This window comes from Janthinobacterium sp. HH106, from assembly GCF_001758725.1.
Taxonomy (GTDB): Bacteria; Pseudomonadota; Gammaproteobacteria; order Burkholderiales; family Burkholderiaceae_D; genus Janthinobacterium.
Window position 1 is genome coordinate 340,133 of sequence record NZ_LRIC01000048.1, and the last position, 55,719, is coordinate 395,851.

Annotated in this window: 53 protein-coding genes (2 of these 53 only partly in view); 24 read left to right on the top strand and 29 right to left on the bottom strand. The window is 62.7% G+C overall.

The window, feature by feature from the left end; translation table 11 throughout:
- Positions 1-194 carry the 5' portion of a DNA polymerase II gene (locus tag JAB8_RS19145; protein WP_070290995.1) on the bottom strand. The gene continues 2,170 nt to the left of window position 1, outside the view, so only the first 194 of its 2,364 coding nucleotides appear in the window; the start codon lies at positions 192-194; the stop codon falls past the left edge of the window.
- Between the two features lie 133 nt (positions 195-327).
- Here JAB8_RS19145 and JAB8_RS19150 point away from each other — a divergent pair, with 133 nt between their 5' ends.
- Complete coding sequence (locus JAB8_RS19150; protein WP_070290996.1) at positions 328-2,007, top strand: AMP-binding protein; 1,680 nt, start codon at positions 328-330, stop codon at positions 2,005-2,007.
- 80 nt (positions 2,008-2,087) lie between these two features.
- Here JAB8_RS19150 and JAB8_RS19155 read toward each other — a convergent pair whose 3' ends face one another.
- The 8 genes from JAB8_RS19155 to hutC all read right to left on the bottom strand — a co-directional run bounded on the left by JAB8_RS19155 (position 2,088) and on the right by hutC (position 12,685).
- Complete coding sequence (locus JAB8_RS19155; protein ID WP_070290997.1) at positions 2,088-3,068, bottom strand: choice-of-anchor A family protein; 981 nt, start codon at positions 3,066-3,068, stop codon at positions 2,088-2,090.
- Positions 3,069-3,266: 198 nt separating this feature from the next.
- Positions 3,267-4,991, bottom strand: a complete 1,725-nt coding sequence (locus JAB8_RS19160) for a glycosyltransferase (RefSeq protein WP_070290998.1) — start codon at positions 4,989-4,991, stop codon at positions 3,267-3,269.
- A 152-nt stretch (positions 4,992-5,143) separates the two neighbouring features.
- A complete protein-coding gene (locus JAB8_RS19165; RefSeq protein ID WP_034746247.1) occupies positions 5,144-5,413 on the bottom strand; it encodes a type B 50S ribosomal protein L31 in 270 nt (89 codons plus the stop codon).
- 306 nt (positions 5,414-5,719) lie between these two features.
- On the bottom strand, positions 5,720-6,982 hold the full coding sequence (rho, locus tag JAB8_RS19170; RefSeq protein WP_034746249.1) for a transcription termination factor Rho: 1,263 nt from the start codon (positions 6,980-6,982) through the stop codon (positions 5,720-5,722).
- A 155-nt stretch (positions 6,983-7,137) separates the two neighbouring features.
- Positions 7,138-7,464: a thioredoxin TrxA gene (gene trxA / locus JAB8_RS19175; protein ID WP_070224200.1), complete on the bottom strand. Its 327-nt coding sequence runs from the start codon at positions 7,462-7,464 to the stop codon at positions 7,138-7,140.
- 314 nt (positions 7,465-7,778) lie between these two features.
- Entirely contained in the window at positions 7,779-8,237 is a 459-nt protein-coding gene (locus tag JAB8_RS19180; protein WP_070224201.1) for a response regulator, read from the bottom strand.
- A 73-nt stretch (positions 8,238-8,310) separates the two neighbouring features.
- On the bottom strand, positions 8,311-11,634 hold the full coding sequence (locus JAB8_RS19185; RefSeq protein WP_070224301.1) for a PAS domain-containing hybrid sensor histidine kinase/response regulator: 3,324 nt from the start codon (positions 11,632-11,634) through the stop codon (positions 8,311-8,313).
- A 331-nt stretch (positions 11,635-11,965) separates the two neighbouring features.
- The gene (gene hutC, locus JAB8_RS19190; RefSeq protein WP_070224202.1) at positions 11,966-12,685 is read right to left on the bottom strand and encodes a histidine utilization repressor; all 720 of its coding nucleotides are present in this window, start codon (positions 12,683-12,685) and stop codon (positions 11,966-11,968) included.
- Positions 12,686-12,865: 180 nt separating this feature from the next.
- On the opposite strand from hutC, the gene ada reads away from it, so the two are divergent.
- The 3 genes from ada to JAB8_RS19205 all read left to right on the top strand — a co-directional run bounded on the left by ada (position 12,866) and on the right by JAB8_RS19205 (position 16,358).
- The gene (gene ada / locus JAB8_RS19195; RefSeq protein ID WP_070290999.1) at positions 12,866-13,921 is read left to right on the top strand and encodes a bifunctional DNA-binding transcriptional regulator/O6-methylguanine-DNA methyltransferase Ada; all 1,056 of its coding nucleotides are present in this window, start codon (positions 12,866-12,868) and stop codon (positions 13,919-13,921) included.
- Entirely contained in the window at positions 13,918-14,607 is a 690-nt protein-coding gene (locus tag JAB8_RS19200; protein ID WP_070291000.1) for a 2OG-Fe(II) oxygenase, read from the top strand. The genes ada and JAB8_RS19200 overlap by 4 nt, the downstream gene beginning before the upstream one ends.
- Positions 14,608-14,681: 74 nt before the next feature.
- Complete coding sequence (locus JAB8_RS19205; protein WP_070291001.1) at positions 14,682-16,358, top strand: mechanosensitive ion channel domain-containing protein; 1,677 nt, start codon at positions 14,682-14,684, stop codon at positions 16,356-16,358.
- A gap of 42 nt (positions 16,359-16,400) precedes the next feature.
- Here the strand turns inward: JAB8_RS19205 and JAB8_RS29180 are convergent, their stop codons facing one another.
- The 5 genes from JAB8_RS29180 to JAB8_RS29195 are packed head-to-tail and all read right to left on the bottom strand — an operon-like array spanning position 16,401 to position 19,446.
- Positions 16,401-16,904, bottom strand: a complete 504-nt coding sequence (locus JAB8_RS29180; RefSeq protein WP_139143093.1) for a hypothetical protein — start codon at positions 16,902-16,904, stop codon at positions 16,401-16,403.
- Positions 16,905-16,914: 10 nt separating this feature from the next.
- Entirely contained in the window at positions 16,915-17,439 is a 525-nt protein-coding gene (locus tag JAB8_RS19215; protein WP_070291003.1) for a hypothetical protein, read from the bottom strand.
- Positions 17,414-17,911, bottom strand: a complete 498-nt coding sequence (locus JAB8_RS29185; RefSeq protein WP_139143094.1) for a hypothetical protein — start codon at positions 17,909-17,911, stop codon at positions 17,414-17,416. Before JAB8_RS29185 ends, JAB8_RS19215 begins: the two co-directional genes overlap by 26 nt.
- Positions 17,912-17,924: 13 nt before the next feature.
- On the bottom strand, positions 17,925-18,461 hold the full coding sequence (locus JAB8_RS29190; RefSeq protein WP_139143095.1) for a hypothetical protein: 537 nt from the start codon (positions 18,459-18,461) through the stop codon (positions 17,925-17,927).
- A complete protein-coding gene (locus JAB8_RS29195; protein WP_121670523.1) occupies positions 18,379-19,446 on the bottom strand; it encodes a hypothetical protein in 1,068 nt (355 codons plus the stop codon). Before JAB8_RS29195 ends, JAB8_RS29190 begins: the two co-directional genes overlap by 83 nt.
- 125 nt (positions 19,447-19,571) lie before the next feature.
- On the opposite strand from JAB8_RS29195, the gene JAB8_RS19230 reads away from it, so the two are divergent.
- The 9 genes from JAB8_RS19230 to JAB8_RS19270 all read left to right on the top strand — a co-directional run bounded on the left by JAB8_RS19230 (position 19,572) and on the right by JAB8_RS19270 (position 30,881).
- On the top strand, positions 19,572-20,186 hold the full coding sequence (locus tag JAB8_RS19230) for a GNAT family N-acetyltransferase (protein WP_070291005.1): 615 nt from the start codon (positions 19,572-19,574) through the stop codon (positions 20,184-20,186).
- A 73-nt stretch (positions 20,187-20,259) separates the two neighbouring features.
- On the top strand, positions 20,260-21,933 hold the full coding sequence (locus tag JAB8_RS19235; protein ID WP_083287808.1) for an amidohydrolase: 1,674 nt from the start codon (positions 20,260-20,262) through the stop codon (positions 21,931-21,933).
- A gap of 127 nt (positions 21,934-22,060) precedes the next feature.
- On the top strand, positions 22,061-23,764 hold the full coding sequence (hutU, locus tag JAB8_RS19240; RefSeq protein WP_070291007.1) for a urocanate hydratase: 1,704 nt from the start codon (positions 22,061-22,063) through the stop codon (positions 23,762-23,764).
- A gap of 19 nt (positions 23,765-23,783) precedes the next feature.
- The gene (gene hutH / locus JAB8_RS19245; RefSeq protein WP_070291008.1) at positions 23,784-25,343 is read left to right on the top strand and encodes a histidine ammonia-lyase; all 1,560 of its coding nucleotides are present in this window, start codon (positions 23,784-23,786) and stop codon (positions 25,341-25,343) included.
- A gap of 20 nt (positions 25,344-25,363) precedes the next feature.
- Positions 25,364-26,167 carry an N-formylglutamate deformylase gene (gene hutG / locus JAB8_RS19250; RefSeq protein WP_070291009.1) on the top strand — a complete coding sequence of 268 codons (804 nt, stop codon included), beginning with the start codon at positions 25,364-25,366 and terminating at the stop codon, positions 26,165-26,167.
- Positions 26,152-27,540: a formimidoylglutamate deiminase gene (locus tag JAB8_RS19255; protein ID WP_070291010.1), complete on the top strand. Its 1,389-nt coding sequence runs from the start codon at positions 26,152-26,154 to the stop codon at positions 27,538-27,540. The genes hutG and JAB8_RS19255 overlap by 16 nt, the downstream gene beginning before the upstream one ends.
- The gene (locus JAB8_RS19260; protein ID WP_070291011.1) at positions 27,540-28,115 is read left to right on the top strand and encodes a HutD family protein; all 576 of its coding nucleotides are present in this window, start codon (positions 27,540-27,542) and stop codon (positions 28,113-28,115) included. The genes JAB8_RS19255 and JAB8_RS19260 overlap by 1 nt, the downstream gene beginning before the upstream one ends.
- Positions 28,116-28,127: 12 nt before the next feature.
- On the top strand, positions 28,128-29,354 hold the full coding sequence (gene hutI / locus JAB8_RS19265; RefSeq protein ID WP_070291012.1) for an imidazolonepropionase: 1,227 nt from the start codon (positions 28,128-28,130) through the stop codon (positions 29,352-29,354).
- An 81-nt stretch (positions 29,355-29,435) separates the two neighbouring features.
- On the top strand, positions 29,436-30,881 hold the full coding sequence (locus JAB8_RS19270; protein ID WP_070291071.1) for a glycine betaine ABC transporter substrate-binding protein: 1,446 nt from the start codon (positions 29,436-29,438) through the stop codon (positions 30,879-30,881).
- An 11-nt stretch (positions 30,882-30,892) separates the two neighbouring features.
- On the opposite strand, the gene JAB8_RS19275 is transcribed toward JAB8_RS19270, so the two are convergent.
- The gene (locus tag JAB8_RS19275; protein ID WP_034746290.1) at positions 30,893-31,072 is read right to left on the bottom strand and encodes a hypothetical protein; all 180 of its coding nucleotides are present in this window, start codon (positions 31,070-31,072) and stop codon (positions 30,893-30,895) included.
- Positions 31,073-31,086: 14 nt separating this feature from the next.
- Between JAB8_RS19275 and JAB8_RS29200 the strand changes: the two genes are divergently transcribed.
- Positions 31,087-31,425, top strand: a complete 339-nt coding sequence (locus JAB8_RS29200) for a hypothetical protein (RefSeq protein ID WP_139143096.1) — start codon at positions 31,087-31,089, stop codon at positions 31,423-31,425.
- 203 nt (positions 31,426-31,628) lie between these two features.
- Here JAB8_RS29200 and JAB8_RS19280 read toward each other — a convergent pair whose 3' ends face one another.
- From JAB8_RS19280 to JAB8_RS19295, 4 genes are all read right to left on the bottom strand, one after another.
- Positions 31,629-32,153, bottom strand: a complete 525-nt coding sequence (locus JAB8_RS19280; RefSeq protein ID WP_070224219.1) for a GNAT family N-acetyltransferase — start codon at positions 32,151-32,153, stop codon at positions 31,629-31,631.
- Positions 32,150-33,094, bottom strand: coding sequence for an EamA family transporter (locus tag JAB8_RS19285; protein WP_070291013.1), 945 nt, complete (start codon positions 33,092-33,094; stop codon positions 32,150-32,152). Before JAB8_RS19285 ends, JAB8_RS19280 begins: the two co-directional genes overlap by 4 nt.
- 366 nt (positions 33,095-33,460) lie before the next feature.
- Positions 33,461-33,910, bottom strand: coding sequence for a glycine zipper 2TM domain-containing protein (locus tag JAB8_RS19290; RefSeq protein ID WP_034780449.1), 450 nt, complete (start codon positions 33,908-33,910; stop codon positions 33,461-33,463).
- A gap of 153 nt (positions 33,911-34,063) precedes the next feature.
- Entirely contained in the window at positions 34,064-34,492 is a 429-nt protein-coding gene (locus JAB8_RS19295) for an Mpo1-like protein (protein ID WP_070291014.1), read from the bottom strand.
- On the opposite strand from JAB8_RS19295, the gene JAB8_RS19300 reads away from it, so the two are divergent.
- Together JAB8_RS19300 and JAB8_RS19305 are read left to right on the top strand one after the other, a co-directional pair.
- The gene (locus tag JAB8_RS19300) at positions 34,491-35,531 is read left to right on the top strand and encodes a hypothetical protein (protein WP_139143097.1); all 1,041 of its coding nucleotides are present in this window, start codon (positions 34,491-34,493) and stop codon (positions 35,529-35,531) included. The two genes, JAB8_RS19295 and JAB8_RS19300, sit on opposite strands and share 2 nt — an antisense overlap.
- 66 nt (positions 35,532-35,597) lie before the next feature.
- Positions 35,598-36,110, top strand: a complete 513-nt coding sequence (locus JAB8_RS19305; protein ID WP_070291016.1) for a DNA-deoxyinosine glycosylase — start codon at positions 35,598-35,600, stop codon at positions 36,108-36,110.
- 15 nt (positions 36,111-36,125) lie between these two features.
- Here JAB8_RS19305 and JAB8_RS19310 read toward each other — a convergent pair whose 3' ends face one another.
- A complete protein-coding gene (locus JAB8_RS19310) occupies positions 36,126-37,334 on the bottom strand; it encodes a hypothetical protein (RefSeq protein ID WP_070291072.1) in 1,209 nt (402 codons plus the stop codon).
- A 106-nt stretch (positions 37,335-37,440) separates the two neighbouring features.
- Entirely contained in the window at positions 37,441-38,307 is an 867-nt protein-coding gene (locus tag JAB8_RS19315) for an HDOD domain-containing protein (protein ID WP_070291073.1), read from the bottom strand.
- 275 nt (positions 38,308-38,582) lie between these two features.
- Here JAB8_RS19315 and JAB8_RS19320 point away from each other — a divergent pair, with 275 nt between their 5' ends.
- On the top strand, positions 38,583-39,173 hold the full coding sequence (locus JAB8_RS19320) for a DNA-3-methyladenine glycosylase (protein ID WP_070291017.1): 591 nt from the start codon (positions 38,583-38,585) through the stop codon (positions 39,171-39,173).
- Here the strand turns inward: JAB8_RS19320 and JAB8_RS19325 are convergent.
- A complete protein-coding gene (locus tag JAB8_RS19325) occupies positions 39,170-40,867 on the bottom strand; it encodes a methyl-accepting chemotaxis protein (protein WP_070291018.1) in 1,698 nt (565 codons plus the stop codon). The two genes, JAB8_RS19320 and JAB8_RS19325, sit on opposite strands and share 4 nt — an antisense overlap.
- A 64-nt stretch (positions 40,868-40,931) precedes the next feature.
- Entirely contained in the window at positions 40,932-41,390 is a 459-nt protein-coding gene (locus tag JAB8_RS19330; RefSeq protein ID WP_034780434.1) for a cache domain-containing protein, read from the bottom strand.
- A gap of 281 nt (positions 41,391-41,671) precedes the next feature.
- Between JAB8_RS19330 and JAB8_RS19335 the strand changes: the two genes are divergently transcribed.
- The 5 genes from JAB8_RS19335 (at position 41,672) to JAB8_RS19355 (ending at position 47,398) form a co-directional block, all read left to right on the top strand.
- A complete protein-coding gene (locus JAB8_RS19335) occupies positions 41,672-43,036 on the top strand; it encodes a lysine 2,3-aminomutase (protein WP_070291074.1) in 1,365 nt (454 codons plus the stop codon).
- Positions 43,037-43,038: 2 nt separating this feature from the next.
- Entirely contained in the window at positions 43,039-44,388 is a 1,350-nt protein-coding gene (locus JAB8_RS19340) for an MFS transporter (protein WP_175445218.1), read from the top strand.
- Entirely contained in the window at positions 44,333-45,181 is an 849-nt protein-coding gene (locus JAB8_RS19345) for a fumarylacetoacetate hydrolase family protein (RefSeq protein ID WP_070291020.1), read from the top strand. The genes JAB8_RS19340 and JAB8_RS19345 overlap by 56 nt, the downstream gene beginning before the upstream one ends.
- Positions 45,181-45,747, top strand: coding sequence for a carboxymuconolactone decarboxylase family protein (locus tag JAB8_RS19350; protein ID WP_070291021.1), 567 nt, complete (start codon positions 45,181-45,183; stop codon positions 45,745-45,747). Before JAB8_RS19345 ends, JAB8_RS19350 begins: the two co-directional genes overlap by 1 nt.
- 91 nt (positions 45,748-45,838) lie before the next feature.
- The gene (locus JAB8_RS19355) at positions 45,839-47,398 is read left to right on the top strand and encodes a S1C family serine protease (RefSeq protein WP_254679550.1); all 1,560 of its coding nucleotides are present in this window, start codon (positions 45,839-45,841) and stop codon (positions 47,396-47,398) included.
- A gap of 71 nt (positions 47,399-47,469) precedes the next feature.
- Here the strand turns inward: JAB8_RS19355 and JAB8_RS19360 are convergent, their stop codons facing one another.
- From JAB8_RS19360 to yjgA, 3 genes are all read right to left on the bottom strand, one after another.
- Positions 47,470-48,138: an alpha/beta hydrolase gene (locus JAB8_RS19360; protein WP_070291023.1), complete on the bottom strand. Its 669-nt coding sequence runs from the start codon at positions 48,136-48,138 to the stop codon at positions 47,470-47,472.
- Positions 48,135-48,764 carry a molybdopterin adenylyltransferase gene (gene mog, locus JAB8_RS19365; RefSeq protein WP_070224232.1) on the bottom strand — a complete coding sequence of 210 codons (630 nt, stop codon included), beginning with the start codon at positions 48,762-48,764 and terminating at the stop codon, positions 48,135-48,137. The genes JAB8_RS19360 and mog overlap by 4 nt, the downstream gene beginning before the upstream one ends.
- 90 nt (positions 48,765-48,854) lie before the next feature.
- On the bottom strand, positions 48,855-49,454 hold the full coding sequence (gene yjgA / locus JAB8_RS19370; RefSeq protein WP_070224233.1) for a ribosome biogenesis factor YjgA: 600 nt from the start codon (positions 49,452-49,454) through the stop codon (positions 48,855-48,857).
- Positions 49,455-49,546: 92 nt separating this feature from the next.
- Between yjgA and pmbA the strand changes: the two genes are divergently transcribed.
- Positions 49,547-50,899 (top strand): metalloprotease PmbA, encoded by a 1,353-nt coding sequence (gene pmbA, locus JAB8_RS19375; protein ID WP_070291024.1) that lies wholly within the window; start codon positions 49,547-49,549, stop codon positions 50,897-50,899.
- A 46-nt stretch (positions 50,900-50,945) separates the two neighbouring features.
- Here the strand turns inward: pmbA and JAB8_RS19380 are convergent, their stop codons facing one another.
- From JAB8_RS19380 to JAB8_RS19390, 3 genes are all read right to left on the bottom strand, one after another.
- Positions 50,946-52,055, bottom strand: coding sequence for a cytochrome c peroxidase (locus JAB8_RS19380; RefSeq protein ID WP_254679551.1), 1,110 nt, complete (start codon positions 52,053-52,055; stop codon positions 50,946-50,948).
- A gap of 258 nt (positions 52,056-52,313) precedes the next feature.
- Positions 52,314-54,023 (bottom strand): methyl-accepting chemotaxis protein, encoded by a 1,710-nt coding sequence (locus JAB8_RS19385; RefSeq protein WP_070291025.1) that lies wholly within the window; start codon positions 54,021-54,023, stop codon positions 52,314-52,316.
- 368 nt (positions 54,024-54,391) lie between these two features.
- A complete protein-coding gene (locus JAB8_RS19390; protein WP_034746346.1) occupies positions 54,392-55,516 on the bottom strand; it encodes a M14-type cytosolic carboxypeptidase in 1,125 nt (374 codons plus the stop codon).
- Positions 55,517-55,657: 141 nt separating this feature from the next.
- Here JAB8_RS19390 and JAB8_RS19395 point away from each other — a divergent pair, with 141 nt between their 5' ends.
- Positions 55,658-55,719: the beginning of a hypothetical protein gene (locus JAB8_RS19395; protein ID WP_070291026.1), read on the top strand. The gene runs 193 nt beyond the window's last position; the window shows 62 of its 255 coding nt (coding positions 1-62); the start codon lies at positions 55,658-55,660; its stop codon lies off the right edge, out of view.

Sequence of the window (55,719 nt, forward strand, 5' to 3'; positions counted from 1 at the left end):
CGCAGCAGCTGTTGCGCTTGCTCCTGCTGCTCCATGGGAAGGAAGGCCACGGCCGTCTGCACGGGCAGGCGCACGTGGCGGGGCCCGGCATCCGTTGCCAGCCAGAAATCGACCTCCGTGCCGGCGGGCGTGTCGCGCCAGTGGCGGGTCAAAATGAAGCCCTGTTCGGGCGGGTGCTGCGCGTTGCCTGTCATGGTGCCGTGAGTATCTGGTGTGCTGGCCTGCACATTACAGCAAGCTGACGCAGGGCGGGGGCGGTTGCGGCTATAATTTTCAGCATCGAAGACGATAACAAGAGCGCGCCGCGCCACACACCCTGGAGACAGCATGCAAGCAATGAGTTATGTACACGGCGCCCACGAGACGCCGTTGATCGGCGAAACGATAGGCGCCTACCTGGACGGCATCGCCGAGCGCTACGGCCAGCACGACGCCCTGATCGTGGCGCACCAGAACGTGCGCTGGACGTATCTGGAGTTCCAGCAGCGCGTGCACCGGCTGGCCGCCGGCCTGTTGAAACTGGGCTTGCAGCCGGGCGACCGGGTCGGCATCTGGTCGCAGAATTGCGCGGAATGGGTGCTGACCCAGTTTGCCACGGCGAAAGCCGGTTTGATCATGGTCAACATCAACCCCGCCTACCGCCGCTCGGAACTCGAATACGTGCTCGACAAGGTGCAATGCAGCGCGCTGATCCTGTCGCCCAGCTTCAAGTCCAGCGATTACCTGGCCATCGTGCAGGACGTCGTGCCGGAAATCGCCCGTGCGCGCGCCGGCGCCCTGCAGTCGCCGCGCCTGCCGCAATTGCGCCACGTCATCCGCCTGGGCGTGGCCGCCACGCCAGGCATGCACAATTTCGACGCGGTGATGGACGGCATCACGGACGCCGACCTGGCGCGCCTGGAAGAAGTGAGCGCTACCTTACAGTTTGACGACGCCGTCAACATTCAGTTCACGTCCGGCACCACGGGCGCGCCGAAGGGCGCCACCTTGACGCACCACAATATCCTGAACAACGGTTTCTTCATCGGCGAAGCCATGCGCCTGACGGAACGGGACCGCTTGTGCATCCCCGTGCCCCTGTACCACTGTTTCGGCATGGTGCTGGGCAACCTGGCCTGCGTCACGCACGGCGCGGCCATGGTGTTTCCCGGCGAAGGCTTCGATCCGAAAGCCGTGCTGGAAACGGTGCAGGCCGAGCGCTGCACGGGCTTGCATGGCGTGCCCACCATGTTCATCGCCATCCTTGATCATCCTGACTTTAAACAATACGATCTGTCGAATTTGCGCACCGGCATCATGGCCGGCTCGCCATGCCCGATGGAAGTCATGACGAGGGTCATCGAATTGATGCACATGGCGGAAATCACGATTGCGTATGGCATGACGGAAACGTCGCCCGTCAGCTTCCAGACGTCGATCGAAGACCCGCGCGAGATGCGCGTCTCGTCCATCGGCCGGGTCCACCCGCACCTGGAAGTGAAAATCATCGATGCGGAAGGCCGCATCGTGCCGCGCGGCGAAAAGGGCGAATTGCTCACGCGCGGCTATTCCGTGATGCAGGGCTACTGGGGAGATCCTGAAAAAACCAGCGAAGCCATTGACGCGGCGCGCTGGATGCACACGGGCGACCTGGCCGTCATCGACGCAAACGGCTTTTGCAGCATCGTCGGCCGTTCGAAGGACATGGTGATACGCGGCGGCGAAAACATCTATCCGCGCGAAGTCGAGGAATTCCTGTACCGCCACCCGAGCGTGCTCGACGTGCAATGCGTGGGCGTGCCGGACGCCAAGTATGGCGAAGAACTGTGCGCCTGCATCATCCTGCGTCCGGGCACGCAGGCCACCAGCGAGGACATCCGCGCCTTTTGCGACGGGCAGATCGCCTATTACAAGATTCCCCGCTACGTGCGCTTCGTCGAGGAATTTCCGATGACGGTGACGGGCAAGATCCAGAAGTATCTGCTGCGCCAGCAAGTGGCCAACGACCTGGGACTCGGCGCCCAGTAAGCGCCATCTTTTCTGCCGGGCATAAAAAAACACCGGGACGCTTGCGCGGCCCGGTGTTTTTTATTGATGCAGCGTAAAGCTTAGGCCATCGCGGCTTGCGGTGCGCGCGCTGGCGTGCGGCGGCGCATGAAGGCCAGCAAGCCCAGGCCGGCCAGCAGCATGGCGTAGGTGCCCGGCTCAGGTACGGCCGACACGTTGACCGTGTTGAAGCCGGAGCCGTTCATCGCGACATGGCCATAATTGATCGAGCTGACCGAATTGGCGATCAGGGTGCCGTTCATGTCGCCCGAACCCGAGAACGCGCTGTGCGGCGCCAGGATGCTGCCGTTGATGCCGACGTTCTGCAGGCTGGTGGTGGTGGCGTTGGCGAAGTTGAACAGCGTGCGGTTGGCGAAACTGGCGAAATTGTCGAAGCCGCCGCTCATGGTGATGTTGGTGGCCGTGCCGTTGATGATGATGCTGGCCGTGCTTTTCAGCGAGGACAGGTCCAGGGTCAGGTTATGCAGGTTCGACGCATCGATGTTGAAAATATTCACGTCGGCGTTGACATTGCCCACCAGGGTCATGTTGCCGTACTGCGAAATCACGGTACCGTTCGATTGCAGTTTGGCCACGTCGCCCGACAGGGTCGTCAGTTGCTGCTTGGCGCCCGCGAAGTCCAGGGTGGACGTATTGCCTTTGCTGATGTTGTTCGTTGGGAACCATTGCGGCGCCGTCAGGGTGGCGTTGGGGTTGCTGACGCCGTACACGGCCGAACCGCTGAGCGTGCCCCAGCCCGTGTTCAGGTTGCCGCCAGCAACGACCGAATTGACGGCGCTGCCTGGCTTTTTATTCGTGCCGACATTGTAGTTGTCCAGGTAGATATTGCCACCAGCGGCAATGCTGCCGCCGACGCTGGTAAAACCGCTGGCGCCGCTGCTGCCGATGTTGCCGAAGATAAAGGCCGAATAGCCATTGGCAACGCCGAGGTCGACCACGGTCGCTTGCGCCGAAGCGCTGAAGGAGAAGGCGAACAGGGCGGCGCTGATGAGCGGCAAGGTACGGGTAGCAAATAATTTCATGGACAATCTCATAGTCAATTAGGGGACGATTCGGGCGGGAAAGCAACACACCGCCATCGCGCAGCCGGCTATTATAATATAAAAAACAATGTTAGTTCAATTTAGGTAATTAACTATATTTTAAGGCAACACTTTTCCTAGGGGCAGCAATTGTTTTGCGGACATAAAAAAACCGGGGCTGGCCCGGTTTTTTGCTGTTTATCTGACGCGCTGGTATAGGCGGAAGCGTTCCACGTCATCCGTGGGGCGGCGTCCTTCCCACAGCTTGATCCAATCCGCACCGTGGTGTTCCGGCAGCTTTTCCTTGTTATCCGGAACTTTAATGCTGTCTTGCAACAAGAACACGTCGCAATGCTGTTGGCCCACATTGGCAAACGGCAGGTGGCCGTAGTAGGCGAACGAGGCGCGCTGGGCGGCGCCGACATTGCTGTTGATGCAAGTAGTGCCCGGCGGCAGGTGGACGGAAATTTGGTGCGCGACGCTGGCGTAGCTCTTGCTGTAGTTCAGCGGCGGCAGGAACAGGGTCATGATCAGCACCCAGATCAGGATCAGGCCGCCGGACGACAGCACCACGGCGCGCCACAGCACGGCTGGCTGGCGCGAGATGCGCCAGTGCACCAGCGCCACCCAGCCCGCGCTGGCGCAGGCGGCGACGAAGAAGGCCAGCAAGTCCAGCTCGGGCTTGAAGCCGGGCATGAGTTTCAGGGCGTTATGCGACAGTTTCGGCGGCCAGCCGGTCAGGATGGCGAACCAGAACAGCCACAGCGCGAGGGCGCAGATGGTCAGCACCATCACGGAGAACCAGTCGATGGCGTTGATGGCGCCCCGTTTCATGGTCAGCAAGCCAAATGCGGCCATCACGGCCAGCGGCGGCAGCAGCGGCAGCAGCTGGCTCGGGTCGGGATCGGGATGGCACAGGCCCAGGATGGCCAGCATGGCGACAAAGGTCAGCGGCACGACGATGTGCAGCACGTGGTGCTGGCGGCGCCAGGCATACACGGCCCAGGCGGCGAACGGCCAGGCGGGCCAGAAGAACCAGATGCCGACACGCCAGAAATACTGCAGGCTTTTCAGGCTGGGGGCGCTGAACTGGCGGCAATTCCATTCCATCCATGCTTGCAGCGGCGAATGGCCGTACGGTTGCAGCCATTCGCCCGGCAGCAGCCACACCAGGGTCAGCGCGATGCCGATCAGGATGGCCAGTGCCAGGTGGCGCACGCTGCGCAGCAATGGCAGGCGCAGGAAGACGGTGCACAGCAGCAGGGCGATGCTCAGCGCCGCCGGCGTGATCCAGCCGCGCGCGAGGGTCAGGCCGCCCAGCGCCAGGCCCAGCAGGGCCGCATTGCGCACGGACGGGCCTTCCATGTAGCGCACGGCGCGGTACAGCAAATAAGCCATCAATGACACGTACAGCGCTTCTGCCGTGATGTCGTGGCTGTGCTGCAGCAGGCCCAGGCAACCCAGGTAGATGAGCACGGCGGCATCGGCCAGGGTGCGGCCGAAGTCGTCCGGCTCGGGCTGGCCGCCGAAGGCCAGGCGCAGCGGCTGGGCGTCGTTGCGCCGGCCCAGGTTGAAGGCGGTGTACCAGACGGACAGGGTGCTGACGACGAAGATGCCGATGGTCGACATGCGCGCGCCAAAGACGTCGCCGTCGATCCAGCTGAACAGCTTGATGAAGATGGCGCCCAGCCAGAAGGCCAGCGGGCCTTCATCGAGCAGCGACAGGCCGGCGATGTTGGGCCACAGCCAGTCGTTCAGGCCGCCATGCGCCATGGTCCACATGATGCCGAAACTGGCGGCATCATCGTTCTTCCACGGTTCGCGGCCGATCAGGCCAGGCAGGATGTACAGCAGGCCGAGCGCAAACAAGGCCCATCGTGGCAGCGCGAGTGTGGCAGCGGCGGGAAGGCGGACTGGCTTCATCGATAATCGGTATCAGAATAGTGGCAAGACGCGACGAATGGCGTCGGGTATGCGCGAGTATAAAGTAAAGCGGCCAAAGACAAAAAAGGCAGCCGTGGCTGCCTTTTCTCTGGCAGCCGGAGCTGCCCTGTTTTGCCGCAAAGCGGCAAAAATCAGCCTGCTGCGACTGCGGTTTTCGAACCAACCGAACCGAACTTCTGACGGAACTTCTCGACGCGACCGGCGGTATCGACGATTTTGTGCTTGCCCGTGAAGAATGGGTGCGATTCAGCCGAAACCTCGATCTTCACCAGTGGGTATTCTTTACCGTCGTGGGTGATTTTTTCGCGGGTTTGGATGGTCGAGCGGGTAACGAATTTGAAATCGCACGACAGATCGTGGAAAACAACTTCGCGGTATTCTGGATGGGTATCGACTTTCATGGTCTTCTCTCTAGTTTGGTAGCCAAACAGCACTTCGTCGGTCGTCCTGCTTCTTGACCCGATTGCCGATCACTTGCCAGGTTTAAAATAATGCAACCGTCGATTATATAGCGCTTTCGGGGCGCAGGCAATAAAAAAGCCGCTCAATGAGCGGCTTTGCATGATCGCGTGTGCTTACGCCGGGCGCAACGTAGGTCGGATTAGCGCGCTAGCGCGTAATCCGACACCACCACCGTCTTTGCCAACAATGTTGTCGGATTGCAGCCCTGCGGGCCTAATCCGACCTACGATACACGGCAGGGGAATTTAGCCGCCCCGGCGCATCATGTCGAAGAATTCGGCGTTGTTTTTGGTCGCCTTCATCTTGTCGAGAATGAACTCCATCGCCTCGATCTCGTCCATCGAGTACAGCAACTTACGCAGGATCCAGATTTTTTGCAGCTCGTTCGGCTTGATCAGCAGTTCTTCGCGGCGGGTACCCGATTTGTTCAGGTTGATTGCCGGGTAGACGCGTTTTTCGGCCAAACGGCGTTCCAGATGCACTTCCATGTTGCCGGTACCCTTGAATTCCTCAAAGATCACGTCATCCATGCGCGAACCCGTTTCGATCAGCGCCGTGGCGATGATGGTCAGCGAGCCGCCTTCTTCGATATTGCGCGCGGCGCCGAAGAAGCGTTTTGGACGTTGCAGCGCGTTCGCGTCGACACCGCCGGTCAGGACCTTGCCCGAGGCAGGGATGACGGTATTGTAGGCGCGTGCCAGGCGGGTGATCGAGTCGAGCAGGATGACCACGTCTTTTTTCATTTCGACCAGGCGCTTGGCTTTTTCCAGCACCATCTCGGCCACTTGCACGTGGCGCGTGGCCGGCTCGTCGAAGGTCGAGGCGACGACTTCGCCGCGTACCGAGCGTTGCATTTCGGTCACTTCTTCCGGACGTTCGTCGATCAGCAGCACGATCAGGGTGATATCCGGGTGGTTGGCCGTGATCGCATGGGCGATGTGCTGCAGGATTACGGATTTGCCGGATTTCGGCGACGCCACCAGCAAGCCGCGCTGGCCTTTGCCGATCGGGGCGATCAGGTCGATGATGCGGCCGGTGATGTTTTCCTGGCCATTCATTTCACGTTCCAGGCGCAGCGGCTCGTTCGGGTGCAGCGGCGTCAGGTTTTCAAACAGGATGCGGTGTTTCGACATCTCCGGCGATTCGCCGTTGACCTTGTCGACTTTGACCAGTGCGAAATAGCGTTCGCCATCTTTCGGGGTCCGTACCTCGCCTTCGATCGAATCGCCGGTGTGCAGATTGAAGCGGCGGATTTGCGAAGGGGAGATGTAAATATCGTCGGTGGACGCCATGTAGCTGGCGTCAGGCGAGCGCAGGAAGCCGAAGCCGTCAGGCAGCACTTCCAGGGCGCCGTCGCCAAAAATCTGTTCGCCGGACTTGGCGCGTTTTTTCAGGATAGCGAACATCAGCTCCTGTTTGCGCAAGCGGGCTGCGTTGTCAATGTCAAGACCGATCGCCATCTCAAGCAGGGCGGATACGTGTAGGGCCTTTAGTTCGGATAAATGCATATGTGTTGAGTGTCCCGAGACGGGATGTAAAGGTAGGGGAGGGGACTGCGTGGCGTTGATTAATTATTGGGGAAGGCTGTGCACGAATGAGGCAAAGCCGCTTCCCGGTCTATCCAGTCAGGCGGCGCTGCGGGCGCAGCGCTGCCCATCATACATTAAATGTTGCTGTCGACGAAAGCGGTCAACTGGCCCTTGGCCATGGCGCCCACTTTTTGAGCAGCTGCAGCACCATCCTTGAACAGGATCAGGGTCGGGATGCCGCGGATGCCGAACTTGGCAGGTACCGCCTGGTTGGCGTCCACGTCCATCTTGGCGATCACGATGCGGCCGGCGTATTCCTTGGCCACTTCTTCCAGGATCGGGGCGATGGCCTTGCAGGGACCGCACCATTCTGCCCAGAAGTCGACCAGTACTGGCAACTCGGATTTCAGGACGTCTGCTTCAAAAGATGCATCGCTAATGTGTTTGATATTTTCGCTCATATTTTCCTCAAATGAGGGTGGGATCAATAATGCCTGGAATTCACCATACGCTGGTTCGCCATCCATGCTTCCTGGAATGCAGTGAGAAGATGGGGGCAATGGGCACAAATTCAATGTTCTTGGAAGGTGCGACCAGAGGTATGCAGGCGGGGATGGCTGAAATAATAACCCATTTTTTCAAAGCGTGGCGATTATTGCAGAAAAACTTGAGGCATATCGCCAGCATATCGCTCCAGCGCGTGCCGCCAGGGCGGCAAAGCCGCATGCCTGCTGGCTTGCGGCGCCGTGTCCCGCCTCCCGGCCTGGCTCCGCGCTCAGGCTTGCGCGCCGGCCTGACGCGCCGTGTGCTGCAGTTGCAAGTTCACCATGAGCTGCAATTCCGCGCTTTCCATCGGCTTGCGGAAGGTGCCTAATATATGCAGGCCGTTGGCCATGGCCAGGCGTTCGGCCGCCAGGCGCACGGCCGAATGCAGTCCCGACAGCAGGACTACGCCGCCGCGAAAGCCGTTTTCAGCCGCCATGCGCAAAAATTCGATGCCGTCGATATCGGGCATGGACAGGTCGCAAATCAGCAGGTCGGGCTGGTGCTGCTTCAGAGTGGCCAGCGCCTGTTCGCTGTGCGACTCGCAGCGGATGTCGAACGGGCCCATCTGCTCGAGCATGTCGCTGAGCACGTCGAGCATGAAAACGTCGTCGTCCAGCAGCAATACGCGCAATGGCGCCAGGCCTGCTTCGCTGTGTTCCCGGCTTGCTTGGTTTGATACAGTAGTCATCGTCCTGTCTTCCTATTGATATGCTGCATCGCTGTCGATGCCGATACCTTGCCTTAACGGAATTTGGCGGTAGCTAATCGTCATTGGCAAAGCTGGTGTTATTCATGATTTGTTCGGTAATCTGTTCCAGCAGGGGCCACAGGCGCGCGACGATGTGCCGGGCCCGTTCTGCCTCGTCGGCCGCTTCGCCCGGCGCCAGGGTTTCCAGGTTGTGGCACAGCTCGGCCAGTCCCAGGGCACCCACGGTGCGCGCCGACGACTTGATGCGGTGTCCCAGTTCGCGCACCTGGTGCACGTCGCCGCGCGCCAGGGCCGCATCGATGTCGCCAAAGCCATCCTGCGTCGTCTGCAGGAACTTGAAGGCGAATTTGCGCACCTTTTCCGGGTTGTAACCGAGCAGCTTGGCCAGGATCGACAGGTCGATCACCTGCGGGTCGCCCGCCAGCGTCGTCTTGAAGGCGGGTGCGGCGCGGCTGCGCGCCGGTGGCGGCGGCGTGTCGCGCGCCGGCAGCCAGCTGGCGATGGTCTGGTACATCATGGCCGGCTGGATGGGCTTGGAAATGAAATCGTCCATGCCCGCGTCCAGGCAGCGCACGCGGTCTTCGCTGGTGGCCGTGGCCGTCATGGCCAGCACGCGCAGGTGCGCCAGCTGCGGGTCGGCGCGGATGTGGCGCGTCGCCTGCAAGCCATCCATCAGCGGCATCTGCACGTCCATCAGCACGCAGTCGAACTGGGTCTGGCGCAGCAGGTCGAGCGCTTCCTCGCCATTGTTGGCCAGGCAGACGGAGGCGCCCGCTTCTTCCAGCAATTCCAGCGCCACCTGCTGGTTAAACGTGTTGTCTTCCACCAGCAGGATGCGCGCATGCTTGAGCGTGCGCATCACCAGGGCCGCGTCGGCGCTGGCGCGCATGGCCGCCGCCGTCTGCACCATGCTGTCGAGCATGGCGGGTGCCGCCTGGTCGGAAATGCCCAGGTTGGCCGTGAACCAGAAGGTGCTGCCGGCGCCGGGACGGCTGTCGACGCCCACGTCGCCGCCCATCAGCTGCGCCAGCTGCTTGCAGATGGCCAGGCCCAGGCCCGTGCCGCCATATTCGCGCGTGGTGGACGTGTCGGCCTGCTGGAAGGACTGGAACAGCTTGCTCATTTCATCCTGCGACAGGCCGATGCCGTGGTCGCATACTTCAAAGCGCACCAGGCAGTGCCTGGCGTCTGCCACCACCTTGCGCACCTTCACGGTGATGCTGCCCTGTTCGCTGAACTTGATGGCGTTATTGGCGTAGTTGATCAGCACTTGTCCCAGGCGCAATGGGTCGCCCACGAGCACGGCCGGCAATTGCGGGTCGATTTCAAACAGCAACTCCAGGTTCTTGCCGGCGGCGCGCGGCGCCACTACCGTCATCAGCGTTTGCACGACGTGGTCGAAACTGAAGTTGACGCGCTCGATTTCCAGCTTGCCCGCCTCGATTTTCGAAATGTCGAGAATGTCGTCGATGATGCCCAGCAAGTGTTCGCCGGCAAAACGGATTTTTTCCAGGTAATCGCGCTGGCGCGGTTCCAGGTCCGTTTTCAGGGCCAGATACGCCATGCCGATCACGCCATTCATCGGCGTGCGGATTTCATGGCTCATGTTGGCCAGGAATTGCCCCTTCGCCAGGCTCGCTTCTTCGGCCACCTGCTTGGCCTGGTCCAGCTGCTCCGTGCGCTGCGCCACGCGCTCTTCCAGATGTTCATTGAGTTCGCGCAAGGCACTCTCGCTGCGCTTGTGATACGTGATGTCCGTCAGGCTGGCCACCACCATGCCCACCTTGCCGTATTCATCGCGGATGGCCTCGGTATTTACGGACAGCCACGACAGGCTGCCGTCGGGCTGTTGCACACCCATCAGCACGTCGCGCATGGCGACACCCGTCGACAGGGTGATGTGCACGGGATGGCTGCGCTGGTCGAAGGGGGAACCGTCTTCGTGGATCGCTTGCCACAGGCTGTTGCCGGCCGGACTGGCCGCCAGCATGCGCTCGGCAGCGGCATTGCTTTCCAGTATGTGGCCGTGGCTGTCCTGCACCACCAGCCCGTTCGTCACGGCGCCGAACACGGACGCCATGCGCTGGCTCGAGTTCGACAGGGCGATCGACGCCTGGCGCCGCTCCGTGATGTCGGTGATCATCGCCAGGGTGCCGCCCGGCTCGCCGTTGTCCGACTGGATGCTGGTGCTCGACAGCAAGCCCCACAGGCTCGACTGATCTTTGCGGAAGAAGCGGAAATCGACCTGATCCGGCTGGCTGGCGGCACTGCCGTGGCTGGCCAGGCGGCGCTGCATCAGCAGCTGGCTGTCGCGGTCCATGAAGTCGAGCAGGGGACGGCCCAGCATTTCCTGCACCGTGTAGCCGAGCATGTGCGCCATCTTCGGGTTGACGAAGGTGGTCTTGCCGTCCGCATCCGTCATCCAGATGCCTTCGGCGGCCGTCTGCACGATCAGGCGGTAGCGTTCGGAACTGGCGTGCAGCGCTTCCTCGGCGCGTTGCCGCTGCGTCATGTCGCGCAGCGAGACGATGGAAAATACTTGCCCGGCCATGCGCAGCGGCGACAGGCTGACCTTGGCCGGGAAGTGCGTGCCGTCGCGGCGGCGCGCCATCATCACCCGGCCCGGTAGGCTGTGCCGCGCTTGCGGGTCGCCCACGGAGTGGCTGGCCGTGCTTTCCGGTACCAATTGCTCCAACGACATACCCGTCAATTCGGCCAGCGGATAGCCGAAGCAGCGCGCGCCGATCTGGTTGGCGTAGTGCACCTTGCCTTCGACGTCGGCCACCAGCATGGCTTCGGGCGCCGCTTCCAGCATCGAGCGCATGCGCGATTGCTCATCCTGTTTGCGTTCGCTGATATCGCAGACGATGCCGCTGGCCTGCGTGGCGGCGCCATCCGAGGCGCGTGTCAGCACGGCGCCGCGCGCCAGCAGCCAGCGCCAGTGGCCGTCGCTGTGGCGCAAGCGGAATTCGCAATTGAAGGTGCCGGGCGCCTGGCCATCCAGATGCTGGCGAAAGGCCAGGCTCAGGCGCGCGCGGTCGTCGCGGTGCACTTCGGCCAGCCACTCGTCCAGTGCATGGTCGAGCCTGGCGCTTTTGTCGCCCAGCACGTCCTGGTACTGGGGCGCGAACTGCAGCCGGTCGGCCTGTCGTCGCCAGGTCCAGCCAGCCATGGCCGCGCCGCGCAAGGCTTGCCCGGCGTCCTGTTCGGCCAGGGCATGCGCGGGCAGCAGCAGGCGGCGCAACTGTTGCCGCAGCCGCCAGGCTTGCCAGCAAGCCACTCCCGCCAGGGCGGTGGCGCTGGCGGCAGCGTAAGGCCATAGCAATGTTGGCGCCATGCCGTGTACCGCCGCCTGCACCGGCAAGGAAAGCGTCATGCCTGCCGCCAGCATCGTATGAGCGAGACGATGCAGCGCAGGGCGCCGTCGGCGTGATGCGCTGAAACTCGTGTGGCTGCAATACGACAAATGCATCCCTTTCTGGGGCATGATGGAACTGGGCTGACAGTGCATGATGCGCGCTCAAATAAACGCCTGCGGCGCTTTCTGGCGGCAACTATAGCATCGAATATTTGCTCGGGGTATTTAAGTTCTGAAACAGCCAAAACGGGATTTTTTTTGCCCCGGAATGGCTGTTTTTTTCGCGATTTGGTGAGAATCTGAGAGAAAGTCGGCGCGAAATCGTGCTACTCAATCGAGGCGATAGCCTTTAGGTGAAACTGCCGGCAAACTGATATCGGTGCCCGGGATGCCACATGGTGGCGATCGAGGCGATCTTGCCGCCCGAGCGCGTCTGGCGGCGCAGGACCAGGCACGCCTGTTTCGTGTCGATGGCCAGCATTTCGGCGATGTCGCGCGGCGCCGACAGCGCTTCGATGCTGTAGGTGGCGCCTTGCAGGGGCGCGGCGGCCATCAGGTATTCGTTCGGCGTGATGCTGGAAAAATCCTGCGTCATGTAGTCGGGCGCGCACTCGGGATTGACCCAGCGGTCTTCCACCTGGATCGGCACGCCGTTTTCAAAATGCACGATCAGCGAGTGGAATAGCGGGTGTTCCGGCGGCAGGCCGAATTGCTTGGCCAGCAAATCCGAGGCTTTCGTACGTTCCAGCAATTGCAGGCTGCTGCGGTGGATATGTCCGCGCGCCCGCACTTCATCGGCGATACTCTTGATTTCCAACAAGGTCGCCTGGTATTTTTGCTGCGCCACATAGGTGCCGGAACCCTGGCGCCGCGTCAGCACCTGTTCACTGGTCAGTTCGCGCACGGCGCGGTTGACCGTCATGCGCGAGACGCCGAATTGTTTCACGAGGGCTTGCTCGGAGGGAATCACGTCGCCTTCCTTCCAGCGCCCGGCGGCGATGCCGGCCAGCAGAAAATCCTTGATGCGCTGGAAAATGGGCGTATTTTCCTGGGTAGTATGATCGTCCAATGCGGTTTCTCCGAGGCGCGGGCAGGGCGCGCCGCCGGCTGGAGGCGCGATGGCCGATTTTAGCACCGAGCAAGGCAGGCGCCGCCAGCCTTTTTTGAATTCAAAAGCAAGCGCCGGAGTGTGGCGCGCGCGGGTGCTGGCTATGCTGGTGACTTATTATTGATTTGCACGGAGTTCGCCATGGAACACGCTTACCTGACTGACGATGAACGCTGGGACGCCCTGCAGCGGCGCGCGCCCGATGCCGACGGCGTCTTTTATTACTCGGTGCGCACGACGGGCGTGTATTGCCGCCCTTCCTGCGCGGCGCGTCCCGCCTTGCGCCGCAACGTGGCTTTTCACGCCACGTGCGAGCAGGCGGAGGCGGCCGGCTTTCGCCCCTGCCTGCGCTGCAAGCCGAACTTGCCGCCCCTGGCCCAGCGCCAGGCGGCCATCGTGGCCGACATCTGCCGTTTGATCGACGCCAGCGACGAGCTGCCCGACCTGGACGCGCTGGCGCAGGCGGCCGGCATGAGCCGCTTTCACTTTCACCGCGTCTTCAAGGCGCACACGGGCATCACGCCGAAAGCGTACGCGGCGGCGCGGCGCGGCGAGCGCCTGAAGGCCGGCTTGCAGGGCGCGGCGAACGTCACGGAAACGTTATATGCGGCCGGCTTCAATTCCAGCGGCCGCCTGTATGCCGCCACGCCGGGCTTGCTGGGCATGACGCCGGGCGCATTCCGCGCCGGCGGCAGCGGGGCCGTGATCCGCTTTGCCATCGGCGCCTGCTCGCTGGGCGCCATCCTCGTGGCCAGCACGGACAAGGGCATCTGCGCGATTCTGATCGACGACGACCCGGAAATGCTGCTGCGCGACTTGCAGGACCGCTTTCCGCAAGCCGAGCTGCGCGGCGCCGAGCCTGACTATGAACAGACGGTGGCGCAGGTGGTGGGCCTGGTCGAGGCGCCGGCGATCGGCCTGGACTTGCCGCTCGACGTGCGCGGCACCGTGTTCCAGCAGCGCGTGTGGCAAGCCTTGCGCGAAATTCCCGCCGGCAGCACGGTCAGCTATGCCGAGCTGGCCAGCCGCATCGGCGCGCCGAAAGGTGCGCGCGCCGTGGCGGGCGCCTGCGCCGCCAATGCCCTGGCCGTCGCCATCCCCTGCCACAGGGTGGTGCGCAACGATGGCGCCTTGTCCGGTTACCGCTGGGGCGTGGAACGCAAGCAGGCGCTGCTGGAACGCGAGGGCGAACGGTGAGGGCGCTCGATTGGCGGCATATCGAGGATGAGCTGAATCAATATGGCTGCGCCGTCGTGCCGGGCTTGCTCAATCCTGCGCAGTGCGCGGCGCTGGCAGCGCAGTATGACGATGCGTCGCGCTTTCGCAGCCGTGTGGTGATGCAGCGCCATGGCTTTGGACAGGGCGAGTACCAGTATTGGGCGCATCCGCTGCCCGATGTGGTGGCCGGCCTGCGCGAACAGCTGTACGGACCGCTGGCGGCGATTGCCAACCGCTGGCACGCCAGCATGGGTCTGGAGACGCGCTTTCCCTCCAGCCACGCCGATTTCCTCGCGCGCTGCCATGCGGCGGGGCAAACGCGGCCCACGCCCTTGCTGCTGCGCTACCGCGAAGGCGATTACAACTGCCTGCACCAGGACCTGTATGGCGAGCACGTGTTTCCGCTGCAGCTGGCCGTGCTGCTGTCGCGCCCGCAGGACGATTTCACGGGCGGCGAGTTCGTGCTGACGGAGCAGCGCCCGCGCATGCAGTCGCGCTTGGAGGTCGTGCCCTTGATGCAGGGCGACGCCGTGATCTTTCCCGTGGCGCAGCGCCCCGTCAACGGCACGCGCGGCAGTTACCGCGTCAACATGCGCCATGGCGTGTCGCGCCTGCGCTCGGGCATGCGCCACACCCTGGGCATCATTTTTCATGATGCGAGCTGAACGGTAGGTGCGGCGCTTGAGTTTCCGCAATTACATGGCATGATGGTTACTCCCTGTCACTTTTCACTGTTGCCATGTCCGCGTTGCTCCGCCTGTTGTGCCTGTTGACCATCTTCCTGCTGCCCGCAGCCCATGCGGACGATGGCGCATCCTCGCTCGTTGCGGAAGCCGCGACCGCCATCGCGCCGTCGCAGGCCCCCCCCGTCAAGACGGCGCCATTGATGTTTGCCAACCGCAAGGTATTCGTCTTCCGCGCCGCGCTGGCCGGCTATCCGCCCGATGAACGGGCCATCGGCGCGCAGCGCCGCCTGGAAAGCGTGCTGGCGAAAAACGGTCCGCTGCAGGCGAGCACGCGCATGATTCCAGAAGGCACGCAAGTGCTGCTCGACGGCGTGCAGCTGTTCGTCGTCGTGCCTGGCGACGTCAACTTGCTGGCCGGTGACACGACGGAAAGCGTGGCGAAAACGGCCGCCGGCGAGTTGAGCAAGGCCGTGTTTGACTATCGTGAACAGGGCAGTTGGCGCTACCTGGCGATCGCCGCCGCCGTGTGCGCGGCCGCCACCCTCGTGTTCTGGCTCGTGTGGATGGGCTTGACGCGTCTGTATCGCTGGGCCAAGCGCCGCAGCGGCATCCTGCTCGCTTCGCGCCTGCGCGACGTGCGCCTGAAAAATGTGCGCGTGCTCGACGCCGAACACTACATCGCCTTCGCGTATCAACTGCTCAGCGCCGTGCTGTGGGGCTTGCGTCTGATGGCCACGTATCTGTGGGCCGCCTTCGTGCTGGGCCGTTTGCCTTACACGCGCTCCTGGGGCGAAAGTCTGAGCGGCTACCTGTTCGACGTGGCGGCCGACGTCTTCCACGCCATCATCGGTGCCTTGCCGGGGCTGGTGCTGGTGTGCGTGATCTTCGCCATCGCGCGCCTGATCGCCGCCACGGCCGCCTCGCTGTTCAAGCGCGTGGAAAGCGGCGAATTGCAGATCGGCTGGCTCGACAAGGACACGGCCCTGCCCACGCGCCGCATCGCCAGCGTGGTGATCTGGCTGTTCGCGCTGGCCATGGCGTATCCGTATTTGCCCGGCTCGCACACGGCCGCTTTCCAGGGGCTGTCCGTGCTGGTCGGTTTGATGGTGTCGATCGGCGCGTCGAGCATCGTGGGCCAGGGCGCCAGCGGCCTGATCCTGATGTACACGCGCGCCCTGCGCAAGGGAGAATATGTGCGCGTGGGTGACTGCGAGGGCACGGTGGTCGAGTTGGGCATGTTCGAGACGCGCCTGCGAACGGGCCTGGGCGAGGAAGTGGCCTTGCCGAACGCCTGGGTGATGTCGCAAACGACCAAGAATTATTCGCGCGCCCAGCCCGGCGGCGGCTTCGTGCTCGACTCCACCGTCACCATCGGCTACGCCACGCCGTGGCGGCAAGTGCACGCCATGCTGGAACTGGCCGCGTCGCGCACGACGGAACTGTCGACCACGCCGAAACCGTACGTGATGCAGCTGGCCTTGCAGGATTACTATGTGCAATACCGCCTCGTCGCCTACGCCAGCGCCGAAGTCCCCCGCCAACGCGCCGAAGTGCTGAACCGCTTGCACCAGAACATCATCGACGTCTTCAATGAATTCGACGTGCAGATCACCTCGCCGCACTACATCGACGACCCGAAAGAATCGCACGTGGTGCCGCCCGGTGAATGGTTCAGGGCGCCGGCGAAGCGGGGGGAGGAATCGATTGAGGTGGTTCCGCCCAAGTCTTGAACGCGAGGCGTGGTCTGTGCGTGACGGATGCAATGGCACGCGCTATCTTGGTTTTTCCTCGGGAGCGCAGGTATTCTTGCCATTTGTCAGCTGAATCACCTGGAATCCCCCGGCGGGTGCCGCGAGCAGGCAGAAATCTGCCGAGTAGCGCGAAGTGGGATCGGACGCGGATGGCGGCCTTCCCAGGAAGGATACGCCATACACTTTTCCCGCCACCAGCGGCGCGGCAGCGCTGCTCTCGGCCCCCTCGGGAGCCTTGCCATAGCGCACGCATCCCTTGTTTGGCAGACGATAGCTGGGATCGCCAAACGAGGCATTCGGAAACATGACCGTCCATACATCTTTCCAGCCATTCGGCCCAGGCGTGCTGATCGTCAGCATCTTCAGGCTGACTGGCCCCCTTGAGCGTTCCTCTTCGCTGGCAATTTTGAAGCAGGGAAGGCCTGCCTCCGTCATGACGGAGGCAGTGCCCATGCGCGACCACGCCGAGGCATTGATGCTCGTCAAGGTCGCCAGCAGACAAAGAATAAGGTGGCGGTGATTCATGGCATGCCTTCTATGGGACAGGATTTTTGGCTGGGCACGTATCATCCATCCAGGCCTGTGTATCGCTTTTGATGACGACGAGGCGTGGCTTGGCAGAGACCTGCTGTATGAGACAGAACTTTGCCACATATCCATAGGTAGGATCGGCAGGATCGGCTGGCCTGCCATTCAGAAATACCTCGTACACCCTGCCGGTCTTCAATTCAGGCGCGGGCGCAGCGTCGGCATGAGCCGGAATATTCCCATAGGGAATGCAATTTGTTGAAGACAGCGGAATTTTCTTATCGTCCGTCATGAGAAACCCCCATATTTCCGTCGTTGGCTTGACCGTCACGTCGGACACGCTCAAGGCGCCGAGGAAGGGCTGGCCGTTGCGCCTCTCTTCCTGTTTGGAAATGCTAAAGCAGGGCACGCCATTGATCGAGGTAACTTCGGCATCGGCCATGCGTGAGCGCGCGTAGCCGTTCATACTTGAGAGCGCGAGCAGTATGAACAGCGTTGGATTGATGCTAGCGGGGCGTTGGGCAGACTTCATCGATCCAGGCCTGCATGTCGCTGTTGACGGGAATGATTTGCTGGCCGCCAGCAGCCGTAGTTCTCACGCAGAATTTTCCTTGGTAACCATAGGTTGGATCGGACGGATCTTTAGGGCGGCCATTCAGAAATACGCTATAGAAATGTCCTGGAATAAGAATTTTTGGTTTAATTCCTGTAGCAGTAGGGGGCAAATCTCCATAACGAATGCACGAATCTGCATGGATTGGAATAGGCCAATCTGGAGGTGCAGAGAAAGACCATACCTTCTTGACGGGTTGAACGGACAGATCGGAAACGATCAATGCCCCGAGCATTGGTGTGCCATTGCGTGCCTCTTCTTTTTTTGTAATGGAAAAGCACGGCATGCCGTTGACAGAGTGAATGTGGGCATCAGCGATGCGCGACCACGCCGAGGCATCGATAGCCGCCAGTGCGGCAAGTAGAAATAACAGTGTGTGACAATATGGCATGGCGATCCTCGCACTATCTGATGAGCGAATGCTCCGGGCAACTATCCTGTTTCCACGCGGGCGTGTCGCTGCCAATGGCGATGATTTTTCGTTCACCAGCGGGCGTGGCAACGATACAGAATTTCCCTCTGTAGCCATAGGTCGGGTCGGAAGGATCATCTGGACGCCCATTCAAGAAGACGCTGTAAACCCGCCCGGTTTGCAGTTCAGGGGCAGGCGTGCCATTTACGCCCTGTGGAATATCGCCATAGAGAAGGCAGATTTTTGATGAAAGCGGAATTTTTCTTCCTCCGGTCATCACATAGCTCCATACTTTGGTAGCCGGTTTTACTGACAGGTCTGAAATACTGAGTGCCCCCAGGAGTGGCTGACCGTTACGTTTCTCTTCCGTTTGTGAGATTGTGAAGCAGGGCGTGCCATTCACTGAATTGATTTCAGCATCGGCGATGCGTGATGTTGCACCCGCATCAAGGTATGTCGACGAGAGGAGTACGCTCGATATACCCGCCAGGTAAATTCTTTTCACTTTTTCTATTGATGAAAAAATCATTGAGTACCTCTTCATAAACTGCTTGGTCATTAGCATATTGCTCCTGGCGCATTGCGGAGGAATCCTTTAAGTATTTCAATGCGTAGTAGTCGGCTAACAAGTCTCCTTGTGCCTCCATGTTGTAGTCGGCTAATTTTTTTTGGGACGACAAAACGTACTTGTAGTCCAGTCCTATTCTGAATGCTCCACGCATTGCCACCGGATATTTCAGTTGATATTGCCAAACATGGACCATTTCATGAATGAACCAATGACGCTCGGTATTATCTGCATTGGAAAAATCGTCCAGAAATCTCGACTCATGAAAGTACATTTCCCCATTGGGTGTCATGGCAGTGTTTTTTGGTTGGAACAGCCATAGATAAGGCCTCTTGTGAATTTTGACTTTGCTATAGTCGACGGCATCCTCGAAAATCATCCATGCCATGTCTATTTCACCCTGGGTAAGCGGGCGAGCAATGCTATCGATTTTTACCTGTTTTACTGATGTATCGATATCCTTGTCGGTTGTTTTTACGTCTTGTAGCTCAAGTATGATCGCCGTTGGCGCCACAGGGGCAGGTGCAGCGGAGCAGCAGGGAAGGCTGTCTTCTTGTGGGAAAAACTCCACCATCGTTATTTGCTCTTCCCGCTTGCTGGCGATGCGCCCCGTGCGTCCCTTCGCATCCGTCGTGCCCGTCCACGTTTCGCCATTGCTCAAGGTGAGCCGGTAGTCGGCGTGGGCCAGCGGCACCTTGTTTTGCGAGACGAATTCCAGCTGTTCGTCGTAGCCGCAGCACCAGCATTCGTCGGGCTGGCCGGCCAGGCGGTGCAGTTCGCAGCCGCTTGTCGCGTTGCGCAGGGTGGCGCCCAGCACGGGCTGGCCGTCGGCGCTGAAGGTGACGATCATGCTGTCGAAGCGCGCGCCCAGGCTTTTCTTTTGATGGGCCACGAGCTTGAAGAACACGTCGCACGCGGTGGTGCTGATGACATGGTGCCTGGCCATGGAACCTCCGCGATAAAACGCCAGCGTAGGCCAGCGGCGGCGGGGAGGTATTGACTGGGCGCAAGGCTTGGGCGCTTGCGTTAAGATGCCGGGCGTCGCAAGATACAACGAACAGAAAGAGAACCATGTCCAGCGCACCCCATACTGAAGCATCGCAAGCCGCCCGCAGCCTGGCCGCCGCCCTGATCGGCGACCCGTTTTACCGCGCGGTCACGGTGGCCTGCGGCGACGACGAAACGGCACGGCTGGCCATGCTGGAAGCGTATTTTGCGCTGGCGCTGACCGAGGGCGAGCAGGCGGGGCGCGTCGACCTGGCCGATGCGGTAGGCAATGGCGCCGCCATCTGGACGACGGATGCGCCGGCAGCCGAGCGTCAGGCCGCCTACGCGCAGCGCGAAGCAGCCTTGCGCGTGCTGCTGGGAGAGCAGGGCTACGCGCATTTCACGGCCATCGTCGGGAACATGGAGCACGCGCTGGCGCCGCATGGTCTGCAGGACGCGTGGTATCTGTCGATCGCCGGCATCGCCCCGGACGCACAGGGGCGGGGACTGGGCGCGTCCGTGCTGGCGCCGGGCCTGGCGGCCGTCGATGCGGCCGGCGCCGCGTGCTTCCTGGAGACCTACAATGAACGCAGCCTGCCGTTTTATGCCCGAATGGGCTTCGTGGTGGCAGGGCGTTATGCGGAAGCCGTCACGGGCTGCGATTACTGGCTGATGCTGCGGCAACCCACTGCTGCCTGATTGACCATTTTGCCAATTTCTATACACTCGTCTTTTCACTCATTTACTTAAATTAAAAGACCTGGAGATGGAAATGCCGACCCTGCCACTGCGCCGTACCCTGCTCGTTCTTGCCTGCCTGGGCACCTTGGGCCAGGCCCATGCCGATACCGTCATCGACAATGCGAACGGCTACACGCTCGACGCGCATGGCAAGGTGGTGCGCTTCACGGCGCTGGCATTTGACGACGCGGGCAAGCTGCTCGCCGTCGGCAGCGCCGCGCAGGTGAAACGCAAGGCGGCCAAGGGCGCCCTGCACATCGACGTGCAGGGCAAGACTGTGCTCCCCGGCCTGATCGACGCGCACGGCCACGTGTTCGGCCTGGGGACGATCGCCAGCGGCGTGATGTTGTACGGTTCGTCGTCGCTGCCGGCCGCCGTGCAGGCCGTGGGCGACTTCGCCCGCGCGCATCCCGAGCGCAGCTGGGTCGTCGGCAGCGGCTGGAACCAGGAAATCTGGAAGCTGGGCCGCTTTCCCACGGCCGCGGAACTCGATGCGGTGGAAAGCGCGCGGCCAGTGTGGCTGCGCCGGGTCGATGGCCACGCGGGCTGGGCCAACAGCCGCGCGCTGGCGCTGGCCGGCATCACGCGCGCCACGCAAGACCCGGCCGGCGGCAAGATAGTCCGCGATGCGGACGGCAACGCCACCGGCGTGCTGGTCGACAGCGCCATGGACTTGATGGATGCCGTGCTGCCCAAGCCGGGCGACGTGGAAAACCGCGCCGCCCTCGATGGCGCGCTGTCGCAGCTGTCGCAGGCGGGCCTGACCAGCGTACACGATGCGGGCATCGGCCAGATGCAGGACCGGCTGTTCCGCGACTACGCGGACCACGGCAAGCTGACGGTGCGCGTCTACGGCATGATTGCCGATACCACGGAAGATTTTGACGCGCTGTCGAAAAGCGGCCCATTAAAAGGCTATGCGCGCGACATGTACGCCTTGCGCGCCGTCAAACTGCTGTCCGACGGCGCCCTGGGCAGCCGCGGCGCGGCCCTGCTGGCGCCGTACAGCGACGATCCTTCCACCCGCGGCCTGCTGTTCTACAAGGACGCCGCCATGCGCGCGAAAATGGAAAAAGCCATGCGCGCCGGCTACCAGGTGAACGTGCACGCCATCGGCGACGCGGGCAACCATCAAATCCTCGACGCCTATGAAGCCTTGATCGCGCAATACCATAGCGCGGGCCTGCGCCACCGCATGGAGCACGCGCAGGTGGTGCAGTTGTCCGACATCCCCCGTTTCAAGGCGCTGGGCATCGTGCCGTCGATGCAGCCCACGCACGCGACGTCCGACCAGAACATGGCTGAGCAGCGCGTCGGCCACGAACGCATCAAGGGCGCATATGCGTGGCGCACCTTCCTCAAGCAGGGTTCGCGCATTGCCTGCGGTTCGGACTTCCCCATCGAGTCGCCGAACCCGTTCGAGGGCATCCACGCGGCCGTCACGCGGCAAAACAGCGAGGGGTTCCCGGCCGGCGGCTGGTATCCGCAGCAAGCCATGACGGTCACCGAGGCGCTGCGCTGCTTCACCTTGGACGCGGCCTGGGCGGCGCACCAGGAAAAGGTCATCGGCACGCTGGAAACGGGCAAATGGGCGGATTTCATCGTCGTCGACCAGGACCTGTTCAAGGTGTCACCAGCCGCCATCGGCAAGACGCAGGTGCTGCAGACGTGGGTGGCGGGCAAGCGCGTGTTCGAGAAAAAATGAGGGCCGGGGTCAGACCCGTCGGGTCTGACCCCAAAAGAAAATCTGTTGACTTGGTTGTATAGACAACCTATGCTGGGAGTACAGGAGCGGTCTAAATACGCCCGCTCGCACCCTACGAGGAGACAGCATGAACAGCACAATGGACACCGATCCACGCTTTGATGCCAGCCGTACCATCCGCGCCCCGCGCGGCACGGTCATGGCTTGCAAGAGTTGGCAGGCCGAGGCGGCCTACCGCATGTTGCAAAACAACCTGGACCCGGAAGTGGCGGAAAATCCGCAGCACCTGGTCGTCTACGGCGGCATCGGCCGCGCGGCCCGCAACTGGGCCTGTTTCGACCAGATCCTCGCCTCGCTGCGCGAGCTGGAAGACGACCAGACTTTGCTGATCCAGTCCGGCAAGCCGGTGGGCGTGTTCCAGACCCATGCGGACGCGCCGCGCGTGCTGATCGCGAACTCCAACCTGGTGCCGAAATGGGCCAATTGGGAACACTTCAACGAACTCGATCGCCAGGGCCTGTTCATGTACGGCCAGATGACGGCCGGCAGCTGGATCTACATCGGCACGCAGGGCATCGTGCAGGGCACGTATGAAACCTTCGCCGAGGCGGGCCGCCAGCATTTCGGCGGCGACTGGGGCGGGCGCTGGATCCTGACGGCGGGCCTGGGCGGCATGGGCGGCGCGCAGCCGCTGGCCGCCACCATGGCGGGCGCCGTCTCGCTCAATATCGAATGCCAGCAAAGCAGCATCGACTTCCGCCTGCGCACGCGCTACCTGGACAAGCAGGCGGCCAGCCTGGACGAAGCTTTGGCGCTGGTGAAATATCACACCGAACGCAAGGAAGCCATTTCGATTGGCCTCCTGGGCAACGCGGCCGAAGTGCTGCCGGAATTGGTGCGCCGCGCCAAGGCGGGCGGCCTGGTGCCGGACCTGGTGACGGACCAGACGTCCGCGCACGACCTGGTCAACGGCTACCTGCCGCGCGGCTGGAGCGTGTCGGACTGGAAGGCGGCGCAGCAGGACCCGCAGCGCCACGCGCGCCTGACGGTGGCCGCTGCCGATTCCTGCGCCGCCCACGTGCAGGCCATGCTCGATTTCCACGCCATGGGCGTGCACACTGTCGATTACGGCAACAACATCCGCCAGGTGGCGTTCGATCAGGGCGTGCAGAACGCCTTCGACTTCCCCGGTTTCGTGCCCGCGTATATCCGCCCGCAGTTCTGCGAAGGGCGGGGGCCGTTCCGCTGGGTGGCCCTGTCGGGCGACCCGGAAGACATCTATAAAACGGATGCGAAGATCAAGGAGCTGTTCCCGCACCACAAGCAGGTGCACCACTGGCTGGACATGGCGCGCGAGCGCATCGCCTTCCAGGGCCTGCCGGCGCGCATCTGCTGGCTGGGACTGGGCGAGCGCCACATCGCCGGCCTGGCCTTCAACGAGATGGTGCGCACGGGCGAACTGAAGGCGCCCATCGTCATCGGCCGCGACCACCTGGACACGGGTTCCGTCGCCAGCCCGAACCGCGAGACGGAAAGCATGAAGGACGGCACGGACGCCGTCTCCGACTGGCCGCTGCTCAACGCCATGCTGAACACGGCCGGCGGCGCCACCTGGGTCTCGCTGCACCATGGCGGCGGCGTGGGAATGGGGTATTCTCAGCATGCGGGCATGGTCATCGTGGCCGACGGCACGGAAAGCGCGGCGAAACGCCTGGCCCGGGTGCTGGTCAACGACAGCGGCTCGGGCGTCATGCGCCATGCCGATGCCGGCTATGAAACAGCGGCCGCCTGCGCCAAGCGCAACGGCCTGATTCTTCCAATGCTTTCTTGAGACCTTGATGCGAATGACTATGACACAGCATGCCAAAAGTTGGACCCTGAAACCGGGCGCGATGACCCTGGGCGACCTGCGCGCCGTCTGGGCCGCGCCCGCCAAACTGATCCTCGCCGCCGAGGCCTATCCCGTCATCGAGGCGTCGGCCGGCGCAGTGCAGGCCATCGTCGCCAAGGGCGATGCGGCCTACGGCATCAACACGGGCTTCGGCCTGCTCGCCAAGACGCGCATCCCCGATGAAAAGCTCGAGCAATTGCAGCGCAACCTGATCCTGTCGCACTCCGTCGGCACGGGCGAACTGCTGTCGGACGCCGTCGTGCGCCTGATCATGCTGATGAAGATCGGCAGCCTGGCGCGCGGCTTTTCCGGCGTGCGCCCGCTGATCGTCGACACCCTGATCGCCCTGTACAACGCGGGCATCATGCCGGCCATTCCCGCCAAGGGCTCCGTCGGCGCCTCGGGCGACCTGGCACCGCTGTCGCACATGACCCTGGCCATGCTGGGCGTGGGCGAGGTGCGCGTCAACGGCGAATTGATGGCGGCGCCCGATGCCTTGGCGCAGGCGGGCATCGCGCCCGTCGTGCTGGCGGCGAAAGAAGGCCTGGCCCTGATCAACGGCACGCAGGTGTCGAACGCGCTGGCGCTGCATGGCCTGTTCATGGCCGAGCGTCTGCTGGAAGCGGCCATGGTCACGGGCGCGCTGTCGCTCGACGCGGCCAAGGGCAGCGATGCGCCGTTCGACGCGCGCGTGCACGCCGTGCGGGGACAGCCGGGGCAGATACTGGCCGCGCAGATGTACCGCCAGCTGGTAGCCAACAGCGCGATCCGCGCCTCGCACCTGGAAGGCGACGAGCGCGTGCAGGACCCGTACAGCCTGCGCTGCCAGCCGCAAGTCATGGGCGCCTGCCTCGATCTGATCGGCAACGTGGGCCGTACCCTGCTGATCGAAGCCAATGCCGTCACGGACAATCCGCTGATCTTCCAGGATGGCCCCAACGGGCAGGCGGAAATCGTCTCGGGCGGGAACTTCCATGCCGAGCCGGTGGCCTTTGCCGCCGACACGCTGGCGCTGGCGATCGCCGAAATCGGCGCCCTGGCCGAGCGCCGCATCGCGCTGCTGATCGACGCCACGTTGTCCGGCTTGCCGCCGTTTCTCGTGCGCGATCCGGGCGTCAATTCCGGCTTCATGATCGCCCACGTGACGGCCGCCGCGCTGGCGTCGGAAAACAAGTCGCTCGCCCATCCGGCCAGCGTCGACAGCCTGCCCACGTCCGCCAACCAGGAAGACCACGTGAGCATGGCCACGTTCGCCGGGCGCCGCCTGGACGACATGGCGCACAACACGGCCGTCATCGTCGGCATCGAGCTGCTCGCTGCCGCACAGGGCATCGATTTCCACCGTCCGCTGAAAACCTCGCCGCACCTGGAGCACGTGCACCACCAGCTGCGCCAGAAAGTGCCGTTCTTCGACGCCGACCGCTTCTTTGCGCCCGATATCGAAGCGGCCAAGCAGATGGTGTTGCAGGGTGAATTGAGCAGCACCTGCAAGAATTTGTTCGCCCCGCTGTACGCTTGAGCGGGCGCAAGGAGACAGGCATGGATTTCCGCTTCAACGAAGGCAGCATCCCGCTGCTCGTGTCGATGCCCCATGTGGGCACCGACATACCGGACGATATCGCCGCGCGCATGACGCCGCAGGCCCTGATCAAGGCCGACACGGACTGGCATTTGCGCGAGCTGTACGGCTTTTTGCAGGAGATGGACGCGTCCGTGCTGTCGGCGCGCTGGTCGCGCTACACCATCGACTTGAACCGCCCGCAGGAAGACACGAATCTGTACCCGGGCCAGGACACGACGGGCTTGCTGCCCAACGATACCTTCCACCGCGAGCCGCTGTACCTGGTCGGCAAGGAGCCCGATGCGGCCGACGTGCAGCGCCGGTTGCAGCGCTACTGGGCGCCGTATCATGCGCAGCTGAGCGCGGAACTGGACCGCCTGCTGCGCGTGCATGGCGCCGTGGTGCTGTGGGATGCCCATTCCATCGCCTCGCATGTGCCGCGCTTCTTCGACGGCAAGCTGCCCGACCTGAACTTCGGCACGGCCGATGGCGCCAGCTGCGATGCGGGCCTGACGTCCGCCGTGGTGGACATCGCGCGCGCACAGGATGCATTTACCGTGGCCTTGAATGGCCGCTTCAAAGGCGGCCATATCACGCGCCATTACGGCCAGCCGGACAAGCGCGTGCATGCGATCCAGCTGGAGATGTGCCAGTGCCTATACATGAATGAACCTGGCATGGACGAGGCGGCGCCTTTCGGCTACCGGCCCGACTTGGCGGCCCGGGTGCAGCCGCTGCTGCGCCAGATGATGGAAGCGGCCGTGGCATGGGTGGCGCGTTGAGTACCTGTCTGTTCGCGCGCCACGCGCTGCTGCCGCAAGGCTGGCGCCGCGACGTGCTGCTGGAATGGGATGCGGCAGGCGACTTGACGGCGGTGACGGAGGGCGCCACAGTGCCGCCCGGCGCGGAAGTGGCCGAGTATGTCTTGCCCGGCATGGTCAACCTGCATTCGCATGCCTTCCAGCGGGCGCTGGGCGGCATGACGGAGGTTGCTGGTGACGAGGTTAATCAGGTAGCGGACAGCTTCTGGACCTGGCGCGAGCTGATGTACCGCTTCGCGCGCCACATCACGCCGGAACAGATGGAGGCCATCGCCGCGCAGCTGTTTGCCGAATGCCTGCGCCATGGCTACACGTCCGTCTGCGAATTCCACTACCTGCAGCGCGATGCGGCTGGCGCCCTGTATGCGCGTCCCGCCGAAACGGCAGAACGGGTGCTGGCGGCGGCGCGCGTCAGCGGCATCGGCATGACCATGCTGCCCGTGCTGTACAGCCATGCGGGCTTCGGCGAGCAGCCCCTTAAACCCGGGCAGGCGCGCTTCCGCACCGGTGCGGACGATGTCTTGCGCATCATCGAGGCGCTGGCGCCGCAGCGCGGCGGGCAGGTGGAAGTGGGCTTTGCACCGCATTCGCTTCGCGCGGCCGGCGTGGTGCAGATCCGCGAAGTGGCGCAAGCGCTGCCCGCGGATCGCCCTATCCATATCCACATCGCCGAGCAGCAGGGCGAGGTGCGCCAGTGCCTGGATTACAGCGGCCGGCGCCCGGTGCAGTATTTGTACGACCAGGTCGACGTCGATGCGCGCTGGTGCCTCGTGCATGCCACGCATGTGCAGCCCGACGAGGTGGCGCGGATGGCCGCCAGCGGCGCGGTCGCGGGCCTGTGCCCGACGACGGAAGCGAACCTGGGCGATGGCCTGTTCCCGCTGGCCGAATTCATCGCCGCCGGCGGGCGTTTCGGCGTCGGCAGCGACAGCCACGTGTCGCAGTCGCCCGTGGAAGAATTGCGCTGGCTCGAATACGGCCAGCGCTTGCAGCGCCAGCAGCGCAATGTGGCCGCCACGCCGGAGCAGCGCCATGTGGGCGACTATCTGTGGCAGGCAGCCTTGCGGGGCGGCGCGCAGGCGGCCGGACGCAAGCTCGGTGCTTTGGCACCGGGCTGCCGCGCCGATGTGCTGGTGCTCGACGACGCGCATGTGAACCTGTGCGGCGTGGCCATCGCCGACGTGCTGGGCAGTTTTATCTTCTGCGGCAACGACAAGCTGGTGCGCGACGTGCTGTGCGGCGGCCAGTGGCAGGTGCGCGATGGGCGCCACGTGGCGCAGGACGCCATCGCCACCGCCTACAAGCGCACACTGGCGCAACTGAGGGCGCTCTGATGGCGACTTTCATCCCACAGGAATACCTGCGCGCCGCGCCGTGGAAAAACGGCGGCGGCAGCACGACGGAAATCGCCATTTCTCCGCCGGACGCCGGTTTCGACGATTTTGACTGGCGTATCAGCCTGGCGACGATCACGGCCAGCGGGCCGTTTTCCAGCTTTCCCGGCATCGACCGCAGCCTGATGCTGGTCGATGGCGACAGCGTGCAGCTGACGCTCGACGGCACGCGCAAGGTGGTTTTGAGCGCGGCGCAACCGATGCTGTGGTTTCCCGGCGAGGCCGCCGTGGAGGCGCAGGTCAAGGGGCCGACGACGGATTTCAATGTGATGACGCGGCGCGACCGCTGCCGCCATCAGCTGGAAAAAATCACGGCGCCGGGCAAGCTGGCGCGGCGCAGCGCGGCGACCCTGCTGTTCGTCGCCGGCGAAGGCCACGTGCTGGCGCGCGGTGGCGAGCAGCAGTTCGCGCTGGCCCGCCATGACGCGCTGCTGCTGGACGCCGACGACGCGCCGGACTGGCGGCTCGACGCCTTGCAGCGCACGGCCGTGTTCCGCGTCGACCTGTTCATCTAGGAGAGAAAAGCGATGCAAGACTGGGATATGGTCATCCACAACGTCCACCTGGCCACCATGGAACATGGCTATGGCGAACTGCTCGACGCGGCCATCGCCGTCAAGGATGGCCGCATCGCCTGGTTCGGTCCCGGCGACGAGCTGCCGGCCAGCGGCGCGGTGCTGCACGACGGCCAGGGCTGCTGGCTCACGCCCGGCCTGATCGACTGCCATACGCACATCGTCCACGCGGGCAACCGCAGCGACGAATTCGAGGCGCGCCTGAATGGCGCCAGCTATGAAGACATCAGCCGCGCCGGCGGCGGCATCATGTCCACCGTGCGCGCCACGCGCGCGGCCAGCGACGATGAATTGCTGCGGCAAAGCCTGCCCCGCGTGCTGGCGCTGCTGGCCGAGGGCGTGACGACCCTGGAAATCAAGTCCGGCTACGGCCTCGATGCGGACAGCGAGGCGAAGATGCTGCGCGTGGCGCGCCGCATCGGGCAAGAGCTGCCGGTCACCGTGCGCACCACGTTTCTTGGCGCGCACGCGCTGCCGCCCGAATACGCGGGACAGGCCGATGCGTATATCGAGCTGCTGTGCGCGCAGATGCTGCCCCGGCTGGCCGGCGATGGACTGGTTGACGCCGTCGACGCGTTTTGCGAGCGCATCGGCTTTACGCCGGCGCAAACCGAAACGGTGTTCGAGGCGGCGCAGGCGCTGGGCCTGCCCGTCAAACTGCATGCGGAGCAGCTGTCGGATTTGGGCGGCGCGGCGCTGGTGGCCCGCTACGGCGGCCTGTCGGCCGACCACCTGGAATTCCTGTCGGACGAGGGCATCGCCGCCATGGCGCGGCATGGCACGGTGGCCGTGCTGCTGCCGGGCGCCTATTATTTTTTGCGCGAAGTACAGCAACCTCCCATCTCAGATTTGCGCGCGGCCGGCGTACCGATGGCCGTGTCCACCGATTGCAATCCGGGCACGTCGCCGATGACGTCATTGCTGCTGGCGATGAACATGGCGTGCACCTTGTGGCGCTTGACGCCGCAGGAAGCGCTGGCCGGTGTTACGTGCCATGCGGCGCGCGCGCTGGGCTTGCAGCAGGAAACGGGCAGCCTGGCAGTGGGCAAGCGCGCCGATTTCGCCCTGTGGCGCATCGCGCGCCCGGCCGACCTGGCGTATGCGCTGGGCCTGAACCCGTGCGCGGGCGTGGTGCACGGCGGTGTCTGGCGCGCGCCGGTGGTAAGCTTGCCGGATTGATCATCCGTCCTGGAGCGCCGCGTGCGTGCTGCCTATTTGCCGTTTTACTTGCTGTTGTTACTAGTCTTCGCCGCCGCGCCCATGTCCTCACTTGCCATGGACGGCGGCACCCTGAAGGTGGGTTCGAAGCGCTTTACGGAATCGTACATCCTCGGCGAAATCGTCAAGCAGAGCGCCGCGCCGCACGTCAGGGCGCAGCACCGCCAGGGCCTGGGCAACACGGCCATCGTGCTGGCCGCGCTGCAGGCAGGCAGCATCGACGTATATGCCGAATACATGGGCACCATCGCCAGCGAAATTCTCAAGCACGACAAAGCCATCGACCTGGCGCAGATGCGGCGCGAGCTGGCGGTGCTGGGGCTGGGCGTGGCCGTGCCGCTGGGCTTTAACAATACGTATGCGCTGGCCATGCGCGGCGATGAAACATCCATCACGAGCCTGGCGCAGCTGGCGCAGCACCCGGCCCTGACATTCGGCCTGTCGCATGAATTCATCGGCAGGATCGATGGCTGGCCTGGCCTGGCCGCGCGCTATGGCTTGCCGCAGCGCCCGCGCGGACTCGATCACGGCATTGCGTATGAAGCGCTGGCGCAGCGCCAGGTGGATGTGATCGACATCTATTCGACGGACGCGAAGATCCGCCAGTACGGCTTGCGCGTGCTGGCCGACACGCAGCAGTATTTTCCCCGCTACGACGCCATGCTGCTGTACCGGCTCGACCTGCCGCAGCGCTTTCCCGCCGCCTGGCAAGCCTTGCAAGGGTTGCAGGGGCGTATCAGCGAGGGCGACATGATCGCCATGAATGCGGCCGTGGAAATCGACGGCAAGAGCTTTGCCGGCGTGGCGCGGCAGTGGCTGGCATCGGGCACGCGGCCGAACAAACCGGCCGCCGCGCGCAGCGGTTTGCTCGATAAAATCATCGGCGACGATCTGTGGACCCTGACGCGCCAGCACCTGACGCTGGTGCTGCTGTCGGTGGCCCTGGCGTGCCTGATCGGTATTCCGCTGGGCGTGCTGGCGGCGTTTTCGGCGCCGCTGCGGCAAACCGTGCTGGCCTTCGTCGGCGTGCTGCAGACGGTGCCGTCGCTGGCCCTGCTGGCGATATTGATTCCCGTGCTGGGCATGATCGGCACCGTGCCGGCGCTGGTGGCCCTATTCGTGTACGCCTTGCTGCCCATCGTGCGCAACACGTGCACGGGCATCCTGCAGGTGCCGCAAGGCTTGCGCATGGCGGCGCTGGCGCTGGGCTTGAGCCGGCGCGACCGCCTGCTGCATGTGGACTTGCCGCTGGCCTTGCCCGTGATGCTGGCGGGCGTGAAAACGGCGGCCGTGATGAGCGTGGGCACGGCCACCATCGCCGCCTTCATCGGCGCGGGCGGCTATGGCGAACGCATCACCATCGGCCTGGCGCTGAATGACAACGACATGCTGCTGGCCGGCGCGATCCCCGCAGCCGTGCTGGCCCTGCTGACGCAAGGCCTGTTCGAACTGGTGGAGCGTTGGGCCGTGGCCGGCCGGCAGCGCTGACGGCATCACGGTTACAGCGAGTGCAGTTTCGAGCGCACCGAGACGACGGCCTGGTGCAGGATGCGTTCGGCCTGGAAGTCGTTTTCGCGCTGTTCGGCGATGGCTTGCAAGTCGCGCGTGTAGCGTTCCAGGCGGGAACGCAGGTAGGCGCGGTAGATCTTCATGACGAGCGGTTTGGCAGAGACATTCATGATGTGGCTCCCGGATGCGAAATGATGCGTTCATTTTGTGTGAGCGGAATGCCGCCACTTTGCGTCATATCAAACGCCATGACCCCGTCAAATTGGCGCGTTTGACATTGCGCAATGCCCCCAACGTCGCAGATGCCACACTGAATCTTCCCTGCTCGCCTGGACATCATCAGCCGCGAGCCCTGATCCCATCAAGCATACTCAAGGAGCGTCGCATGGTCATTTTTGCCGTGGTTGCTGGCTGCATCGCCTGCCTGACAGTGTACCAAATCTATAAAAATTCGCAGGGTGGCAGTGGGGTTGCGCAACAACATATCGGCTTGCACGGCACATTGATTGAACCACGGAAATAATCAGTGTCATCCGAGCGACACTTGGTGACACTTGGTTAGCAGATTTAAGTCAAATGTAAGGCCCGGTAAGCAAATGTAAAGGTCTGCGCCATCGCAAGCAGCTGCGTTTATATTGATAACCGTTGATTGCATTCTCCCCCTCCCACTTGACAATGGGTTCACCCCGCGGTGCCGCTAGCCCGCGGGGATTTTTTTTGGGGAACTTACTCTGACGGTTCCAATGCAATGGCTTTCGGCGTGCCCGCCGACAATTGCGTCAAGGCATCGCCAGCCACGCGGCAGATGCGCCAGTCCGGCATCACGTCCGCGCCCATGCCCTGGTAGAAGTTGATCGCGTTTTCATTCCAGTCCAGCACCGACCATTCGAAGCGGCCGCAATCGCGTTCGACGGCCAGTTGCGCCAGCGCCACGAGCATCTGCTTGCCATAGCCCTTGCCGCGCACCGATTGCTTCACGTACAGGTCTTCCAGGTACAGGCCCTTGCGGCACAGGAAGGTGGAAAAGTTGTGGAAGAACAGGGCGAACGTCACTACTTCACCATGTTCCTCACCGACCAGCGCTTCGCACGCGGGGTGCTTGCCGAACAGGCTGTCGTGCAGCATGGATTCCTTGGCGATCATCATGTGTTCGAGTTTTTCAAACACGGCCAGTTCATGGATCATGCCGAAGATGGCGGCCACGTCGGATGCGGTCGCGGGACGGATGGCGAGGGAGGAAGAGGTGCTCATGTTGCCTTTGCGGATGAAGTGGTGGAAAGAGAGGAAACGGCAGCCGTCTTGCGCGCGCCCGACGTCAGGGCCCATGCCACGCTGGACAGGCACAGCACCATGCCCACCCATTCGATGGGAGCGGGCCGGTAATGTTCGAACTGCACCGACAGCAGCACGGAAATGACGGGCGTGACGACGCCGATATACACGGTCTTTTGCGTGCCGATGCGGGCGATCAGGGTGAAATACGCGCTGAAGGCGATCACCGAGCCGAAGAGGGCCAGGTACAACAATCCCATCCAGTAACTGGGGCGCGTGGGCAGCTGCCAGGACTGGCCTGTGGCGATGGCCCAGCAGGCCACCATCAAGGTGCCCCACAGCATGGTCCAGGCCATGGTCAGCATCACATTGCCGGACTGTTCGCGCACTTTCATGACGAGGGCATTGCCCACCGTGCTGGACACGGTGGCCACCAGGGCCAGCATGAATCCGAGCAGAAAATGGCCATTGCCGCCGCCGAGCATATCGTGCAGCGCCGCGCCGATGGACTGGTAAAACAGCAGCACGATACCGCAGATGGCGACAAACGCGGCGCAGCAGGTGCTCCAGGTGATTTGTGTGCCGAAGGCAATGCGGTTGAGCAAGGGCGTCCAGAACACCATCAACGCGAACAGCACGCTGACGAGGGCCGACACCAGGTATTGCTCCGAACTATACGTACACACATAGCTGAGGGCAAACGAGGCCAGGCCCTGCAGCAGCATCCATTTTTGCGCGCGCCAGGGCAGGCGCAGGCGGTAGCCGCGCACGGCGCACCAGGCAAACAGGGTGGCGGACGCGAGGCCAAAGCGGTAGACCACGGAAACGGCGGGGGCGACGTCGCCCAGCTGCAAGGTGATGGCCCAGAAGGTGGAGCCCCAGATCAGGCAGGCAATGATGAACAGGAGAGGAGAGGACATCGCGCAAGTATACGGGCATCGCGCAGCGATGGCGAGCGGGCATCGTGCAGCGATGGCGAGCGGGCATCGTGCAGCGATGGCGAGTGCGGTCGAGCTTGCTCGATGTGTTGCCAAGAAACACCAGGCATTGAGCCAGCGCAGTGCTTCTGAAAAATATTGAATTTATGAAAATATTTACATTAATATCAAGTAAATATTTTCCGGATTGCATCTTTGAAGGGGACCGCCATGCCAGCCTCACTGCACATCAAAGTATGGAGCGTGCTTGTGTATGTCGTCGTGACTGCTGTGATTGCCATCTGGCTGCACCCTTCTGCCTTGCTCGCTGCCGGCGCATTCGGCTGAGCGCATGCGCCGGCAAGCAGATCAGTGGGTGACGCGGGTCTTGCGGCCGTCCGACAGCAGGCGCACGCGCTCGCCGGGGCGGAACAGCTCGTCGGCGTCTTGCACGATGGCGCGCATGTCGCCATTGTCCAGGCGCACGGTGATTTCCAGGCCGGGTTTGTTGGACGCGTTCGCTTCTATGCTCTTGCCGGCCATGCCGCCGGCGACGGCGCCGAGGATGCTGGCCGCAATGGCGCCCTTGCCGCCCCCGACTGTCGAGCCGGCCACGCCGCCCAGCGCCGCGCCAGCCAGCACGCCCGTGCCCGTTTCGCCCTTGTCGATGGTTACCTGGCGCACGGATTCAACCGTGCCCATGCGAACCGATTGTTCATTCTGCGCCTGGCGCGCGTTGTAGACATTTGCCGAGTTCGGTTGTACGGCGCAGCCGGCCAGGGTGGCGAGCAATGCCACTGCAATAATTGGTGCTTTCATGTAGGACTCCCTTGGACAAAAGTTGGTTGCCGATTGCGTCGACCGGCAGATGATGACTTATCATAAGGACACTTGCCTAAGATAACTAGTTGCGAATAGTAAAAATCTGTTACTGGCCCCGCGTGACCGAGTGGCCACGTGACCGCCTGCCGCTCAATACGCCAGCCGCAGGCGCCGGTACAAAAATCCCAGCACGAACAGCGGACCCACGAGTAAAAAGCGCACATCGTCGAGGAACGACGGCTTCTTGCCTTCGATCTGGTGGCCGATGAACTGGCCTATCCAGGCCAGCACGAACAGCGCCAGCGACGCGGGCAGGATGGTCAGCGGCGGCATGAGCTGCAGCAGGCCCAGCATGGCGGCCAGCATCGCCAGCATGCCCGCCGCAAACGGGCGCGACAGCTTGTAGTAATAGTATAAGGCCAGGATACTGCCGAGCAGCGCCACGCTGGGATGCACGCTCCACAGCAGCCCCAGCAAGCTGAAAACGATCAGCGGCACGCACACGATGTGCACCCATTCATTGATGTGGTTGCGGTGGCTTTCGCCATACTGGGCCAGCAGGGTGTCGATGGTGCGCATGGGCGGTCTCTTGTGTGGTGTTCTGGCTGGAAATTCTACACCGGAACTCAGGCAACCGAACGCAGCGAACCGCCCGCAGAATTGTTGTATTGGAAATTATGGGCTATTATTTCCAATTGGAAATGTTTTCACTCACTGTACAGATGGAATAAAGGTATCCGTGATATTGCAAGCCTGCCACCCTGATTACCAGCGCTATTCGATGGCGTCCCTGCAACAAGCCCTGTCCGGCGCCGACGGAGCCGATGCGGCACGGCGCCAGCGCATCGAAGCGGAAATTGCCCAGCGCCAGCAGGATGACCATGCGGCAGAACAGCGCCAGTGGGCCGCGCGGCCGCAGGACAAGCCGCTCGATCCGGCCACTGCCGCGCTCAAGGAAGCAGCCGGCCCCTTTCTGCGGTCTGCGGGCTATGTGTTGCTGTTCGCATGGGTGGTGTTGCGAGTGGCGGGCTTGCTGGAAACCTTGCAGACAGGTAGCCGGACCTATGTGTTTGGCAATCTCGGTTTGCTGATCTTTGGTGCCTGCCTGGTGCGCGGCAAGCTGCGCGCGGCAGTATGGCTGCGCTGGCTGGCGGTATTCTGGATCGTGCCTGCCGTGCTGGCGATCGATTTCCTGTTTCTGCAGCCGATGTCCCTGACGGTGATGCAATTCAAGCTCGCACCCGGCTATCGTATCTGGTCGGTGCTGGAAGCCGTGCTGTCATTGTGGGTCATTCATTACCTGTATCGTCAGCTGGGTATGCCTGCCGTCATGGCCGCCTGCGATGCCAGGGGCTACAAGCGACGCGATCTGCGCATCCCTGCCATCTGCGGCCTGATCCTCGGCATGGCTGGCGTGGCTTTCCAGCTGCATGCCTCCCATGGAGATATGGCTACGCAGGCGCGTGCGATCGTGGCGCAGCGCTATGGATCGGGCTACCAATACCATGTCAACGGCGTCGGCAATGCCGTCACACCGCAAGGCAGATTTCATACGGCACAGGTACTGGTGTGGGATGACAAGGGCATCATGTCTGTGCCCGTGCAATGGCCCCAGTAAAATAGACGCTGTCCCCAATCCTGCAGGATGCCGCTTTTGACCCGCTTATTGTCTGTTGAACCGGCCATGCCGGACCCGCGCAAGCGCTGTTTCGCCCCCGTCGTCGATGCCGGCACGCGCCTGCTGATACTGGGCAGCCTGCCCGGCGAAAAATCGCTGGCGCACAGCCAGTACTATGCGCATCCGCAAAACAAGTTCTGGATGCTGCTGGGCGAGGTGCTGGGCGTGGAGTTGAAGAGCCTGCCCTATGAAGAGCGTTTGGCCACCTTGCTGGCGCACGGCGTGGGCCTGTGGGATGTGGTGGCGCAGGCGCAGCGCACGGGCAGCCTGGACAGCAATATCCGCGCCCGCGACGACAATGACCTGGTGGCCCTGGCCGCCAGCTTGCCGCGGCTGCACACGATTGCCTTCAACGGCGGCACGGCCGCCAAGCTGGGCCTCACGGTGCTGGGCGAGCACGCGCAGCGTTACCGCATCGTCAGCTTGCCGTCAAGCAGCCCGGCGTACACGCTCGCGTATGCGCAGAAATTGCAGGCGTGGCTGTCGTTGCGTGGCCAACCGGAGCCGGCCGCGCGTTAATCGTGTTGCCGGCCTTTACGCAGGCGCGTACGGCTGCGCTTCCAGTGGTTGCCCCTTGGCATCGAATCTCAGCGCCACGGACAAGTTGGTGACGCCGATGGTGGCCAGCGCGTCGCAGATGTCGTCGACTTCGTCCTGCAGGTCGGCGGCCAGGTCCAGCGGCTTGTCGGCGCTGTGCAGCAGTGCGCCGCCCGCCGTGCTGACGTTGACGCGCAGCAGCATTTCACCGTGTTCATCGGCCGGGCCGACGACCACCGAGACGTCACCCGCGTCCACCTTGTTTTCCGCCAGTGCATGGTTGATGCCGGACATCATCTGCAGCATCGCATATTCGCTCATGCCTTGTTCCTTGCCGCCGTGGAACAAGTCCTGGTAGAGGAAGCTCACTTCCAGCGCGCTGCCGGCCGGCGCCAGGCAGCGTTTCACCAGGTCGCCCACTTCCGTCGTCCACTGCTGGTAGCGGGCCATGCGCGCATCAAACCAGGCGTCGAGCGCCGCTTCGTCCTTCGGTTCCGTATAGAACGGGTCGTCTACGCGCTTCAGGGCAAAGCCCAGCAGGAAGCGCAGTTCGACGGCCGTGTCCTGCGGGCCGAAAGCCGTCTCGCTCCAGCCGACGATGCTGCTTTCCAGGCCCGGCGTGGCGACGATTTTCTTGTCTGTCATCGACGAATAGGCATCGCGCACCATCTCATGCAGATGGCTATAGGTAATGCGGTCGATTTCATCGAGGTCATAGGCATGGCTCATCAATACCACCTTGGCCTTGGCGCTTTCCAGTTCTGCTTGCTGGAAACTTTTCACCAGCGCTTCGAACGCGTCCTGGTCCTGGAAACTGTCCGCTTCTTTCAGGCCGCCCGTGCTTTGCACCAGCAAGGGCACGACGAAGGCGTTGATTTCCATGGCCGGGGCGTTTTCGCGGCGGATCACGGAAATGGACGCCGCTTCCTCGATATGGCTGCGCAAATACTGGTAGGCGCCCACGTCTTCGTACTTGGAACGCTCGATGGCGTCGTACAGGATTTCATCCTTCTTTTGATTCAAGGCCTTGCGGATCAGGCGGCCGAATTCGACGGCTTGCTCGGCCAGCACCGTGCCCTGCGATTCGCTGTCTTCCTGCTCGGCCAGGTTCAGGGCCATCGTGCACAGCATGCGCGTGACGGATTCGTCCTTGTCTTCAGGCGTGTTGGCGGATTTACGGGGGACAGGGCGCTTATTTTTGGGCATGGCGATCAACAGGTTAAGGAATACGGGTCAGGCAAACGGAAACGGGCGCCAAGGCTTTGCCTGGCGCCGGGACAGATCATACAGGCGGACGCGGCCGCCTGATACTTCAATGGTCGGTATCGAACATCTCGTGCAGCTCGTCGAGCAGGTCGGCGGCTTCTTCCTGCGACAGGCCAAGATGCTGGCATGCAAGCTCACCGCCCTTGTCCCACTCGAGCGAGGTACTGTTGCCATGGTAGCGCTGAATGCCCTTTTCGGCCAGCAGCGACAGGGCGACGAGCGAGCGGATGGCATCGTCCGTGGACGGGTCGGCTAGCACCGTGTAGTCGTGGTGGTGCAAAATCGCCCAGGAAACGTCGGAGGACAGGCCCCAGTTGCGTGCCAGCAAGCAGCCGATGGCTGCGTGGTTGGTCTGGTGGCGCGCGTCTTCCAGGGCCGTAAAACAATTGTGCGCATCGTTGGCCGCCGCCGCGTACGTGTTGACGTAGTCGGCGAAGCGGTTCATCAGCAGGGGCACGCCGATGTCGCAGAACAGGCCGAAGGTGTGGGCGATGTCGGGCGGGGCGATGCGCAGCTTGCGCGAGGTAAATACCAGGGCGCGCGCACGCTTGGCCGACACATCCCAGAAGTGGGTCAGTTCCACGCCTTCCGCTTCCAGCGCCTGGCGCGCCAGCAAGCCCGTCATCATGGCGCTGCACTGGTTAATGCCGAGAAAGTTGATGCCTTGCTCGACGGATTTGGCCTTGCGCGCGGCGCCATAGAACGGCGAATTCGCCAGTTTCAGCAGGGCGCCGGACATGCCGACATCGTCGGCGATGATGCGCGCGATGCGGCGCGGCGACGGGTCCTGTTCGGCCAGTTCGCGCTGCAGGTCGACCAGCAGGCTGGGACGCGGCGGGATACGGATGGAACGCATCAGGGCGTCAACCGGATCTTCCTGCACTACCTGCTTTTGCGCTGCCGCTCTCATCATCATTGCCTTGCCTGTGGTTATTCTGTTGCGCACTGCCGCTGCCGGCCTCGTGGGCGTCTGGTGCAGTGCCCGACGATTATCGCTGTTTATGCATGGCAATAGTTCGTCTCTGCAAATTATTCTGGAAAAAATCCCCGTTTTGGCTTGCTCCATCCCCTATTTTCCACATTTTACGACGCTCCCTATCCCGATACTCATGATGGAAAAATCAAGTTTTATTTGTTTTCAAGGTGGGGCCAGGCGTGCTGCGGACAGTGCGGCAGTACAATTGCCGGATGAAAAAAATCCTCGCGGGTATCGATTTTGCGGACGATTCCAGCAGCGTGGCGCGTCAGTTGATCGGCGTGACCGTGCTGGTGGACGGCGTGGGCGGGCGCATCGTGGAAACGGAAGCGTATGACCGGCTGGACCCCGCCTCGCACACGTATGGCGGCATGACGCCGCGCAATGCGGCCATGTTCGGCCCGCCCGCGCACGCCTATGTCTACCGCTCGTACGGCATTCACTGGTGCCTGAACTTTGTGTGCCGCGAAGCGGGCCATGGCGCGGGCGTGTTGATCCGCGCCATCGAACCGCTCGTGGGACTCGATACCATGCGCGAACGGCGCGGCGTCGAGGATTCCCGGCAGCTGTGTTCTGGGCCGGGCAAGGTGTGCCAGGCGCTCGGTGTGAGCCATCTGCAGAACCGGCTGGCGCTCGATGCGCCGCCGTTCATGCTGCTGGCCCGCGAGGATGAGGTTGCGGTACAGGCGGGGCCGCGCATCGGCATTTCCAAGGCGATGGAGACGCCGTGGCGTTTCGTGCTGGCAGGCTCGCCCTACCTGAGCAAGCCGATGCGCGCGCCTGTCATCGAGTTACCTCGCTAGCCACGCCGGCGTTGGGGCGCATCCTTGGCGTTACGCATGCCGGGCTTGCCGCGCAGCGGACTGTGCAGCGCGCGCCGGTCCTGGGGTGGCGTCATGGCGGGGTCTTGAAAGGCGTCGTCGTCCGCGCCGGCGGGCGTGGCCGGCGCGGCTGGATCCAGGGTAAAGACGCTGACCGCCGCCGACAGTTTGACGGCCTGGTCCTGCAAACTGGCCGCCGCCGCTGCCGCCTGCTCCACCAGGGCCGCGTTTTGCTGCGTGACGTCATCCATTTGCGCGACGGCCTGGTTTACTTCCGTGATGCCCGACGCCTGCTCGGCGCTGGCCTCTTTCACGCGCTGGATGATCTCGTTGACTTGCTGCACCGAGGCCACGATGGCGCCCATGCTGTCGCCCGCCTGCTGCACGGCCACGCTGCCGCCGTCGATGGTGGTGACGGAGGTGGCGATCAGGGTCTTGATTTCCTTGGCCGCCTGCGCCGAGCGCTGCGCCAGGGTGCGCACTTCCGACGCCACCACGGCAAAGCCCCGGCCTTGTTCGCCCGCGCGCGCCGCCTCCACCGCCGCGTTCAGCGCGAGGATATTGGTCTGGAAGGAAATGCCGTCGATCACGCCGATAATCTCCACGATCTGGCGCGAATTGGCGCGTATCGTCGCCATTGTCGCCACCGCTTGCTGCATCGATGCTCCCCCTTGCACGGCCAGGGTCGACGCTTGTCCCGCCAGCTCGCAGGCCAGCTGGGCATTATCCGCATTGTTGTTGACGGCTGCCGTCAAGGTTTCCATGGCGCTCGATGTTTCTTCCAGCGAACTGGCTTGCATTTCCGTGCGCGCCGACAGGTCCAGATTGCCGGTGGCAATTTCGCGCGAGGCCGTGTCGATCGATTGCACGGCGCCCGTGATGGTGCGCAAGGTCTGGTTCAGGTGGGCGATGGTCTGGTCCAGCACGCGCGACGTGGCGGCGATTTCGTCATTGCCCGGCTTGGGGGCGCTGGCCATCAGCTTGCCCGCCGCCAGGTCTTGCACGGCGTCGGCAATGCCGCGGATTTCCACCAGCATGGCGCGGCGCACCAGCATGGTCACCACGATGGAGACGAGGATGGACAGCAGGACCGTCAGCAGCAGGCTCCAGCCCAGGCTGCGGAACTCGGCGCTGGCCGTCGCGTGGGCTTGGCTGCTGAGCGTTGTTTCCAGGGCAGACAGTTGCGCCAGCTGCGTATTGAACTGGACGAATTGGGTTTCCGCCTTGAGCATGGAGTTGGTGGCGATCGACTGGTCCATCTGCGCCATTTCCATGGTTTCCAGTACGGCCTTGCGATAACCGGCCAGGGCCGTGATGGCCGCATCGACCAGGGTGCGCTCGGCACCCGTGGCCGTGGAACGCAGCGTGCCCAGCTGGGCGCCGATGGCCGCGTGGCGCGCCTTGATCTGTTGCTCCAGCGCATCGAGGCGGGCCTTGGCGAAGCTGCCATTCGTCCATGACAGCAGCTGGTACATATTGCCATGTACGTGCTTGGCCTCGCCTAGTACGTCCGCGGCCGCCTTCAAATGCGTAATGCGTACCCGCACCATGTTTTCCAGCGAGGCATTTTGCCGCACCATGCCATACCAGGCACCGCTCGAGCTGAGTATCAGCAACAGCAAGACCAGGGTGGGCGCCAGCAATAATTTTGGTCCGATGCGTAATTGATTGAGCATGCTTGACTCCTGGCTATGGCTGATCAAACCGCAGGCGGCGCGCGGCGTGCACGCCGCCCCTGCCTTATTTTTTGTAGATGCCCGCTTCCAGCACTACATCGTTGACGCGCAGGATGTAGGTGGTTTTCGGCTCGATCTTGCCGCTGGTGGGATTCTTGTATTGGTAGTCGACCCAGCCCTTGCCCTGCTTTTGCGCCAGCTCGATGATTTCACGCCGATATTTCTTGCCATTCGCATCGGGCACATCCGTCAAATCCTTGCCGACGATGGAAGGATTGATCGGGTGGGCCAGCACGATGCCCGTCTTGATGTCGCGCATGTCCACGTACAGCGAGCCCTGCACGAAGTCCGGGTCTTTCGCCGTGATTTTCTTCATCATTTCTTCCTTGCCATGCGCCTTCATGAAGGCGGCGCCCCGTTCGGCCATGGCGATGGCGTCTTTTTCCGTTGGTTCGACCGCGGCACTGACGCTGCCGCCGGCAAATGCCAGGCACAGCAGGCTACCCGTGAATAAGCGTTTCATGAAAGCTCCTTGTGATATCGAGGGATGTGTTGCCAAGCCGTAATTTACGTCGCCGACAGTCCCATCAAATTGCGGTGGAACAAACTTAGGTGTTGCTTGTAGGCAGCATGCAACGTATCGACCGCTTGTTGATATGTAGCAATTTGGTTCCTAGGGGCAAGAACTATGATGACTTTCACAGCATGCCGCGCTGGACTGGCATGGAGAGGAAAAAGCTGGAATTGGCCGATATACGGCCGATTTCATGAAAGTTGTCGCCATTTACAGGCAAGGAGCTGATCGTGTCCGCACTCATTACCGAGCCGTCTGCACCCAAGTTCAAGCCGTATACGCGGCAAACCATTCAACAGGCGCGGCAGTGGGAATGGCTGCCGGAAGAGCAGCGCGAAGCCGTGCAGGTGGTCTCGCACGTCTTGCCGTTTCGCACCAATGAATATGTGCTTGATCAATTGATCGACTGGAACAACATCCCTGACGATCCCATCTACCGCCTCGTCTTTCCCCACCGCGACATGCTGCCGCCGGAGCAGTACGCGCACCTGCGCGACCTGGTGCTGGTGCAGCGCGACAAGGCGGCCATCGACGCCTATGTGCATGGCTTGCGCCTGGGAATGAATCCCCATCCTGCCGGGCAAATGACGCATAACGTGCCGCGGGTCAACGATGCGCCCGTGCGCGGCCTGCAGCATAAGTATGCGCAGACGGTGCTGTTTTTTCCCAGCGCGGGCCAGACCTGCCACGCGTATTGCACTTTCTGTTTTCGCTGGCCCCAGTTCGTCGGCATGGACGACATGAAGTTCGATGCGCGCGAATCAAACGAGCTGGCCGCCTACCTGAAACTGCATCCGGAAGTGACGGACGTGCTGATCACGGGCGGCGACCCGATGATCATGAACACGCGGCAACTGGCGGCCTACCTGGAGCCGCTGCTGGCGCCGGGCCTGGAACACATCCAGAACATCCGCATCGGCACCAAGGCGGTGGCGTACTGGCCGCAGCGCTTTGTCTCGGACCGCGATGCGGATGACTTGATGCGCCTGTTCGAGCGCATCGTCAAGGCGGGCAAGAACCTGGCCGTGATGGGCCATTACAGCCATGCCGTCGAGTTGCGCCAGGACATCGCGCAGCAAGCCGTGAAACGCATCGTTTCCACGGGCGCCACCTTGCGCATGCAGGGGCCGCTGATCCGCCACATCAACGAAGACCCGGCAAGCTGGGCCGAGCTATGGCAGACGGGCACGCGCCTGGGGGCGATTCCGTATTACATGTTTGTGGAGCGGGACACGGGCCCGCGCGGCTATTTCGAGTTGCCGCTGGCGAAGGCGCACGAAATTTTCCAGGCCGCCTACCAGATGGTGTCGGGCCTGTCGCGCACGGTGCGGGGACCGTCCATGAGCGCCTTTCCCGGCAAGATCGTCATCGACGGCATCGTCACCATCAATGGCGAAAAACTGTTTGCCCTGCAATTCTTGCAGGCACGCAACCCGGACTGGGTGCGCCGGCCGTTCTTTGCGAAATTCGATGCGGAAGCGACGTGGATGGACGATTTGAAGCCCGCGTTCGGCCACGATAAATTCTTCTTCGAGACGGATGAACCTGTGCCGCAGCTGCCGCATAAAATCATCCGCCTGGCGCAGGCTGCCTGAGCATGCCTGCCGCCGGTGCGCCCGCCCGTTCCGGCGTGGCCGTGTTTTGCCTGGTGTTCCTGCCATTCGCGCTCGGGCATTACCTGTCGTGCCTGTTGCGCGGCGTCAATGCCGTGCTGACGGCGGAATTGCTGGGCGCCATCGCCCTGACGCCAGCCCAGCTGGGCCTGCTGACCAGCGCCTTTTTTCTCGCCTTTGCGCTGGTGCAATTGCCGGTCGGCATGGCGCTGGACCGTTACGGCCCCCGCACCGTGCAACTGTGGCTGCTGGCGCTGGCGTCCCTGGCCGTGTGGCTGTTCAGCCGGGGCCACAGCTTTGCCGAGCTGATGTGGGCGCGCGCCCTGATGGGGGCGGGGCTGGGCGGCTGTTTCATGGCTGCCGTGAAAGCGATCTCGTGCGCCATCGCGCCGTCGCGGCTGCCCTCCGTGCACGGCTATCTGATCGCCGTGGGTGGCCTGGGCGCGGCCACGGCCACCATGCCCGTCAAGCTGGCCCTGCATTACACGGACTGGCGCGGCGTGTTCCTGGGGCTGGCGCTGGCGGCGCTGGCCGTCGGCTTGCTGATCCGCCTGCTGTCGCCGGCCATGCCCGCGCCTGCCGCAGGCATGCACAAGGTGAGCAAGGTCAGCGTCTGGAGCGTGTACCGCGATCCCGGCTTTCGCCGCACCATCGCGCTGATCCTGTTGCCGCACACGGTGTTCTTTGGCGTGCAGGGCTTGTGGGTGGGACGCTGGCTGGCCGACGTGGGCGGCTTGTCCGATGACAACGTGGCGTATTTGCTGTACCTGGGCATGGCGGCCGTCATCTTCGGCGCCATCGGCATGGGCATGCTGACGGAATGGGCCGGGCGGCGTGGCATTGCGCCCATGCAAGTGGCGGCCGTGGGCATCATCCTGTTTGTCGCCGTGCAAGCGGCGATGGCGTGTAATGTGGTGCCCAGCCTGCCGTTGCTGTCTGTGCTGTTTACCTTGCTGGGCACGGTGACGGGCCTCGAGTATGCGATCGTCGCGCAAAGCATGCCGACCAGCCTGACGGGCAGGGCGGCCACCTGTCTGAATTTGCTCATTTTTACGGGCGCCTTCCTAGTGCAGGCGGGTTTTGGCCTGATCCTCGGCTGCTGGCCCCTGAACGGCCAGCAGCAGTATCCGCCGCAGGCGTATCAGGCGGCGTTTGGCGTGCTGGCGGCCTTGCAACTGCCAGGACTTGCGATGTTTTTCATCAACCGCTACAGGCGTGCCGGGCCATCCGGTAAAATGGCAGCCTGCACAGCGGCAATGATCAACTCCAAGGAAGACTATGAAACTCGTTCGTTATGGACGTCCAGGCAAGGAAAAACCGGGCCTGATCGATGAAGAAGGCAAACTGCGCGACCTGTCCGGCGTGATTGCCGATATTGACGGCGCACAACTGTCCGACAAGGCCTTGCGCAAGCTGGCCAAGCTCGACGAAAAGACCTTGCCCCTGGTGCGCGGCAACCCGCGCTTCGGCGTGCCGCTGGCCAAGGTCGGCAAGTTCATCGGCATCGGCCTCAATTACGCGGACCACGCGGCCGAATCGGGCATGCCGATCCCGGCCGAACCCATCGTGTTCATGAAGGCGATCACTTGCCTGAACGGTCCGGACGACAATGTCGTGCTGCCGAAAGGCTCGAAAAAGACGGACTGGGAAGTGGAGCTGGGCGTGATCATCGGCACGCGCGCGCAGTACGTGAGCGAAGAGGACGCCTTGAAATACGTGGCCGGCTATTGCGTCGTCAACGACATTTCCGAGCGCTCGTTCCAGCTGGAACGGGGCGGCCAGTGGGATAAAGGCAAGGGCTGCGACACCTTCGGCCCTGTCGGCCCGTGGCTGGTGACGCGCGATGAAGTCATCGACGAGCAGGACCTGGACCTGTACCTGGAAGTCAACGGCAAGCGCATGCAGACTGGCAATACGCAAACCATGATCTTCACGGTGGCGCAGATCGTCAGCTACCTGTCGCAATTCATGACCCTGGAACCGGGCGACGTGATCGCCACGGGCACGCCGCCGGGTGTGGGCCAGGGTCGCAAGCCGCAGCGCTTCCTCAAAAAAGGCGACAGCCTGCGCCTGGGCATCGCCGGCCTCGGTGAGCAGCAGCAGGACGTGGTCGCCTGGACTGCCTGATGGCCGGTAGCGATATCGACCGTTTGCCCGCGTTGCCGCTGGACCGGCTTGATGTCCAGCAGCGCGCGGCCGCGCAAGCCATCATCGACGGGCCGCGCGGGGCGCTGTACGGCCCCTTCGTGCCGCTGATCCGCAGCCCCGAGCTGATGGAAACGGCGCAGCGCATGGGGGAATATTTGCGCTACCGCAGCGCCATCGGCACGCGGCTGTCGGAACTGGCGATCCTGGTGACGGCGCGCCAGTGGGACCAGCAAGTCGAGTGGGCCATCCACGCGCCGCTGGCCGTGCAGAACGGCATCGCGCAAGCGGCCGTGGATGCCATCGCCGCGCGGCGCGTACCGCTGGCCCTGAAAGAAGATGAGCAAGCCGTGCACGATTTTTGCATCGAGTTGCAGCAGAACAAGCGCATCAGCGATGCCACGTATGCACGGGCGCTGGCGCTGTTCGGCGAGCACGGCGTGGTCGACTTGATGGGCATCAATGGCTATTACACTTTCCTGGCCATGGTGATGAATGGGGCGCAGACGGCCGTGCCGGCCTTGGGCGTCACGCCTTTGCCCGATTAGAATAGTTCTTCGGGCAAAGATGGATAAAGTGTAATGAAGTTGCAATTATTCAATATATAATTTTGCTTCCCTTCCATTGCCAAAAAGCTCAATGAAAACTCGTCCGTGCATCACCCTGATGGGCCGCGCCTTCCTGGCGCTGGCCCTTTCTTTTTGCCCATTGATGACGGTGCGGGCGCTGGCCGCCGAGACCGCCGCTACGGCTAACCCCAGCGCTTCCGCCCTGGAAAATTCCGTCGTCAAGGTGTTTTCCACCCTGCGCGGGCCGGACCCGTATAAACCGTGGAGCAAGGCCGCGCCGCAGGAGGTGACGGGCTCCGGCGTCGTCATCGAAGGCCGCCGCATCCTCACCAATGCGCACGTGGTCGGCTATGCCAGCCAGGTGCAGATCCAGGCCAATGGCGCGGGCGACAAAATACCGGCCACCGTGCTGGCCATTTCGCGCGGCATGGACCTGGCCTTGCTGAAGATCGACGACGACAGTTTTTTCGCCAGCCACAAGGCGGTGCCACGCGCCAATGTCTTGCCCGACGTGCGCGATGCCGTGCTGGCGTATGGCTATCCGACGGGCGGCACCTCGCTGTCGATCACCAAGGGTATCGTGTCGCGCATCGAATTCGTGCGCTACAACTTTCCCGTCTCCGGCCTGCGCATCCAGATCGATGCGGCCATCAATCCGGGCAATAGCGGCGGCCCCGTGATTGCCGGTGACAAGATGATCGGCCTGGCCTTTGCGGGCATGCTCAATGCGCAAAACATCGGCTACATCATCCCCAACGAGGAAATCGAGCTGTTCCTGCGCGACCAGGAAGGCGGCGCGCCCAAGGGCAAGCCGGCCATGCGCGACGTGACGCAAACGCTGGAAAACCCCGCGTTGCGCACCTACCTGAAACTGGCCAAGGGTGTCGAGGGCGCCGTCGTGATGACGCCGGCCAGCAAGGATGCCGCCTATCCACTCAAGGAGTGGGATGTCATCACGCATATCGGCGATTTTCCGGTCGATAACCAAGGCATGGTCAAGCTGAATGCCAACAGCCGCGTGCGCTTCCAGTACCGCGTGCAGCAGTTGGCGAAAGACGGCGAATTGCCGTTGACGGTGGTGCGCCAGGGCGCGCCCCTGAAAATCAAGGTGCCCGTCTCGGCGGCGCACCCGATGCTCATCAGCGGCCTGCAGGGCAGTTATCCTTCCTATTTCATCTTCGGCCCCATGGTGTTTTCGCGCGCCACGACGGAATTCATGGCGGCGCCCAATGGCAACCCGGCGATCTTGGGCGGCATGGCGTTCGCCGGCAATCCGCTGGCCACGCGGCGCGGCGATGCGCCCGATGCCGAGCGCGAAGAGCTGGTGGTGATCGCCGCGCCGTTCTTCCCGCACAAGCTGATGAATGGCTACAGCACCCGTTTCTTCTCGGTCGTCGATTCCGTCAATGGCGTGCGCGTGCGCAGCCTGGCGCACCTGGTGGCCTTGCTGCGCGACCAGACCGATGAATTGCTGACATTCCGCTTTCAGCAGCGCGATGCGGAAATGGTCGTCGTGCCCCGCAAGGAGATGCTGGCCGCGACGGAATCGGTGCTGACGGACAACGGTATCCGCTCGGAAGCGTCGGCCGACATGCTGAAAATCTGGAACGAAAAAACGCCGGCGAACTGATCGTTCCCGGCGCTTCGTACTTTACGTACAGGTACAACAACAGGCGCGGCGCACACCGCGCCTGTTTTACTTTATGCCAGCACTTTTTTCAGCCACGCGCCGATGGCGTCGATCTCTTCCTGGCACAGCGAGTGCTGCATCATGTATTCATGCCATTCCACCTTGTAACCCATACCGGTGAGCAAGTCGCGCGACTGCTGCGCGCGGCCGATCGGCACCACGGGATCGGCCGTGCCGTGCGCCATGAAGATCGGTGTTTCCAGGCTGGCCGGCGTGCGCTCAAGAGCCGTCTTGTCGGCCAGGGGCAGGTAGCCGGACAGGCACATCAGGCCGGCCAGCGGTTCCGCATGGCGCAAGCCCGTCTGCAAGGTCATGGCGCAGCCTTGCGAGAAGCCGGCCAGGATGATGCGGCTGGAGGGAATGCCGCGCGCCTTTTCGCGCGCGATCAGCGCTTCGATCTGCGCCTGCGAGGAGCGCAGGCCGCCCTCATCTTCGCGGCGCACGAGGTCGTTTACGAGGATGTCGTACCAGGCGCGCATCACATAACCGTTGTTGATGGTGACGGGCATGGTGCCGGCGCTGGGGAAGATGAAGCGGATGGCGGGGCAGCCGCGCAGGTCCAGTTCCTTCACCAGTGGCACGAAATCGTTGCCGTCGGCGCCCAGGCCGTGCATCCAGATGATGGAAACGGTGGGATTCGGTGCGCTGTCGAGTTCTATGGTTTCCAGCAAGGTGCTCATGTATTTTCCTCAGGTAATGGTTGCGCCGGACGCAGCGCCGATTTGGGACGGAAGGCCTTGCAGATGGCCGGGTCGGTTTCCATGTAGGGACCTCCGATGAGGTCGATGCAATACGGCACGGCGGCAAAGATGCCGTTCACCAGTTGCACGCCGTCGGCGTCTTTCAAGCCTTCCAGGGTTTCCTTGATGGCTTTCGGCTGGCCCGGCAAGTTCATGATCAGGCAAGCGCGCTCGGGCGTTTCGCGGATCACGGCCACCTGGCGCGACAGGATCGCCGTCGGCACGAATTGCAGGCTGATCTGGCGCATCTGTTCGCCGAAACCGGGCATTTCCTTGGTGCCCACGCTGAGCGTGGCGTCCGGCGTGACGTCGCGCCGCGCGGGACCCGTGCCGCCCGTCGTCAGGATCAGATGGCAGTGGTTCAGGTCGACCATGTCGATCAAGGTGTTTTCAATCTGCGAGCGCTCGTCCGGGATCAGGCGCTTTTCCAGGCGGAACGGCGTGCGGATGGCGGCGGACAGCCAGCTTTCCAGGGCGGGGATGCCCAGGTCTTCATACACGCCGCCGCTGGCGCGGTCCGAGATCGACACGAGGCCGATAATCAATTCGTCTTCTATCGTGGTCATGGGGCACCTGTCTATGTCGTAAAAAAACCGGGCTGATCCCGGTTTTTCGCTGCTTTCGGGGTCAGACCCGCCGGGTCTGACCCCAGTTGCTTATTCGTCTTCTTCTTGCTCAACGCCATCTTCATCGGCATCTTTCTTGCCGCTGTTGTTCTTCTTGGCGATCTCTTTCAAGATCTGGAAGATTTCGCGGTAGGCTTTCGGCGGCTTGTTCTCGGCTTGCTCCTTGCGGGCATTGCGGATCAGGGTGCGCAGGTGCTGCACGTCCAGCTCCGGGTTTTCCGACAGCAAGACGGTGAGCGCCTTGTCATCCGTCAACAGCTTGTCGCGGCGGCGTTCCATCGCGTGCATATTGGCCGTGTCGGCTTTCGACAAGCCTTTCCAGCTATCGATGGTGCGTTGGATGGCGGCAACTTCTTCTTCATCCAGGGTGCGCATTTTCTTGCCCACGTATTGCAGCTGGCGGCGGCGGCCTTCGTGATCCTTGATTTGCTGGCATTCGAGAATGGCGTCGCGCACGTCTTCCGGCATCGGGACGCGCTTGACGCGGTCGCGTGCCTCATTGACGAGTTCTTCGCCCAGCTTTTGCAGGACGGTCATCTGGCGCTTGAGTTCCGATTTCGACGGACGTTCATATTCCTGTTCGAATTCGGTGGATTGGAAGCCGCAAGCTCCCCGGTTTGGATTTGGCATGATAAGGCGGGATTGGCCGCGTAGGCCGCACCTGTAAACTGTAAACGACTGCTATGATAACCTTTTTAGCGGCTTTCCGAAGAAAACAGCGCATGAACGACTCCGTATTTACCCATAGTCAAGAGCAATTGCAGCAACTGGCCCGTGATGTGTTGTCTTTTGCGCGGGAAGCGGGCGGCACCGACGCTGCCGTCGAGGTCAGCGAAGGCGGCGGCCTGTCCGTTTCTGTACGAAAAGGCAAGATCGAGACGATCGAGCAAAACAAGGACAAGGGCATGGGCGTGACCGTGTTTGTCGGCAAGAAACGCGGCAATGCCAGCACCTCCGACTTTTCGCCGTCCGCCCTGCGCGCCACGGTGGACGCCGCCTACAATATTGCGCGCTTCACGGCCGAGGACGATTGCGCGGGCCTGGCCGACGCCGACATGCTGGAAATGTCCCCCCGCGATTTGCAACTGTTCTATCCCTGGCTCATTTCGACCGAGGAAGCCGTCGCACTGGCCCAACGTGCCGAGGCGGCCGCGTTTGCCGTCGATCCGCGCATCACGAACAGCGAGGGCGCCAGCGTGCACGTGCAGCAATCGCACTTTGTGTCCGCCAATTCGCGCGGCTTCATCGGCGGCTATCCGTTTTCGCGCCACACGCTGTCCGTGGCACCCATCGCCGGCAAGGGCGCGAAGATGCAGCGCGACGACTGGTATTCGTCCGTGCGCGACGCCGCCAAGATGTCGAGCCCGGAAGCCATCGGCCGCTATGCCGCCGAGCGCGCGCTGTCGCGCCTGAACGCGCGCAAGCTGGGCACGCGCACTTGCCCCGTGCTGTTCGAGGCGCCGCTGGCGGCCGGTTTGCTCGGTACCTATGTGCAAGCGACCTCGGGCGGCGCCCTGTACCGCAAATCCACGTTCCTGAACGATTCACTGGGCACGCAGGTGCTGCCGTCGCACGTGCAGATCTTTGAAGATCCGCACGTGATCGGCGGCGTCGGTTCGGCGCCGTTCGACGAAGAAGGCGTGAAAACCGTCAGCCGCGACGTCGTCAAGGATGGCGTGGTGCAAGGCTATTTCCTGTCGACTTATACGGCCCGCAAGCTGGGCATGCAGACGACGGGCAACGCGGGCGGTTCGCACAATCTGTACCTGACCTCGAGCCTGACGGCCGCCAGCGACGATTTTAGTGCCATGCTGAAAAAACTGGGCACGGGCTTGCTGGTGACGGAACTGATGGGACAAGGAACCAATTACGTGACAGGCGACTATTCGCGCGGCGCGTCCGGTTTCTGGGTGGAAAATGGCGTGATCCAGTATCCGGTGGAAGAAATCACGATTGCCGGCAACATGAAGGACATGCTGCGCAACATCGTTGCCGTAGGCGCCGACGTGCTGCGCCGCGGCACCAAAGAGACGGGTTCCATCCTCATCGAGAGCATGGTGGTGGCCGGCGGCTGAGTGCTTGGGGACCCGCCGCGGCTACGCCGCGCAGGCGCCCCATGCTTTACTGCTGGACTTGATAGCCATCCGTCAGGGTGGCCAAAAATTTCACCATATCCTCGATCTCGCCCGCCGTCAGCGCCGGCGCCATGCCGCGCTTGCGGTCGAACGGCGCTTCGCTGACGTTGACGTTGGCGCGGTACCTCGCGGGTACGTCATTGAATTTCTGCACTTTCCCTTGTTGGTCGCGCGGATACCATTCTTGCGGATGCGTATCGCGCCGCGCATAGAAGCGCAGGGCATCGGTCAGGTTGTCGAACACACCGTTGTGGAAAAACACCTGGCGCGTGGCCACATTGCGCAGGCTGGGCACCTTGAAGGCGCCGCACAGCTCGCCTTTCAGCGCCAGGTCCGTGCGGTCGGGACCGCACAAGCCCAAATCGAAATACGCGGGGTCGGCCGTGGCGGGAATGCGCGTATTGCGCGGCACGCCCAGATTGTCGAAACTGAAGTCCGTAAACAAGGGCGGCGCGCCATGTTCGCCCCGCCCGCTGGGGTGGCAAGCGGCGCAATTGCCCTTGCGTTCATCGTTGAACAGGGCCAGGCCACGCAATTCCGCCAGCTCCAGCGGAACCTTGTTGGCCAGGTAGAGGTCATATTTGGAATCGTAGCGGTGGAAGTCCGGCTCTTCCTGCTGGAATTGCTGCAAGGCATAGGTGATGCGGCTGAATGCCTGTTGCGGTTGCGTAAAGATGGCAGCGCCAAAGACGTGCCGGAATGCTTCCGCGTAACTGCCGTTGCGCAGCCGTTCCACCACTTCATCCGTGCTGGCATTGGCCATTTCGTGCGGTGCCAGGAAAGGCCGTTCCGCCTGTTCCGCCAGGCTGGCGGCGCGGCCGTCCCAGTTGATGCCGCCGTTGGGTGCGCCTTCCCCATCAAAGCGGAAGGGCGGAGTGTGTTCCAGGTAGCGCAGCGATGGCGTGGCGCGGTAGCCGTGCGCCTGGCCATCTGCGCCCCCCAGTTGCACGGCCAGTTTGTTGGCTGGCGCGTAAGCATGGGCCGGGTCATGGCAACTGGCACACGACTGCTTGCCCGAGGCGGACAGACTGGCATCGTGGAAGATGCGCCGCCCCAGCTGTGCGGCAGGGCTGAGTTCGGCCGCTGCGCCCGGCATGCCGGGCAAGCCAAGCAACAAAGATATGCACACGTGTGCAAATCGGGTCGGTGAAAATCGCGCCTCAGCGCGTGGCTGGTCTTTGATGGTCATAGGTGGGGTCGCTATCGGCAAGGGGAGGGACAGACAATGCTGCGCCCAGTATAGGCAGCAATAGCCGGCGTGGCAACGATTTGTGATGCTGCGCTGCGCCATGGCGATGCCGCCCGCCGTGCCGGAGGGCGGCACGGGCGGCTGGCCGCGGCACGGTCAGTACGGTCAGTATTGTTCCCACTCGCCTTCCGCCACCATGGCGGGCGCGGCGCTCTTGCGGCTGGCGGGGGCGTTGGCGACGAGCCGGGGCTGGGCCGCCGTGGCGGCTGCGGGCCGTGGCGCCGGCTTTGGCTCCGGCCGCGATGCTGGCGCGACTGGCGCCAGCGCCTGTGTGCCGTCGAGTTTGAACACGCTGACGGCTTCGGCCAGGATGCCCGCTTGATCCTGCAGCGCTTCGGACGCGGCGGCCGCCTCTTCCACGAGGGCTGCATTTTGCTGGGTCACGGCGTCCATTTCCGTGATGGCCTGGTTGATCTGTTCAATGCCCGCTTCCTGCTCGTTGCTGGCGGACGTGATCTCGGCCATGATATCCGTGACGCGCCGCACGCTATTGACGATTTCCTCCATGGTGCTGCCCGCCTGGTTCACGAGGGTGCTGCCAAGACTGACCTGGTGCACGGAATCGTCGATGAGGATCTTGATTTCCTTGGCGGCGGAGGCGGAGCGGTGGGCCAGGTTGCGCACTTCCGTGGCGACCACGGCAAAGCCCCGTCCCTGTTCGCCTGCCCTGGCTGCTTCCACGGCCGCATTCAGCGCCAGGATATTGGTCTGGAAGGCAATGCCGTCGATAACGCTGATGATGTCGACGATTTTCTTCGACGAGGCATTGATGGAATCCATGGTCGTGATCACTTCCGCCACTACCTGGCCGCCCTTGCTGGCCACGCTGGAGGCCGATTGCGCCATCTGGTTGGCCTGGCGTGCGTTTTCGCCATTCTGCTTGACGGTCGACGTCAGTTCTTCCATCGACGAGGCCGTTTCTTCCAGCGAGCTGGCTTGCTGTTCCGTGCGCGAAGACAGGTCCATATTGCCGGAGGCGATTTCACGCGAGCCGTGGGCGATGGCGTCCGTGCCATGGCGCACGCGGGCCACGATGCCTTGCAGATTGTCATTCATCTCTTTCAAGGCGCGCAGCAGCTGGCCCGTTCCATCGTTGCCGCGCGCGTCGATGCTGACCGACAAGTCGCCGGCCGCCACCCGTTGCGCCACCTTGACGGCATCGGCGATGGGCCGGCTGATGGAACGGCTGATCAGGATGGCCAGCGCGATGGCAATGGCCGTCGCCGCGATGGACAGGGACAAGGTCAGGATGATGGCCATGCGCCCATCGGCGGCGGCTTGCTTGCCTTCGCTTTCCATCAGCGATTCCTGGAAGCTGGTCATGGCCGCCAGGGCCGTCAAGAATTTTTCTTGCGGATAGCGCAACTGCGTCAACAGGAAGATGCCCGCCGTTTCCGATTTGCCTTCTTGTAATAGTTTGATGTTCGCATCGCGCGTCCTGGCATAGCTTTCGCGGCTGCTCATCACGGCCTGGAGCAGTTCCTGGCCCTTGGGCGTGTTGATCATGGTTTTCAGGCGCGCCAGCAGCTCCGTATTCTTTTTGATCGAGGCCTGAATCTTGGTCACGGAACTGCTGACTTCGTCGGCATCGTTGGCGCCGATGATGGCGATGCTCAGCAGGCGGGCCTGGATATTGACCTCGGACTGTATCGTATTCGACAACATGACCTTGACATAGCGGTCGTTGAGAATTTTTTCCGTCGAGGTGTTGATGTTGCGAATGCGGCTGATGGAAACAAATGCCACCATGGCAAGCAGGACAATGATCAAGCCGAAACTGACGGCCAGGCGGGTACTGATTTTAAGCTTATACATAGGTCATTCATCCTCGGCGAAAAGCGGAAAGCGTGCGCAGGGAATCGTCCCGCGGACAGGCTGTGTCCATTCAAGACGATGCTGATGCGGTCAGTTTGCGTTACAGAAAGCTAATTCGGCAGGGACAGGGCCGTGGATGCGTATTGCCGGTGGCCGGGAAGTCATTGGCGACCCGCCCGGCGAGATATTCTTGCGGGGCAGCGCAGCGTGGCGCGGCCCGATTCTGTTGCTTAGTGTAGGACGATAATTTCTGACAGGCAAGATGTTAGGAAAAAAATCCGCTCGGCCAGCAACGCTTGTCGTGCGGTCAAAAAAAATGCCCCGGCGAGCGGGGCAAGGGATCAAGCGGGCCGTGTCGGCCCAGGCGCTCAGGCGCGCAAGGTGGACAGGATAGGTTGCAGCACGGCCGCGCCCAGTGCGGCGCTGCGGGCGCCGCTCCAGCCCGTTTGCGGGTCGGGATCGTTGGCGTTGTCCTTGAACGGCAATTCCAGGGTCAGCGACAGGCAGCCGAAAGCGTGCGTGATGTGGGGCGAGCCCATGGTCAGCACTTCCGGCGTGAACGGGCCGTCTTCATAGCCATGCTCATCCTGGAAGTCGGGGCTGGCCACCTTGAAGTCGGCGATGAAGCGGTCTTGCTCGGCCTTTTGTGCTGGCGTGAAATTTTCCAGCGCATCGCTGCCGGCCACGAAGACGTAGGGCAAGCCTTCGTCACCATGCACGTCGAGGAACAGGTCGCAACCGATTTCATGCATTTTCTGTTTCACCAGGAACACTTCCGGGCTGCGCTCCATGGTCGGCGTCATCCATTCGCGGTTCAGGTTGGCGCCGGCCGCGTTGGTGCGCAGGTTGCCGTGCACGGAACCGTCCGGGTTCATGTTCGGCACCACGTAGAAGACGGCGTCCTGCAGGCACTGGCGGGCAAAGGGATTGGCCTGGTCCAGCAAGGCTTCAAGCATGCCTTCGACAAACCACTCGGCCATCGTCTCGCCCGGATGCTGGCGCGCGATGACCCAGACTTTTTTCTCGGCATCGGCGTCGCCGACGACCAGCAGATTCATGTCGCGGCCTTCCACCGTGCTGCCCAGGTCGATCAGGCGCACGAGCGGCGACGCTTGCGCGCTGTCGATCAGGGCCAGGTGGCGGTCCCATGGATACGGTTCGAAATAGGCGTAGTAGACGCTTTCTTCCTCGGGGGTGTGTTCGATGGTCATCACCGTGCCGTCAAAGCTGGTCGGCACGCGGAACCAGGTTTCGCGGTCGTAGCTGGCCACGGCCTGGTAGTCTTTCCAGCCGTCCGGGTAGGCGGACTTGCCGGCATTCATGAAGCGGATCGTGCACGCCTCGCCTTGCGCGCCTTGCAGGCGGAAGTAAAACCACTGCGTGATGTCGGCGTGGGAATCCTTGCGGATGTTCAGTTCGATGGACTGGGCATCGTCGGCGCGCAGCACCTCGATCGCGCCGGCGTCGAATTGCTGGCTGATTTTAATGGTCATGAGTGTTCCTGATAAAAACGTATGGGTTTTGCATCGTGTGCAATGGCGCGATGATACCTGTTTTGCGGTGGCCTTTGTGCTGGCGCAAACGATGACGGACATGCTTTGCTAACGTGGAAGCTCCGACATGGGGAGATCATCATGGACGACCATAGCAACCACATACGCGAACTGGAAAAGAAAATCAGCGCCCTCAGCGACGC

What these genes read in the sequence shown, in the direction of transcription:
- JAB8_RS19150 (WP_070290996.1), top strand. Translation starts at nt 328, where the DNA reads ATGCAAGCAATGAGTTATGTACACGGCGCCCACGAGACGCCGTTGATC.
- JAB8_RS19155 (WP_070290997.1), bottom strand. Translation starts at nt 3,068, where the DNA reads ATGAAATTATTTGCTACCCGTACCTTGCCGCTCATCAGCGCCGCCCTG.
- JAB8_RS19160 (WP_070290998.1), bottom strand. Translation starts at nt 4,991, where the DNA reads ATGAAGCCAGTCCGCCTTCCCGCCGCTGCCACACTCGCGCTGCCACGA.
- JAB8_RS19165 (WP_034746247.1), bottom strand. Translation starts at nt 5,413, where the DNA reads ATGAAAGTCGATACCCATCCAGAATACCGCGAAGTTGTTTTCCACGAT.
- rho (WP_034746249.1), bottom strand. Translation starts at nt 6,982, where the DNA reads ATGCATTTATCCGAACTAAAGGCCCTACACGTATCCGCCCTGCTTGAG.
- trxA (WP_070224200.1), bottom strand. Translation starts at nt 7,464, where the DNA reads ATGAGCGAAAATATCAAACACATTAGCGATGCATCTTTTGAAGCAGAC.
- JAB8_RS19180 (WP_070224201.1), bottom strand. Translation starts at nt 8,237, where the DNA reads ATGACTACTGTATCAAACCAAGCAAGCCGGGAACACAGCGAAGCAGGC.
- JAB8_RS19185 (WP_070224301.1), bottom strand. Translation starts at nt 11,634, where the DNA reads ATGACGCTTTCCTTGCCGGTGCAGGCGGCGGTACACGGCATGGCGCCA.
- ada (WP_070290999.1), top strand. Translation starts at nt 12,866, where the DNA reads ATGGAACACGCTTACCTGACTGACGATGAACGCTGGGACGCCCTGCAG.
- JAB8_RS19205 (WP_070291001.1), top strand. Translation starts at nt 14,682, where the DNA reads ATGTCCGCGTTGCTCCGCCTGTTGTGCCTGTTGACCATCTTCCTGCTG.
- JAB8_RS29180 (WP_139143093.1), bottom strand. Translation starts at nt 16,904, where the DNA reads ATGAATCACCGCCACCTTATTCTTTGTCTGCTGGCGACCTTGACGAGC.
- JAB8_RS19215 (WP_070291003.1), bottom strand. Translation starts at nt 17,439, where the DNA reads ATGAAGTCTGCCCAACGCCCCGCTAGCATCAATCCAACGCTGTTCATA.
- JAB8_RS29185 (WP_139143094.1), bottom strand. Translation starts at nt 17,911, where the DNA reads ATGCCATATTGTCACACACTGTTATTTCTACTTGCCGCACTGGCGGCT.
- JAB8_RS29190 (WP_139143095.1), bottom strand. Translation starts at nt 18,461, where the DNA reads ATGATTTTTTCATCAATAGAAAAAGTGAAAAGAATTTACCTGGCGGGT.
- JAB8_RS29195 (WP_121670523.1), bottom strand. Translation starts at nt 19,446, where the DNA reads ATGGCCAGGCACCATGTCATCAGCACCACCGCGTGCGACGTGTTCTTC.
- JAB8_RS19230 (WP_070291005.1), top strand. Translation starts at nt 19,572, where the DNA reads ATGTCCAGCGCACCCCATACTGAAGCATCGCAAGCCGCCCGCAGCCTG.
- JAB8_RS19235 (WP_083287808.1), top strand. Translation starts at nt 20,260, where the DNA reads ATGCCGACCCTGCCACTGCGCCGTACCCTGCTCGTTCTTGCCTGCCTG.
- hutU (WP_070291007.1), top strand. Translation starts at nt 22,061, where the DNA reads ATGAACAGCACAATGGACACCGATCCACGCTTTGATGCCAGCCGTACC.
- hutH (WP_070291008.1), top strand. Translation starts at nt 23,784, where the DNA reads ATGACACAGCATGCCAAAAGTTGGACCCTGAAACCGGGCGCGATGACC.
- hutG (WP_070291009.1), top strand. Translation starts at nt 25,364, where the DNA reads ATGGATTTCCGCTTCAACGAAGGCAGCATCCCGCTGCTCGTGTCGATG.
- JAB8_RS19255 (WP_070291010.1), top strand. Translation starts at nt 26,152, where the DNA reads ATGGGTGGCGCGTTGAGTACCTGTCTGTTCGCGCGCCACGCGCTGCTG.
- JAB8_RS19260 (WP_070291011.1), top strand. Translation starts at nt 27,540, where the DNA reads ATGGCGACTTTCATCCCACAGGAATACCTGCGCGCCGCGCCGTGGAAA.
- hutI (WP_070291012.1), top strand. Translation starts at nt 28,128, where the DNA reads ATGCAAGACTGGGATATGGTCATCCACAACGTCCACCTGGCCACCATG.
- JAB8_RS19270 (WP_070291071.1), top strand. Translation starts at nt 29,436, where the DNA reads ATGTCCTCACTTGCCATGGACGGCGGCACCCTGAAGGTGGGTTCGAAG.
- JAB8_RS19275 (WP_034746290.1), bottom strand. Translation starts at nt 31,072, where the DNA reads ATGAATGTCTCTGCCAAACCGCTCGTCATGAAGATCTACCGCGCCTAC.
- JAB8_RS29200 (WP_139143096.1), top strand. Translation starts at nt 31,087, where the DNA reads ATGCGAAATGATGCGTTCATTTTGTGTGAGCGGAATGCCGCCACTTTG.
- JAB8_RS19280 (WP_070224219.1), bottom strand. Translation starts at nt 32,153, where the DNA reads ATGAGCACCTCTTCCTCCCTCGCCATCCGTCCCGCGACCGCATCCGAC.
- JAB8_RS19285 (WP_070291013.1), bottom strand. Translation starts at nt 33,094, where the DNA reads ATGTCCTCTCCTCTCCTGTTCATCATTGCCTGCCTGATCTGGGGCTCC.
- JAB8_RS19290 (WP_034780449.1), bottom strand. Translation starts at nt 33,910, where the DNA reads ATGAAAGCACCAATTATTGCAGTGGCATTGCTCGCCACCCTGGCCGGC.
- JAB8_RS19300 (WP_139143097.1), top strand. Translation starts at nt 34,491, where the DNA reads ATGGGCGGTCTCTTGTGTGGTGTTCTGGCTGGAAATTCTACACCGGAA.
- JAB8_RS19295 (WP_070291014.1), bottom strand. Translation starts at nt 34,492, where the DNA reads ATGCGCACCATCGACACCCTGCTGGCCCAGTATGGCGAAAGCCACCGC.
- JAB8_RS19305 (WP_070291016.1), top strand. Translation starts at nt 35,598, where the DNA reads ATGCCGGACCCGCGCAAGCGCTGTTTCGCCCCCGTCGTCGATGCCGGC.
- JAB8_RS19310 (WP_070291072.1), bottom strand. Translation starts at nt 37,334, where the DNA reads ATGCCCAAAAATAAGCGCCCTGTCCCCCGTAAATCCGCCAACACGCCT.
- JAB8_RS19315 (WP_070291073.1), bottom strand. Translation starts at nt 38,307, where the DNA reads ATGATGAGAGCGGCAGCGCAAAAGCAGGTAGTGCAGGAAGATCCGGTT.
- JAB8_RS19320 (WP_070291017.1), top strand. Translation starts at nt 38,583, where the DNA reads ATGAAAAAAATCCTCGCGGGTATCGATTTTGCGGACGATTCCAGCAGC.
- JAB8_RS19325 (WP_070291018.1), bottom strand. Translation starts at nt 40,867, where the DNA reads ATGCTCAATCAATTACGCATCGGACCAAAATTATTGCTGGCGCCCACC.
- JAB8_RS19330 (WP_034780434.1), bottom strand. Translation starts at nt 41,390, where the DNA reads ATGAAACGCTTATTCACGGGTAGCCTGCTGTGCCTGGCATTTGCCGGC.
- JAB8_RS19340 (WP_175445218.1), top strand. Translation starts at nt 43,039, where the DNA reads ATGCCTGCCGCCGGTGCGCCCGCCCGTTCCGGCGTGGCCGTGTTTTGC.
- JAB8_RS19345 (WP_070291020.1), top strand. Translation starts at nt 44,333, where the DNA reads ATGAAACTCGTTCGTTATGGACGTCCAGGCAAGGAAAAACCGGGCCTG.
- JAB8_RS19350 (WP_070291021.1), top strand. Translation starts at nt 45,181, where the DNA reads ATGGCCGGTAGCGATATCGACCGTTTGCCCGCGTTGCCGCTGGACCGG.
- JAB8_RS19355 (WP_254679550.1), top strand. Translation starts at nt 45,839, where the DNA reads ATGAAAACTCGTCCGTGCATCACCCTGATGGGCCGCGCCTTCCTGGCG.
- JAB8_RS19360 (WP_070291023.1), bottom strand. Translation starts at nt 48,138, where the DNA reads ATGAGCACCTTGCTGGAAACCATAGAACTCGACAGCGCACCGAATCCC.
- mog (WP_070224232.1), bottom strand. Translation starts at nt 48,764, where the DNA reads ATGACCACGATAGAAGACGAATTGATTATCGGCCTCGTGTCGATCTCG.
- yjgA (WP_070224233.1), bottom strand. Translation starts at nt 49,454, where the DNA reads ATGCCAAATCCAAACCGGGGAGCTTGCGGCTTCCAATCCACCGAATTC.
- pmbA (WP_070291024.1), top strand. Translation starts at nt 49,547, where the DNA reads ATGAACGACTCCGTATTTACCCATAGTCAAGAGCAATTGCAGCAACTG.
- JAB8_RS19380 (WP_254679551.1), bottom strand. Translation starts at nt 52,055, where the DNA reads ATGCCGGGCGCAGCGGCCGAACTCAGCCCTGCCGCACAGCTGGGGCGG.
- JAB8_RS19385 (WP_070291025.1), bottom strand. Translation starts at nt 54,023, where the DNA reads ATGTATAAGCTTAAAATCAGTACCCGCCTGGCCGTCAGTTTCGGCTTG.
- JAB8_RS19390 (WP_034746346.1), bottom strand. Translation starts at nt 55,516, where the DNA reads ATGACCATTAAAATCAGCCAGCAATTCGACGCCGGCGCGATCGAGGTG.